Below are 57,671 nucleotides of genomic sequence, written 5' to 3' on the forward strand. Positions count from 1 at the left end.
TGCAACTGAAGTTGACATGGTAATCAACGTAGGCGCTTTAAAAGACGGTGACAATGAGTTCGTTGAAAAAGATATTTATGAAGTAGTACAAGCAGCAAAAGGAAAAGCTCTTGTAAAAGTAATCATTGAAACTTGCCTATTAACAGATGAAGAGAAAGTACGCGCTTGTGAATTATCAGTAAAAGCTGGTGCTGACTTCGTAAAAACTTCAACTGGATTCTCAACTGGCGGAGCAACTGCTGAAGATATCGCATTAATGCGTAAAACAGTAGGACCAAACGTTGGTGTAAAAGCATCTGGTGGCGTTCGTACACGTGAAGATGCAGACAAAATGGTAGCTGCTGGAGCTTCTCGCGTTGGAGCAAGTGCTAGTGTTGCAATCGTATTAAATGATGCAAAAGGTGCTACAGATAACTACTAATCATTAATGAAGTCAAAAGCAATAGATACACAAAATAAAGTGTATCTATTGCTCTAACAATTGAAAAGAATGTAAGCGGATACGAATGGGAGGAGACGGCTTATGAAATACTTAATTGGTATTTTTGGCCTCGTATTGATTTTAGGTATCGCTTGGCTTGCTAGTAATAATAGAAAGAAAGTCAAATATCGCCCAATCATAACGATGGTTATATTACAATTCATTTTGGGGTTTTTATTATTAAATACAAGTGTAGGGAATGTATTAATTAGCGGAATAGCAGATGGTTTTGGAGAGCTATTAAAATATGCCGCTGACGGTGTGAATTTTGTATTTGGTGGATTAGTAAATCAAAAAGAGTTTTCGTTCTTTTTAAGTGTATTAATGCCGATCGTATTTATATCAGCTTTAATAGGTATTTTGCAACATATTAAAGTATTACCTATTATTGTGAAATCTATCGGTCTAGCATTAAGTAAAGTAAATGGAATGGGGAAATTAGAATCATATAACGCTGTTGCTTCTGCAATTTTAGGACAATCTGAAGTGTTTATTTCAGTTAAGAAACAATTAGGCTTATTGCCAGAGAAAAGAATGTATACATTATGTGCATCTGCAATGTCTACCGTTTCAATGTCTATCGTTGGATCGTATATGGTGTTATTAAAACCACAATATGTTGTAACCGCTTTAGTGCTTAACTTATTCGGTGGTTTTATTATCGCTTCTATCATTAATCCGTATGAAGTTACTGAAGAAGAAGATATGTTAGAAGTACAAGAAGAAGAGAAAAAGACTTTCTTTGAAGTATTAGGAGAATATATTATAGACGGATTTAAAGTTGCGATTACAGTAGCAGCTATGTTAGTCGGTTTCGTTGCACTTATCGCATTCATTAATGCAGTATTTAAAGGTGTAATCGGTATTTCATTCCAAGAAATTCTTGGTTATGTATTTGCACCATTTGCATTTATTATGGGTGTACCTTGGCATGAAGCAGTTAATGCCGGAAATATTATGGCAACAAAATTAGTATCAAATGAATTTGTCGCTATGACAGATTTAGCACAAGGCAACTTTAATTTCTCAGATAGAACGACAGCGATTATATCTGTATTCTTAGTTTCATTTGCAAACTTCTCTTCAATTGGAATTATTGCAGGGGCAGTTAAGAGCTTAAATGAAAAGCAAGGGAATGTAGTCGCAAGATTTGGTTTGAAATTACTTTTCGGTGCAACATTAGTAAGTTTCTTATCAGCAACAATCGTTGGCTTATTATTTTAATAGATTCATATCATATAAAAAGGAATGGTGATTGTAATGAGAATGGTAGATATTATTGCAAAAAAACGTGATGGCAAAGAATTAACGACTGAAGAAATCAAATTCTTTATTAATGGATATACAGACGGAAGTATTCCTGATTATCAAGTGAGTGCACTTGCAATGGCAATCTTCTTTAAAGATATGACAGATCGTGAACGTGCAGATTTAACGATGGCAATGGTGGAGTCTGGAGAAACAATCGACTTATCAGCAATTGAAGGAATTAAAGTAGACAAACATTCAACTGGCGGTGTTGGTGATACAACAACATTAGTATTAGGACCATTAGTAGCTGCTTTAGATGTACCGGTAGCAAAAATGTCTGGTCGTGGTTTAGGACATACGGGCGGAACAATTGATAAATTAGAAGCGGTAGAAGGATTCCACGTTGAAATTACGAAAGAGCAGTTCATTGATATTGTAAACCGTGACAAAGTTGCTGTTATTGGACAAACAGGAAACTTAACACCTGCAGATAAAAAAATCTATGCACTTCGTGATGTAACAGGAACAGTAAACTCGATTCCTTTAATCGCAAGTTCAATTATGAGTAAAAAAATAGCAGCTGGTGCTGATGCGATCGTACTTGATGTAAAAACAGGTGCTGGCGCATTTATGAAAACAGAAGAAGATGCAAAAGAATTAGCACATGCAATGGTACGTATCGGAAATAACGTAGGACGTCAAACGATGGCTGTTATTTCAGATATGTCACAACCTCTTGGCTTTGCGATTGGTAACGCTCTAGAAGTGAAAGAAGCGATTGATACTTTAAAAGGTGAAGGTCCAGAAGATTTAACAGAATTAGTACTCGTATTAGGTAGCCAAATGGTTGTACTTGCGAAAAAAGCAAGTACATTAGAAGAAGCTCGTGAAATGTTAATTGAAGTTATGAAAAATGGAAAAGCAACTGAGAAATTTAAAGAGTTCTTAAGCAACCAAGGCGGAGACAGCTCGATTGTAGACAATCCAGAAAAAATGCCACAAGCTAAGTATGTAATTGATGTACCTGCAAAAACTTCAGGTGTTATTTCTAACATTGTTGCAGATGAAATCGGTATCGCTGCTATGTTACTTGGTGCTGGTCGTGCAACAAAAGAAGATGAAATCGATTTAGCGGTAGGATTAATGTTACGTAAAAAAGTGGGCGATGCAGTAAAAGAAGGCGAGCCGTTCGTAACGATTTATGCAAATCGCGAAAATGTAGAAGATGTAAAAGCTAAAATTTATGAAAACATTTCTATCGCTGAAACAGCAGTGGCTCCTAAATTAGTTCATACAGTTATTACTGATTAATCATCATTACATTTACTTTGAGGAGGAAATAATATGGATAAGAAAAAATATATCGAAGAAGCAAATAAGATGTTAGCAAAAGCATATATTCCGTATTCGAAATTTCCTGTTGGTGCAGCATTAGTTACGAAAGAAGGTAAAATCTATACTGGTTGTAATATAGAAAATGCTTCTTACGGTTTATGTAACTGTGCAGAAAGAACAGCGATCTTTAAAGCAGTATCAGAAGGGGAGCGCGATTTTAGTTACTTAGTTATTACAGGCGAAACGGACGGACCAATTTCACCATGTGGTGCTTGTAGACAAGTAATTGCTGAGTTCTGTGAACCGACAATGCCTGTATTACTAACGAATGTAAAAGGTGATGAAAAAGAAGTAACTGTTGAGCAATTACTTCCAGGTGCTTTCTCAATAGAAGATTTAAAATAAGTTGAAAAGCCATTCCGCAATTATTAATTGTGGAATGGCTTTTTTATTTTCAAAAATTGAATGTAATATTTTGTTCATATTCCATTCATAAACTTTGCGTAAAATGATTGCAGTGAATATAGAAAGTTTACAGCAGGAGGAATAAAATGAAGAGATTATATAATGCAGCATTCATTTACTTAATTATCGGTTTATTATCAGGAGTATTTGCAAGAGAGTATACGAAAGCACAAGGAATTAAAGGATCCACAATGTTGCAATTGGTGCATACACATGTATTAGTGCTCGGTTTCGTATTCTTTTTAATTGCTTTAGCTTTATGTAAAGTGTTTCATGTACAAGAAACAAAGAGCTTTCGTGCATGGTTTGTTGTTTATAATGTAGGATTAATTTTTACTATTGCTACAATGCTATGGAGAGGTCTACTACAAGTAAATGGAACTGACTTTAACGGTTTAAGCCATATGGCTGGATTAGGTCATGTTATTATAAGTATCGGGTTCGTTTGGTTTATGATTTTGCTCAAAAAGTCATTTAAATAGATAGGAGTGGAGAATATGATAGCACTTTTATCAAGTATTATAGCGGTTTGTATGGCTGTTGGAGTAATGTTTCTTCGCTTTAAAGCAGCGAAAAAACCGGTAACGAAAAAGAAAATTATATTACCGCCAATTTTTATGAGTACCGGCGCAATGATGTACTTCTTGCCGGAGTTTCGATTAACATCGTTAGAAATAGTAGAGGCGATTAGTATAGGACTTATTTTCTCTATATTTCTTATTAAAACAACTAAGTTTGAAATAAGAAGCGAACATATATATATGAAACCGTCAAAAGCATTCATATTTATTTTAGTCGGGTTATTGGCTGTACGAGTAGCGTTAAAATCATATTTAAGTCAATCAATTGATTTAGCAGAGTTAAGCGGAATGTTTTTCTTGCTCGCATTTGCGATGATTGTATCGTGGAGAATTGCGATGTATCGTTTATATGTTAAATTAGAAAAAACAATAAAAAGAGCTGGAATTTCTAAATAGGAATTCCGGCTCTTTTTATGTTTTATACGATTGTTTGTTTAGCTTTGATTTCATTTGCTTAATTTTAAACGTATTTGAGCATCTTGTAATGCGGCTGGTGTAACGTTAAGACCATGTTGATCAACAATTTTTGTGTTTAATAAAATGGAATCTAAGCTTCCACGAAATGTTTTTGTATAGTTTTGACGCAATATTTGTTGTGCTTGTTTTTCATCAACTGTTAATCCAGATGCTTTTTCTTTTTTTGATAATTCGTTAATACGGAATAAAATGTTTTTCATTTCTTTCACCTCTAATTTTAAATTAAATTAGTTACTTACTAATTTATAGTTATTTTAACTTTTTTATATGAATATGTCAAGAAGGGTAAAAGAAAAGTAGACACCCGTATTACAGTAAGTGGGTGTCTACAAGGAAAATATAAAGCTTAGCTTAATTCATGTAAGTGACTAACAAGTTTTGATGTTTTAGAGAAGAACGGTGAATGATCAGCTTCTAAAGTAATAACCTTCGCGCAAGGAGTTTCTGTATTCATTCGGCGCTGAAAATCAATTGGAATCGCTCTATCTAGAGTTGTTTCAATATAAATGCGATCTATAGTTCCGAAGTTTTCTTCAGAAATTTTTAGCTCTTGTTGAAACGGTCCTAGTGGCTGAGGACGCATTTGTTTGAAAGAAGATTCTTTAATAGCTGCATTTTTTGTAGCATTTAAAAATGTTTGTTCAGTCAACTCTGGTATAAGTTCTGCAGTCATGTCATTCTCATTAATTGAGAATTGTGGACCAGCTTCACCATCTAATTTACTACCAAGACTTTCTCCGTTTTGTGGTAAGAATGCGCAAAGATATACTAATTTATCGATTTTATTTGGTATAAGTTCAGCTGTTTGCGTGATTACAATTCCACCCATACTATGTCCAACAAGAATAACTTTTTCATTTTGTTGATTTATAGTAGCTGTTACTGCATTAACATAAGAATCTAGCGTTATATTTTGTGATGGAGTCATATCTTTTCCACTTCCAGGTAAGTCTAGTGTAACAACTGTATGTCCGAAAGCCTTTAGTTGAGGTTTTACTAATTCCCATGCCCATTCACCTTGCCATGCTCCATGTATTAAAATGTAAGTACTCATTTAATCAACACTCCTCTAATGTTTATATGCTTTATTTTTTCGTAATATTGATGGTGTATAATTAGTGTATCTGAAGTGGTTTGATAAATATAATGAAGGATATTTATAGATGATATAAATATCTTTTATATAAGGAGAACAGAATGAACGTTTTTGATTTTAAAGTTTTTAAAAATGTGGCTCGGTTGAACAGCATTAGTTTAGCAGCGAAAGAATTACATATGACACAGCCCGCTATAACTCATATCATAAACAAATTAGAGAAACGATATGCTTTAACTTTATTTGATCGCTCTAGACAAGGAACGATGTTAACTGAAAATGGAAAGGAATTTTTAGTTTGTGTAGATCGACTTCTAATGGAGTATGAAAACCTTGAAGAAACAGTTTTACAATTAAAAAATAGAAGCTTGTATAAGATTGTACTAGCTACGTATCCTTCCGTTACTGTATATTGTTTGGCGGAGTGTATCCAACTAGGTAATATTGATCAAAGTCAGTACGTGCTTGCAGTTCGAGAAGGAAGCTATCAAGAAGTATTAGATTGGCTGTCTTCTGGAAGTGCTGATTTTTCTATTTCTATAAAAGAAAATTTAATACCAGGATTTCATTATGAAGTTATTGGTGAAGATCCTTATGTTATGGTTTCTTCAAAGACTATTCCACCTAACCTTACTATTAAAGAGTTGAAAAATTATCCTTTTATTATGCCGCTTTCTGGTTGTAAAGAAGTACTTGAACCATATTTGATGAAAAATGAAATAACAGTTAATAAAGTGATGGAGTCAGAGTCAATTAGCTCGGCATTAGCACTTACTTTACAAGTTAACGGTATAACAATCGTTCCGTTATCAGGAATGCATAAACAAATCATTCATGACTTTATCGTGCAACCGATAGAAATTAAAATTCCACGACAACTTATTATGCAATGGTCACCTAAAAAAGAGAATGATCCGCTGTTCTTAGAATTTGTTAAGAATTTACTAAATCAACTACAACAAAAGAAAAAATGATACAAAAGGTAAGCTCATTTCACTGAAGCTTACCTTTTGTATATATTACCAATAAAGAGTAGTATCATAAAGTCCGATGAATATCAGAAGAACACCGGTTATAAGCTGAATAATTTTCCCTATTTTTCGGCTCTTTTTCAATAATGCTCCGTTTAATCCGAGGTAGAAGATGATGAACATAAGGACAACGATTGGTAGAGCAGTTCCTATTGAAAAGAATGTCGGAAACAAGTACCCATAATTAGATGATAAAGATAAAGGGATTAACGTTCCGAAAAATAGAACGAACATAGTTGGACAGAAAGCTAACGAAAAGAAAAATCCAAGTAAAAATGAGCTGACTTCACTTTGTTTTCGTATAAATTTGATCGAGAAGAAATTTCTGCTCTTTATAATACCTGCCAACATTAACCCCATTAAAATTAATAAAGGTCCAATTATTTTTCGTAACCACGGGAAGTACAAAGTTAATATTTGCTGAAACTCTTTTCCTAAGAACCATACGAATAGTCCAAGCGTTGTAAAAGCTATTATTTTTCCTGAAATGAATAACAATATATGTTTCCATGCATGTCCCTTTTGTAAAGATTGATTGCCATAAAGTGTAATAGCGCTTATGTTTCCTGTTAATTGGCAAGGAGCAAGGGTACCTACTACGCCAAATAAAAATGCAAATAAAAGAGGTACTGATTTCGTAGCATTCGCGACATCCATTAAAGGAGACATGAGTTGGTAGCTCCATTCACTAATTGTTGAAAACACGTTATATTCACCTTTCTAATTAAATTGGAATGCTCCCTCTTTCGTAATCTGCTTCCACATTTTACCCTCATCTGTAGAAATGAACACATTTGCTTTCATTGTAGCAAATACTATTTCAGCTGAATTTTGAGGGTTTTGTGATATGTACATAATTGTATCTTTAGAATCTAAAGATGGAGTTTGTAGGTTTGTTTCTTCATTTGTAGCAATTGATTTCTTCGTTATCATTTGCTTATTGATAGGGGCGTAAAAAACATCTTCATTACTTAATGTAACTGCTGTCGATTCAAGTGATGTAGACAATAGTTCAAATGTATTTCCGTAATCTGTAGATAAGTAAACACCATCTTTAGCACTTACCGCGACTACACTAGATTGATCAGGGTGTACGGAAAAGGAATGAATTGTACTTGAAAGACCTTTTAACTTACTATTTTTCCAATCTTGTCCGTTGTTCGTACTGAAATAAAAACCTTGTTGTAATTTAGAATTTGGACGCTCATTGTATAAATAAATTGCTTCCGTATTATATCCAACAGCAAGGTTGTGAAAATCAGATTCTCCATAAAACGCTAGCTTCTCCAGGGTATTACCGCCATCAGAACTTTTCATTAATCCTAAAGGATTTTTTAAATTTGCACCTGGTTCAGGATGGCCGCTGGCAAAGAATCCGTTCTTCGTTGCCTGAAACCCCATATAATCATGTAGCTCAGTCTTAGTTTCAAGCCATTTTCCATTTTGATAAACTTTTATCCCGCTATGAGTGGCGATAGAAACCCCAGGCATATTTCCTGCATAGCCAATTCCGTGAATGTGCTCGATTTTTCCAAATGTAGTTTCCTTATAGAAGTTTTGCGGAATTGTATTTGCTGTTTCTGTATGTTTTGGCTGAGATTGCACCGTGTCTTTCTTCACTGGTGCTGTTTCGGCGTTGCTAGAACATCCTGTAATGAACAATAAAGAAGTAATTGCTAGTCTTGTTGCTACATAATGTTTCAAAGTAGTAGCTCCTTTCCTATATATGAGATTTTAAGTATATGGAATAAATGTCAAGAAATTGTGGAGTGGTATGCATAATTTCGATTGTAAGTGGCCCTAGTAATGAAAAATTTCCTTTCACTATGAGTACTATTAATTGACGAAAAATTATAACAATAATAGAATGAATTGTATTGGGTAATTAGATTTACCAGTATACATAGAACGCTAGGGGGAATATTATGAAATCAACATTTTTTGCTCAAAATAGAGAACGATTAGTAAACACATTACCAGATGAATCTATTACTATTTTATTTGCTGGACAAGCACCTCATATGTCAGCGGATGCACATTATAAATTTGTGCCGAATCGAAATTTTTACTATGTAACAGGAATCGAGGAACCAAATGTTATTTTCATGTTGAAGAAGTTTGGAAATAGTGTTGAAGAAACACTGTTCATTGAAAAATCGGATCCAGTCATGGAAAAATGGGTCGGTAAAACAGTTTCTAACAAAGAAGCAGAGAAAATTTCAGGTATAAAGAAAGTTGTATATTTAGATAGCTTTGAAAAGACAATTTCAAATATACTTTTTACAGAAAATGTGAAGCATCTATATTTAGATTTAGAGCGTCGTGAGTGGAATGGTACGGAGACCAAAACGCATGCTTTTGCTAAACATGTAAGAGAACAGTATCCACACGTTTTAATTGGTAATGTATATCCGAATATTTGTGAATTACGAGTGTTTAAAACAGAAGAAGAAGTTGAAATTATTAAAGAAGCAATTTCTGTAACGAAAGAGGGCATTTACAACGTACTTAAGCATGCAAAAGCTGACATGATGGAGTATGAATTAGAAGCTCAGTTTGATTTCACACTGAAATCATCTGGCATTAAGCATCATGCATTCAATACAATTTTGGCAAGTGGAAAAAATGCTACAGTTCTTCATTATGAAGACAATGATGCACAAATTCAAAATGGTGATTTAGTACTGCTAGATTTAGGCGCTCAAAAAGACTACTATAACGCTGATATTAGTTATACATTCCCGGCAAATGGAACATTCTCTAGTCGCCAAAAACAAATGTATAATATTGTATTAAAAGCATTGAAAGAAACAACGGAACTCATTAAGCCAGGAGTAAAGTTTGCTGCATTAAATGAGCATACAAAAAAGGTACTAGCAGAAGAGTGTAAAGAAATTGGCTTAATTCAAGAAGACGAAGAGTTATCAAAATACTATTATCATGGTGTTAGCCATTTCCTTGGTTTAGATACGCATGATGTAGGAACATATAAAGATAGAGTGTTAGAAGAAGGTATGGTAATAACAATTGAACCTGGTCTTTATATTGAAGAAGAATCAATTGGAATTCGTATTGAAGATGATATTCTTGTAACGAAAGACGGACATGAAAACTTGTCAAAAGATATTATTAGAGAAGTGGAAGAGATTGAAGCGTTTATGAGAGAAAATAATGTGAATGTAAAAGAAGATGAAGTTGTTACGAAATAATGATCGGGAAAGACGCTCAAGTTTGAGCGTCTTTTTATTTTGTTCATTTTAAACCGCGATATTTCCTCGAAAAGCATCTTCAATTATATTCCAAATGTCAATGTATTATATGTTGATCATGCCCGGACGAAGGTGGGGGAGTATGATCTGGGAATGTCACGAATACGGCAACGATAATTACCACACTAATTGATAGTAATAACAAAAAACGCCGTTGAATAAAAGTAGAAAAAGTTTCTGATAAAAGTTGAATCATACATGACATAGTTATTGTTATGGTAAGTAAAAGACTAATAAACAGTATACTATGAGCTTGTTGAGCGTTTAACATTTCTGTAATCATTGCTCCCATCATACTTGCCATTAATCCAGAGAACATTCCTTCTAAAGCAGTAAATAGGTGAAACCGTAGACCGACTAAAAAACCGATACAACTACTAATTAAAATCGCAAGCAAAGTAGAATATAGTAATTCACCTTTAAAAAGAATACCTAAATAAAAACCGATACTTAAACCCGTACTCATACTAAAAGACATAATAAATACCATATACTCCATTAGGGTACCCTTGAGTTTAGATATATATGATGTAATAAGAATCGAGATACAACAAAGTGTTAAGGCGGTTAATGTGTAAGCGAACATTATGATACCTCCCTGTCCTATCATTCATTTCATCATATGTTCATATGGAGAGTACTTATGCTTATTTATATCTGCATATTATCTGCACAATTTCATAAATGTAAGCAAGAAGGCTTCTGATTTTTTGGGACGTCTTTTTAATTATGAGCATGTGAATGTAAGAGTTAAATGAAGAGTTTCTATTGTGAAGCCATAAAGAATAAGCGTATAATATTATAGGTCTCCCATTTGCGAGACAAACCGCGAATGATAAATAAGATTGTTGTTTTATCATCGCCTCTAAACAGATAGACAATGAAAGTAACACTGGAATACAGATAGGGAGTTATAAAATGAAATTAATTATTGCCGAGAAACCAGATCAAGGTTTGGCTCTTGTTTCACAATTTAAATATCGCCGGAAAGATGGATATTTAGAAGTAGAAGCGAATGAGTTATTTCCAAATGGAGCGTACTGTACATGGGCAATTGGTCATTTGACGCAGTTATGTAATCCAGAGCATTATCACGCAGAGTGGAAAAAATGGTCACTTAATACGTTACCGATGATTCCAGAGCGTTTTCAATTTGAAGTAACAAAGTCGAAGTATAAACAGTTTAACGTTGTGAAACAGCTGTTACATAATCCGGGGGTAACAGAAATTATTCATGCGGGCGATGCTGGGCGTGAAGGGGAATTAATCGTACGAAACATTATTAATCTTTGCAACGTGCAAAAGCCGATGAAGCGTCTTTGGATTTCATCTTTAACGAAGCAAGCTATTTACCAAGGGTTTAAAAACTTGCTTGATGAATCAGATACAATTAATACGTACTATGAGGCGTATACAAGGTCATGTGCGGATTGGGTCGTTGGTATGAATGCATCGCGTGTCTTTAGTATTTTGCTAAAGAAAAAAGGAATGAACGATGTATTTTCAGCTGGTCGTGTACAAACACCGACACTTGCATTAATTGTAAAGCGTGAAAAAGAAATAGAGAACTTTAAGTCAGAGCCATTTTGGGAAGTGTTTGCAACCTTTAATATAGAAGGAAAGAAGTATGAGGGGAAATGGGAGAAAGACAATGAATCTCGCTTACAAGACCCTGATATGGCAAATAAAATTGCAGCATTTTGCCAAGGGAAACCGGCCGTAGTAAAAGAAATGAAAACGGAGCGTAAAGAGTTTCAGCCGCCGTTTTTATTTAATTTATCAGCACTGCAAGCGACAGCTAATAAAGCTTTTAAATTTTCACCGAAAAAGACGCTTGATATAACACAAGCACTATATCAAAAAGGGATAGTTTCTTATCCGCGTTCGGATTCTAACTATGTTACACAAGGAGAAGCAGCGACGTTCCCTGATATTTTACAGAAGTTAAGTCAATTTGATGAATATAAAGGTTTATTACCAGCTCCAGTTGAATCGATTATGAATAATAAGCGTTATGTGAATGAAAAAAAAGTTACAGATCACTACGCTATTATTCCGACAGAGCAAGTTACAAATCCAAGTAAACTATCAGGTGATGAAAAGAAAATTTACGATATGATCGTAAGAAGACTGATTGCGGCGCATTATGAAGTAGCAATCTTTGACTACACAACGATTACAACTCTTGTAGACGAACGTGCTGAATTCATTTCAAAAGGAAAACAGCAAATTCAAGAAGGTTGGCGTAAAGTTATTTTCCAAGACGATAAAGATGACGAAACAATTCTTCCAATTGTCGCAGAAGGTGAACAAGGAAAAGTTGTAAAGGTGAAAGTGAAAGAAGGAAAAACACAGCCGCCGAAGCGTTATACAGAAGGACAACTTATTACGTTAATGAAAACGGCCGGTAAGTATTTAGAGAATGAAGAGCTGGAGAAAGTATTAAAGAAAACAGAAGGTTTAGGTACAGAGGCAACGCGTGCAGGTATTATTACGATGCTGAAAGACCGTAAATATATAGATGTGCAGAAGAACCAAGTGTATGCAACCGATAAAGGGAAAGTATTAATTACCGCAATAGGAGACAAAATATTAGCTTCACCAGAAATGACAGCGAAATGGGAGCAGCGCCTTGCGGAAATTGGTGAAGGCACAGCTTCACCAGCTACATTTATGGAACAAACGAAAAAGCTATCAGCTAAAATTATTGAAGATGCGGTAGAAATGTCGGAGAAATGGGATTTCACTGGATTACATGTTGAATCAATTGAACGAAAAGGATCGAAATTTACAACAGGTAAAAAGGTAGGTAGCTGTAAAAAATGTGATGGCGATGTGATTGATAAGTCAACGTTTTACGGTTGTTCTAACTACAATACGACGCAATGTGATTTTACCATCTCAAAGAAAATATTAAGCAAAACAATTTCGCAAAAAAATATGACAAAGCTCTTAAAAGGTGAAAAGACCGATTTAATTAAAGGCTTTAAAAAGGGCGAGAAAACATTTGATGCGAAGTTAGAGTGGAAAGATAATAAGATGAATTTTGTATTTGAGAATTAAGTGGTGTCAATAAATAAAAAAGTTCTTTCTTGAGTAAAAGCTTCTGTAACAGACTAGGTTTGAAAAAATATTTATAGAAAAGAAAAAGCATGACAAATTTATGTCATGCTTTTTCTACAATTAGTCAAGCTATATTTATCTGGAACATCTGGGTATGAAGGTGCATTGTATATGGTGGAAACAATTTTCCACCATATTAATTTAATATAGCTTGGTCCAATTGAAGTGTCCAAAAGGAAAAATTAATTAGACTGGGGAACAATTAACTAGGCTAGAGGAAAATCAGAAGGAAATAATTTTCCGTTAATTCTGTTAAAATTCTGATTTGAACATTAAATAAAATCTCATGAATGGAAGGCTTGATTTCAAAATAAATTATATGAATGGGAGTGTTGTAAATTAGGTAGAAGTATAAATATTAACAAAGAACATGTTTTGAATAAAGCTACGTATTTATTCTGGAAAAAGGGTTATGAAGCTACATCCATTTCATATCTTTTCAACATAGTGACCTAATACATAACAATTGAGATAATTATGATAAATACTGTCTTTAGCTGGTTATTTGTAAATTCTAGGAACTCTCTGACCCAAGTTACAAGCAACTTCATACGATATGGTTCCTAACATATTTGCCACTTCATCTAATGATATGAAATAATCCCCTTGACCTCCATAAACTACCACTTCATCACCAATATTTACATCCTTAATATCAGTAACATCAATCATACAAAAATCCATACATATTCTACCAAAAACAGGAGCTATTTGTCCGTGTATAAGGACATAAGCCGTTCCAGATAATCGCCTCGAATACCCATCTGCATAACCAATTGGAATAGTTGCAATAATTGCTTTATCTCTTTCAACGCTAGTTGCTCCATATGATACGCCATCTCCCTTCTCAAGTGTCTGGATATAGATGACTTTGGTTTTTAACTGCATTGCTTGTTTAAGATTAACTTTTGTTTTATTCACCTCTTTAGATGGATAAAGGCCATACATTGAAATACCAATACGAACCATATCGTAGGTCATATCTGGCATTTCTATTGTTGCAGCACTATTGGCAATATGAAATATGGGAATAGAAACTTTTTGTTTCTCCAATTCTTCCAATAACCTTCTCCATCGGTTCTTTTGCTTTTCTGCATACCGTATGTCGGCTTCATCTGCGGTAGCAAAATGCGAGTAGACTCCTTCTAGATAAAGGCCATCCATTTTTGACACGATATGGATAAAATCACTTGCTCCTTCTGCTTGAAGTCCCAATCGTCCCATTCCTGTATCGACTTTGACGTGAACCTTTGCCTGTTTTCCTAAGATTTGCCCAGAATTTGATAAAGCTTCTGCATGTTCCATATCAAAAATTGATTGTGTTAAATCCCAATAAACAACATGATTCGATGCTGATGGAGGTGTGTATCCAAGTATAAGTATAGGTGCCTGAATATCTGATTTTCGTAGTTTAATAGCTTCTTCTAAACTGGCCACCGCTAGATAATCCACTCCACTATTAATCGCTTTTTGGGAAACCTCGACAGCACCGTGCCCATAACCATTCGCTTTTACGGTGGCCATTATTATTGTTGAGTTAGGTATTATTTTTCGAAATTCACTAATATTATGTGAAATATTACTAAGGCTAATTTCAGTCCATATTGGTCTATACATCATTTCCCCCCACTTTAGGTGAATTTTCAATGATCGTTTCAAGTAGCTCATTAAACCGATTGCCCACTGATTGTGAACTTTTTAAGAGCAGACTTTTTTTCGTCTTCCTAGGGAATTAATTAACTTCCAACACATAAGGGAGACTATACAGGACGGCCGTCTGTAAGCTTAAAGGCGTTAAACACTATATTCATACCATTGCTAAAATTTTTACATACCTGCACTAATCCAAAAAGGTCCACACAATAAGTATTTTTACGGTCTTATGGTAGGGTGTGGAACCACTATGATAGATGGTAGCTAGAAAATATGATGGTGGGTCATCCCCCTTTAGATTAATTAAATTCAAATAAATTGTATAAGGAGTTATTCTATTAAATGGCCCAATTGTTAAATAACATGACCAGCATTTTTTAAACAAATTTATTATGTTTTAAAAGAATTTATTGTAAATTAAAATTCTTTTTTATCTCTGGACATTTTCATTTTCTCTTACATTTTGAAACTTTGAGTTTTGTTCTTCATCTTAAATATGTGTTAGAAAATAAATTTAGTAATAAAAGAGCTACTATTGCTAAAATAAAAATGTTAACGAGCCTATATCAAGGGTTGAAACCAGAAGTAGCGAAATACTTAGAAGAAAAAGTCTACTTTCATAATAAACAAATTTCTAATGTGGTAAATAAAATGTGATTATTTTAAAAGATACTGATTCATAAAAGAGTAGTAAAAAGCAAATCGAAGTTGCTGTTATCTTATTTAAAGTGGATGAAAATATATAAAGGAAGATTAGATATTTTAGGATTGCTTAGAGTTTATTTTTGGCTAGGAAACTTATATATTTATCATTACTATTTCGTGAGTCATAAGGTACATTTTACAATTTACAGGTGAAAAAATATTCCTTTATAGGTGAAGGTACTTTTTATGTCAGGTATTTTAATTTTAAAAAACTATGAAGCATAAAAATTCGGAAGAAAAAGTTCTTTACTTTGGGACAAGTGGTTTCAACAAATAAAAAAGTATGCCAATTAAACTGTACCCTATAGAGTAGACACTGAAAAAATCTATTTTATAGGGAACTTCTTTTATATAAAGGGAAAATAAGGAATTAGAAAATGGAAATAAGCAATTAAGAGCACAACCGAAAGTAGCTTACACTAATATTTGTGAAAATATGCAATAAAAATATCGTATGAATTAATAAAAATTTATTGTAAAACGATAAAAAATATATTAAAATCAAAAACATAATAAATAAGTGTGGTGCTTTTTATGGAAAAGGTAACAACTTTATTTTTTAATTAGAGGAGGTATAAATATGGACATTAACAATTTGATTATTGAAAATATGGATAATCCTCATGAGTTGGAGAGAATGTATAGAAAAGACCCGAAAGCTTTTAAAAAGTCATTCTCACAAGCATGGGATAAAAATCCTGATTCTCAGGTGCTAGCTGCTTGGTATGAAAGGTTGCATTTCAAGGAGACGGCAGATAAAGAAAAAATATCGCTGTTTCAAAAAGGTTTCTTATTCATGGGCATGTTAGCTATTCTAGCTGGGCTAAGCACTAGAATCATTTTCCACTTTGTCGAGCAGGAAGCAATTGCTCCAATTAACTTGGCTTTTGGTGTAATTCCCTTTATTGCTGCTTATTTTATTTACAATAATACTCCGAAAAAAAGTATTATTTATTTCCTTGCAGCGTTGTTCCTAATTGCCGGGTTGTATCTTAATATGTTGCCATTAAATTATAAAGACAGCAGTATCCTTGCGTATTTACATCTTCCTATATTGTTATGGGTCTTATTGGGACTTGCGTTTACGGGAAATGAATATTCAAAAGGCAGTACAAGATTAGCTTATATTAAATTTAATTTAGAATATTGTCTTCTCTACGCGAGCATGGCAGTGAGCGGAATGATACTAGCAGTATTCACCATGAAGTTATTTAGCTTTGTTGATTTGGATATAGGAGAATTCTATTTTAGTAATGTTGTATTATTTGGAGCTGCCGCTCTCGCTGTAGTGGCTGCATACTTAGTATCATTGAATCTTAAACTTGCTAAAAATATTACACCATACATATCTAAAATTTTTAGTCCTCTCGTCCTGATCACATTGTTTATTTATCTTATAACGGTAATTTGGGTCGCGAAAAATCCATTCTTGGATCGTGATTTCCTAATGGCCTTCAACGTAATACTCCTTGGTGTATTGGCTGTTACTATATTTTCTATCGTTGAGAGTGATTCAGACGAGAAAAAGAGCATTTCAGATTATATAAATTTTGCCTTAATTGTTCTGGCGCTTATTATTGACACTGTCGCATTATCAGCCATCGTATTCAGACTTTCTTCTTACGGGATTACACCTAATAGACTTGCTGTTTTAGGCGTAAACATACTGATTTGGGCAAATCTCATTTGGATTATGTTTTCCTATATGCGTTTTCTACAAAACAAATCAGGACCGACAGCTATTCAAGATGCTGTTACGAAGTATTTGCCAATCTACGGACTTTGGGCAGCTTTCGTAATATTTACTTTTCCTATAATTTTTAATTAGAAAGACATAGTAAATGTAACGACAAGCTAATTTTCTATCACGTATAAAATCCTTAGAGTCGATAATGATCGTTACTTCTATAAGTTCTCTAAAATAAAAAAACGTCCCAAAGTAGGACGTTTTTTTATTATGTATATTGCTTTTTTTTCTTAATAAGTAATAACACTTGTGACACACAAGCAAGTACTGGTAGTTCTATTAATGGTCCAATCACTAATGCAAGTGCAATAAGAGGTTCGTCTGGAAAAGCTGTTACAGCAATAGCGAGTGCAACAGGCGAGTTTCTTGCTAATGTTGTTAAGCTTAGACTAACTGTATCTTTATAAGATAAACGCATCATGCGTCCGATAAATTGTCCAAGTACAAAATTAATGATGAAGAACAATAGAACAGGAATAAGTAATAGTAAAACAACATTCATATTTTGTAGTAAATATTTACCTTGTGATGCAAACATCGCTACAATTGCTAAACTTAAAAATACAATTTGCGCAGAGCTGAAAAACGGAATGAGTTTATTCTCGAGTGTTTCAGTTTGTTTCATTTTATACATAATGAATTTTGTAGCGTGTGCAAGTACAAATGGTAAGACGATTACGATAACAATACTTTCTACTAAAACAGAAACCGCTACAGTCTTCATGACACCAGCAAATAAAAATAAATAAATGGGAAGGAGTAGTACTTGCAAAATTAAATTTACAGGCAAAATGGCAGTAGAAAGTGCTACATTTCCTTTCGCTATTTCAGTAAAGATTAAGTACCAGTCTGTACATGGAGTAACCATTAACATAATAAATCCAACCCAAAGTGCTGGATGGTCGGAAAGAAATAGTGCTCCTAATCCCCAAGCGAGTAAAGGTGTCCATAAAAAATTAATAGTAAGGCTCGTTCCAGCAAATTTTAAATTGCGGAATCCATTTTTTATTTCTTTCAATGGAATGCTGAGGAATAATCCATACAGCATGAAAAATAAGAAGGGGACAATAAATTGCTCTGAATACATATGTATCAAATGAAATTGTCCGAGTACGATGCCGCATGTAACAGCAAAAAGAATAATAAAAGTTTGAATCTTTTCTATAGTGCTCATGAGTAAATCCTTTCTAAATATGAATTGCCCTCTCTACATCCATTATACAAACAATAAAGTTACAATTGGTGTATGAATTGTATTGTGGTCATTATTTTTAATCCGAGATATTATTTTTTATTTAAAGTTACTTGACTAAAGTAAGTTACTGTATTACAATCACTTACATAAGGTAATTAAATAACAAAAAGTTTTTTGTGTTTTTACTTAAGGTATCTATTGGAACTTTTTACTAGAATAAGAATTTTTATGATGATGAATAATGAATATGATAAGAAAGTTTAGGTGAAGAAAGTGGGATTATTTAGCTCATTATTTGGTAAAAAAGAAGAAAATACAAAAGTAGAGGGGAATAAAACAATGTCAAAAGTATTATTTGTAAAAGCAAACGATCGTCCGGCGGAGCAAGCAGTTAGTTCAAGAATGTATGAAACATTTGTAAGTGCTTATAAAGAAGCGAACCCAAATACAGAAATTACGGAGTTAGATTTATTCGCATTAGATCTGCCGTATTACGGAAATATCGCGATTTCAGGTGGATATAAACGTAGTCAAGGAATGGAGTTAACAGCAGAAGAAGAGAAGGCTGTAGCTAAGGTAGATCAATATTTAAATCAGTTTTTAGAAGCTGATAAAGTTGTATTTGCGTTCCCACTATGGAACTTCACAGTGCCAGCACCATTAATCACATATATTTCATACTTATCTCAAGCTGGAAAAACATTTAAATATACAGCAAATGGCCCAGTAGGTTTAGCTGGTGATAAGAAAGTCGTTGTATTAGGTGCGCGTGGTTCGGATTATTCTTCAGAACAAATGGCTCCTATGGAAATGGCGGTTAATTATGTAACGAATGTGCTTGGGTTCTGGGGAATTACAAATCCAGAGACTGTTGTAATTGAAGGGCACAATCAATATCCAGATCGTTCACAACAAATTGTTGAAGAAGGTTTAGAGAACGTTAAGAAAGTAGCGGCAAAATTTTAATTGATAGTAAATGTAAAAAACCAACATGGATGACCATGTTGGTTTTTTAGTCTATTTCTATGTTAAAAAATGTATATTTATAAAATAAATGAAAAGTTTGAAAATAGTATTGCAAAATATTATATGACAAACTATAATAAGTTCAAGAATAGTTGATAGTCGAATTGAATATTCAGAAAATTCAATTAGTTAAAAATGGAAAATGAGATAAGGAAATTTGAATGGGGGTTATATTATGGCGAATAAAGTACCGTTTTCGTTCATAGTAGTTATTGGATTAATGTTATTTGCACTATTTTTTGGAGCAGGAAATTTAATATTCCCGGCAATGCTCGGTCAATCGGCAGGAGAGAATGTATGGATTGCTAACGCTGGATTTTTAGTAACGGGTGTTGGATTACCACTACTAGGTGTACTGGCATTTGGTTTTTCGGGTAAAGATGATTTACAGTCATTAGCAAGTCGTGCTCACCCAGTATTCGGGATTGTGTTTACAACAGTTTTATACTTAGCGATTGGCCCGTTATTTGCAATACCAAGAACAGGAAATGTTTCTTATGAAATTGGTCTTAAACCGTTTATGCCAGAAGGATTAGGTTCTACACCTTTAATTCTTTTCACAATTGTATTCTTTAGCATCACTTGTTTTTTTTCGCTAAATCCTGCGAAAATTGTCGATATTGTTGGAAAAATCTTAACGCCAATTAAGTTAACTTTCATTGGTATTTTAGTAATCGTTGCTTTTATACATCCGATTGGAGATATGCAAGCACCAGTGGAAGCTTATACATCACATGCATTCTTTAAAGGATTCCAAGAAGGATACTTAACAATGGACACGCTTGCATCATTCGTATTTGGAATCATCATCATTAATGCAATTAAAGAAAAAGGTGCAAAAACGAAAACACAGATTATGATCGTTTGTGCAAAAGCGACAATCATTGCAGCATCTATTTTAGCAATTATCTATACAGCTCTTTCTTATATGGGTGCTTCAAGTGTTGCGAAGCTTGGACATTTAGAGAACGGTGGAGAAGTATTAGCGAAAGTTTCTAACTACTATTTCGGATCATATGGTGGAGTATTATTAGGATTAATGATTACAGTAGCGTGTTTAACAACTAGTGTGGGACTTGTATCAGCATGTTCTTCATTCTTCCATAAGTTATTCCCAAGTGTTCCTTACAAAGCGATTGCCATCACGCTATGTGTATTTAGTGCAATTGTTGCAAACGTAGGATTAACACAATTAATCGCAGTTTCTGTTCCAGTACTAACAGCAATTTATCCACTAGCAATCGTATTGATTTTCTTAACATTCTTCCATTCATTATTCAAAGGAAGAGCTGAAGTTTATCAAGTGAGCTTAATCGTAACATTTATCATCAGCTTATTCGATGGATTAAGTGCAGCTGGAGTTAACATTGAAGTAGTAAGCCGAGTGTTCACTAAATTCCTTCCGATGCAAGAAGTAGGATTAGGATGGATCTTCCCAGCGATTATCGGTGGATTTATCGGATATGGCATTAGCGTTTTAAAAGCAAAAAATCAAGTTCAACCAGCTAGTGCGAATAAGAAAATAGGTTAAATAAAAAAGTTATAGAACTTGTTTCTATAACTTTTTTTGTTACTATTGATAAGGATAGAAAAAATAAAGTAGTAGGGGAAATAAAATGAAAAAAACAATTGATCATATCGGCATCGCAGTTCGAGATATAAATAGTACGATACGTTTTTATGAAAATGTGTTACTAGGAACTTTAATAGATCGTTACGTAAGTGAAGCTCCTGGTGTGGAAAGCGAAGTAGCCATTCTTGAAGTGGATGGAGATAGAATTGAATTACTTGCACCGACGAATAATACGACATCTCCAATTGCCCGTTTTATTAAACAAAAAGGTAAAGGTGTTCATCACGTTGCGTATCGTGTCGATGATTTAGATGTGGCTCTAGAAGAGTTAAAAGAACAAGGTATTCGGACATTAGAGCATACACTTCGGATTAATAAGCACGGTAGAAGATTAATATATCTTAACCCAGCGGATACAGAGGGAACAATCATTGAGTATTGTGATTATCCGGAAGAGAAGTAGAGGAATTTTATGATTGAAAAAGGGTGTTGCGTAATTGCGTGACGCCTTTTTAATTTGTGTATTTTCTTTAGGTGGAACATCCTGCTATAGAGTTCCTTATATTTAATGAGGTTAAATTCTTAGGATGGGAATATAGTTTAGGAAGTATATGTAAGAAAAGTATAGTGATGAAAAATAAGTGAAGTGTGAAAGTAATAAGAAGGCTAGAGGCATAGTTGCTAATAGAGTGCATTTTCATTATAGGGGTACCAAAAAGTGCCGCTGCTCATGGGTATGTTGTGAAATCGAACCCTACTGAAAATGAAATGTTGAAGAAGCGCTAACTGTTGTGAAAATTAAATGCGGTGAGGCTATAACATTTATCATCAGTTTATGTAATAGATTAATTGCAGCTGGAGTTAACATTGAAGTAGTAAGCCATCTGTTCACGATGCAGGTAGTAGGGTTAGACTGGATTTTCCTCGCGATTATCGGTGGATTTATTGGGGAGGGTATTAATGTTTTAGGAGTGAAAAATCAAGTTCAACCAGCAGCTAGAGAGAATAAGAAAATAGGTTAAGTAAAAAAAGGTTATAGCATTTAATCCTATAACCCTTATATATAGAATACATCATCATGGCAGTTTATATTATAGGTAGTTGTATGATAAATGTAGGATTCATATTAGTAGAGAAAGCTAGTAACTGTAGACTACGCTTTAAATGAGAGCATTTAAAGCGTAGTTTTTTAATCATTCTCTTTGCAGAGGAAGAGTGCAGCAGCGAAAAGATCCACCAGATTTTATAATCTCTCCAAAGTCAATTTCAATAACCTCATAACCTCTACGTCTCAGTTCGTTATTTGTTTTAGTATTACTGGGTAAACTAATAATCTTTTCATTGCCTAAAGATAATACATTGGTTGCTAAAGTAAATTGCTCTTTTTTAGATACCTCTATTAAATTATAACGATCTGATAACATGTTTAGTGTACTATTACTAAATGCATGTGGATATATTAAAGCTTCTTCCTGTGAAATGATATTAAAAACACAATCTAAATGTAAAAAATCTTTGGAAAAAGGAACGGGAATTATTTCATAGTGTGTGAGCAACTGTTGAAGTTTTATTACAGAGTTAAATAACGTTCGATTGCTTACGCCAATATATACAATATCTTGATCGATAATGACGTCGCCGCCTTCTATATGACTATTAATACAATCTATATAAGTAATATCTTTTTCTAATAATATTTTCTTGAAAATTTGCTCTTCTCCTTTACGAACTTCATTTTTCATGTTAGAAATGAAAACAGTTTCCCCTACAGTAAAACCGATATCTCTCGTGAAAACTTGTTCGGGAAAGCGTACTTCAGGAGGTAGCATTAAAGTGTGTATTCTATTTTCTTTAAGTATATCAATAAATTTTGAGTATTGTTCTCTCGCTAGATTTACATTAAAGCCTAAATTGATAAAATATTTTTGGGTCTTGTTTATACCGCTAGAAATATTCATATATAATGGTTCGCATAGTACAACTTTTTTTAACGTACTATATTCACTTGAGCAATATGACTTTAAAATACTCATTCTAATAATCCTCCAATATAGGTGATTTTTAAATTGTTATACGATGATTGAAGCTTAAAATATTTTTGGATACAGAAGATAAAACGTAATAAAATATGAACTTAAAAAAGATTGAGCTTATAATAATTTAAGTGATTATTATAAGTTATAGTTTTCTGTATTTTCAGTTTTTTATAACGCCGGGTGTATCATTGTTCTAGAAAAAACGTAAAATAATTATAGGAACTCAGAATAATCTAGTATCTTTATAGATGAATTGTTTATCTGTTCCCAATCTGTATAACAAACCGCGATAGTGTAATTTTGCTCTAACCGATTTAGGTAGAAATAAAATTGACTAAAAGTGGAATTAGTGTTCCGTAATGTTATTTTATTTTGGGACCAATCGTCCATATTGAAGCCGAAACTATCTAATGGATATAGAAGTCCTTTTCCGATCGCTTTAACAAATGATTCTTTTAAAGTCCAAATATCAAAGAAAAACGATAACTGTCTATCGTGAGGAATATGCTGAAAATAGTCAAGTTCTTCTTGAGTAAAGCATAGTTCGGTTATGGAAAAATCTATAGGTTGAATTTTTTCAATGTCTACACCAATTCTTCCATTTGAAGTAAGTCCACATATAATCCATTCTTCAGAATGAGATAAATTAAAATCCCCCTTCCAACCATGATATTTATTTAAAAAAGGGCGGCCTGCTCGATCTCTGTTTATAGAGATAGCATCTGCAGGTATGAGTAAAATTTTTTCTAAACATTTTCTGATGCATAGATGAGCTAATAATGTTCTTTGTTGATCTTCTAATTTATGAAATCTTAAAATTCTTTCCCTTTCATTTTTAGGTAATTTTGTGAGTTTCAGCTCTATGTCTTTGTAGGGTAGTAAAATTCCTAATTTAACTGCAATAATTTCTAAGTAACTATCAATTTTTTTCATAATGACCTCACTAACAATATAAATAATAGTCTCAAGAGAATTTAAATGTATAATTAATTTTATTATTTATCAACTACCATTACATTATAGAGAGTGATATAAGATTTATTGAGAAATCATGTGAATTATATTAAGTGTTATTGTATAGCTATTTTGAAGAAATGAACAAACTTATGTTTTATTTTTTTTGAAGTCAATTCAATTATTAAAAAAGTTTCTCAAGTTTTGTTATGTATTTTAGATTGCTTTGAAAATTAAATGAAGTTACAATTAATCCTGTTTAATAGTTGGAAAAATCAGAAAAATAAAAGGGGATTGGGTAAGTGATAATTTCTGGAGAAATAAAAGAATTTATAAAGAATTATGATGATAAATTACCATTCTCAGGTGCGATTTTAATTCAAAATAAAAAAAAGATCTTTGAAGATGGATTTGGATATGCGAATAGAAGTGAACAAATTTTTAATACATCACGTACTCGGTTTGGTATGGCTTCTGGGTGTAAAATTTTCACTGCAGTGGCAATATGTCAATTAGTTGAAAAGGGTGTTTTAACTTTTGATACCTGTTTGAAAGAGTGTTTAGAAGACCCATTCCCACATTTTTATGAAGGTATTACAATTCATCATTTATTAACTCATACTTCGGGCATACCAGATTATTTTGATGAAGAAGAAATGGATGATTTTGAAGATTTATGGAAGGATACCCCAATGTATTCTATTAAATCTCCTGCAGATTTTCTGCCTATGTTTCAAAATTATCATATGAAGTTTAATCCTGGAAGTAAATTTTCTTATAGTAATGCAGGTTATATTTTACTTGGTTTGATTGTAGAAAAATTGACAGGGATGAAGTTTGCAGAATATGTAAAAGAGCATATATTTCAAGTTTGCGGCATGTCAGATTCAGGATATTTCCGGATGGATCAACTGCCGGAAAGAACTGCACTTGGATATATAGATAATAAAGATGATAACACTTGGAGAACTAATATCTATTCGGTCCCTATAGTTGGTGGGCCAGATGGAGGGGCTTTTACAACAGTTTTAGATTTAGGAGAATTTTGGAATGGATTATTTAATGGGAAACTCTTAAATAAAGAGTACACTAATCAGTTGTTAACTCCTTATGTGAAAAATAATAGTTTACATTATGGATATGGTGTTTGGATTTCAATGGAAAATGATGAGATTCTCAAATATTTTGTATTTGGATTTGATCCAGGTGTGAGGGTTCATTCATCTGTAAATGCAAAGTCTAAGATGCAACTCCATATTATGTCTAATGTAGAACAAAATGTAGTTCCTATTAAAAATGGGATTGATAAATTAATTTCTGGAAAAAAGATTTAGTTTTTGAGATTCATGGATGTTTTTTGATACCTACAAAATAAAAAAGGATATGAATATTTAACTAAGAGTTAATCTGCTTATAAAAACTGTTGGATTGTTCGCTTTAAAGGATTAATTAGAGTATAAATTTTGAGAGCCTAAGGGTGTTTGTTAAGGATTTAAATGAAGGATTCCTGATATAAATCAACAGCATTAATTTCTATATAAAGGAGTTAATAATATGATTAGAGGAACTACCGATTTAGGGGAAAGTCAAAAGAAAGAGTTAGAGAAGCATCGTTTTTCGAAAGAAATCAACTTGGAAATTCGCGAATTACAAAAAACCAACAATTGGTATAATTTTTTTGCTATAGGGTTGGATTGGGGTATTGTGTCCTTAGTAATTGCATTGAATTATTTTATCCCTACTATGTGGATGTATTTAATTAGTATTGTTATCATTGGTAGCCGTATGCGTGGCCTTGATATTATGATGCATGAGTCAAGTCATCGTATGCTTTTTAAAAATCGTAAATTAAATAAGTGGGTTGCATGTTTCTTTGCTGCTTATCCGATAATGATTTCTTATAAAGCATATTGTAAGAGTCACATGAATCACCACAGGTATTTATGGAGTGAGATAGACCCTGATAAGCAAAGGTATCAAATTGTTGGGTTAGATAAACCGACTAAAAATAAAATGAAATTTTTTATTCAGCATTGCTTAAAGCCTTTGTTCTTAGTACATGTGCCGAATTATTTGATTGGAATGATCAAAGTAACAGCATATGCAAAAGAGGAACCTAGATTTGATCAAATAATCAGGACTCTATATTGGGGCGCTATCATTATTTGTTCAATTGTTTTCGGTTTCTGGCAAGAGTTGATTTTATTTTGGGTAGTTCCGTTTTTAACAACTTTTCAAATGTTAAAATATTGGGCTGAAATGGCCGAACATGCAGGACTAGAATCGGAAAATGAGATATTTGCATCAAGAAATTCTTTTGGGAATTGGTTTGAGCGCTTTCTCATTCATCCTCATAGAAACTCATACCATTTGGTACATCACTTGTTCCCTGCTGTTCCACACTTTAACATAAAGAAAGCTCATCTTATTTTAATGAAAGATGAAGAATATCAAAAAGCGCATCATTGTACAGGGTTCTTTTTTTCCACTGCACCAGGATTCTCCTCTGTAATAGATGATATACAAGGACGGATACCATTTTGGAATAAAGTGAAAGGGAAATAGATCATTATACGTGTTGTGCTACATAGGCTGTATGGAAATTTAATGGTTTACCAAAGATAATTCCTGATTGCACCCTAAAATATAAATGGGAGCTAGATTAATAAAAAAATTGGGAGATGTTAGGTGGCTAATTAAGTTCTATAGAGCCTTTTAAAATTTAGTAAATAATTTTGATTCATAGGAAAGGAGAGTATATGAATAACACGATGCTTTTTTGTTTTCCTTATGCTGGTGGATCCGGTTCGATATATAGTAAGTGGAAAAATTACTTACATCCTAGTATTGAATTGAAACCAATTCAATACGCAGGAAGAGGTAAAAGATTTCAAGAAGATTGTTATGATGATATGAATCACGCGGTTAACGATATATTTGAATATGTATATAGAGTTGTAGGTAATTGCGATTACGCGTTTTTTGGTCACAGTATGGGAGGGCTTATCGCTTATGAACTTTGTAAGGAAATAGAAAGTAGAAATCTTAATGCTCCTGTGCATATTTTTCTATCAGGTGTAAAACCGCCTAATTTTATTAGAGAACAAAAAGTGTCTAACTTACCAGAAAAAGAATTTAAAGATGTGATATTAAATTTAAATGGTACTCCAAAAGAAGTTCTTAATAATCAACAGTTAATGGATATGTTTATACCAATTTTAAGATCTGACTTTAAAGTGATAGAAGAATATAAATTCAGTAATGAATTGTACAAGTTAAATACGTGTATTACTGCAATGTACGGTAAGATGGACGATGTTACTGAGGAATACATGGAAAAATGGTGTGAGTTTACTTCGAGAGATACTGTTGTTTATGGCTACCCAGGAGATCACTTTTTTATTAATGAAAATTACATTGATATTATAAATCTTATTAATTCAACATTGGTTGGGAGAGGAGATTATTATGAGCAATGATGTTTATAATACAGATTTGTTAACTAAAGAGGAGAAATTTTGGTTGGATCAACTATCAACGGATTTAGAAATGAGTAGTTTTTTAAATTTTAATAAAAAAATTGGTGTGAAAAATCAGGGAGAAAAAGTATTTACATATAGATTGTCAGAAAACATATCACATAAAATTAGTGAAATAAGTAATCATTCTGAATATGGAATATTTATCATTTTGATTGCTAGTGTGAAATATTTACTCTCAATATACACGGATAGTAAAGATGTTTCTATTGGAACGCCAGTAATTCAATCAAAATCTGGCACAGCATATTATGATCATCTTTTGATTATAAGAAGTAATATCCATAGTAATATGACATTTAAGGAGCTTCTATTAAAAGTACAACAAAACATTTCAGAGGCAAATAAAAATCAGAAAGTATCGCATAAGCGATTAGCAAAACTTTTAGGAGATGAGAATGCAAATTCTAATAAACTGAATCCTCGTACAGTCATACAGTTTGAAAATATTCAACATAATATTTCTAATCATTATACAAATGCAGATACCGTCTTTAATTTTAAATGGCATGGAGATAAAATAGAGTGTTGTGTCACTTGTAAAGAAAGTGTAGAAGACTTGATTGGAAGAGTTATAGATCAACTGACTCATTTGTTAAAAGTGGTAGTAGCTAATCCTAGTATAAGGCTCTCTGAAATCGACATTTTATCCAATGAGAGAAATCGTATTCTAAATGAGTTTAACAACACAACATCAAGTTTTCCTAAGGATAAATCTGTTGTTGATTTGTTTGAATTTCAAGTAGCTAAAAGTCCACATAAGCTAGCAGTCTTTTATCAAAATCAAAATTTAACTTACGAGGAATTAAATAGAAAAGCAAATCATATAGCACATAAATTAGTTGAATTAGGAGCTAAAAAAGATTCTGTAATAGGAATTATGTTGGATAGATCGCTTGAACTTCCAATTGGTATATTAGGTGTTTTAAAGGCAGGAGCTGCATATTTACCCATTGATCCAAACTATCCAAATGAACGAATTAATTATCTCCTAAGTAATTCTAATGTAGATATCATATTGAAGTACAGCAATAATGAATTTAATTTTATAAATGAAAACACTAGATTTATTGATATAGATACAACTTTAAGAGACGGTACACCTATAGAAATGAGTGGGAATTTAGAATTGAAAATCCCATTAGAGAGCTTAATGTATGTTCTTTATACATCTGGAAGCACTGGTGAACCTAAAGGAGTTATGGTGAAAAGAAATTCATTTATGAATTTGCTCAATTGGTATACCAATGAATTTGATATGAATCCAACCGATAATGTATTATTAATTGCCCCAATTAGTTTCGATACAGCACATAAAAATTTATTTGCTCCATTGATAAAAGGCGGGCGATTGCACCTTTTTGAGTCAGGTATGTATGATTACAATAAAATGTCTGATTATATAAATGTTCATGAAATTACGAGCGTTAATTGTACCCCAAGTGGTTTTTATCCATTGGTTGAGTATAATGAGAGAACTAATTTTAGTAGGTTAATCACGTTGAAGCGTATTTTTTTAGGTGGTGAATCGATAAATTGTAAAAAACTCAAACCTTTAGTTAAATCAATAAATTTCAAGGGCGAAATTATAAATACGTATGGTCCCACGGAATGCACGGATTTAGCCACTTTCTATAGAATTAGTAATCAAGAGATAGAACAATTGAAGGTGATTCCAATCGGAAAGCCTCTTAATAATGTCGAAATATACATTGTGGATCAAGAAATGAATCTTGTACCTATTGGTGTAACGGGAGAACTGTGTATTGCTGGGGTTGGATTGGCACGTGGGTATTATAATGCTCCAGATTTAACGAGAGAAAAATTTGTAGAGTTTCCGAAAATTACCGAAAAAAAAGTTTATAAAACAGGCGATATGGCAAGGTGGATGCCTGATGGGAATATTGAATTTATTGGAAGGAAAGATAATCTTACGAAAATAAGGGGGTTTCGGGTAGAAGTTGGGGAGATAGAGACTTGTCTTATGAAGCATCCAGATGTAGATGAAGTTGTTGTTGTTGCAATCGAAGATACTTTCGGTACGAAAGTATTAAGTGCTTATTTTGTTGCCAATGTGCATATAACAAACTCAGAATTAAGAAATTTCCTTATTAAAAGTTTGCCGAATTTCATGGTGCCAACCTACTTCACTCAACTGAAAAAAATGCCACTCAATCAAAACGGGAAAATTGATCGTAAAGCATTGCCAGTGTCCAACTTGGATCCAGTATCAGACTTCGACTATATTGCACCAGAAGGCGAATTGGAAAAAAAGGTTGCACATATATGGAGAGATGTTCTTAACATTCAAAAGATAGGAGTGTATGATAATTTTTTTGAGTTAGGTGGGCATTCTTTAAATGCTGCTTCAATCATATTGAAAGTTAATCAAGAATTTGACGTGAATATACACTTGAGTGAAATGTTTAAAAAGCCAACTATAAAAGAATTTACAACTCTAATACTGGATGGGGAACAACATAAAAGTTCAATTATATTACCTGTTGAAGTAAGAGAATCCTATCCTGTTTCATCACAGCAAAAAAGGCTATTTATTATGTGGCAACTTAATCGTGATTCAGTAGCTTATAATTTACCGTCTGGGACAATTATAGAGGGTGATCTCGAATATGATATGTTGGTGAGAGCTTTCCAACATCTTGTTGATCGTCATGAATCTTTACGTACATCGTTTTCATTCATCAATGGACAAGTGGTGCAGTATGTACATCCTACATTAAAGGTTATTGTTGATATCGTGGAAGCATCGGAAGAAGAATTAATGGAGTATGTACATGGGTTTGCTACACCTTTTAATCTGGAACAACCGCCTCTATTTAAAGTTAAAGTTATTAAAATCAGAGAAAATAAGCATTTACTGTTAACTGATGCTCATCATATTGTCTTTGATGGTATATCGATGGACATAATTATGGAGGAATTTTATGATAGTTATTTAAATAAAGACTTACCTCCGGTTAAATTACAATATAGAGACTACGCAGTATGGCAGGGAGAATTTTTTCAGACTGATGATTTTAAGAGCAAAGAAAAGTATTGGCTAAACATATTTAAAGATGAACCTCCATTGTTAGAGTTAAATACAGATTATCCACGACACCCGGTGCAACTTTATGATAGTGATTATGTACCAATTATGGCGGGATACGATTTGACAAAGCGTTTGAAAAGGATAGCGAAGGAGAATGGGACAACCCTATATACGGTGCTACTTGCTGCTTTAAATGTATTATTTTTAAAATATACGGGTCAAGAAGATATTACGATTGGTACCCTTACAGCTGGCCGATCTCGTCCAGGTTTGGAACGGATTATTGGTATGTTTGTGAATACGGTAGTAATAAGAAATTTCCCATGTTGCAAAAAGACATTTCTGAATTTTCTGAACGAAGTGAAGGATAATACAATAAAAGCTATCGATCATGAAGAATATCCATTTGAATTGTTAGTAAATGAAGTTGATGTTTATCGAAATACAGGGAGAAATCCAATATTTGATATTATGTTTTCTTTGGATAATGATGAGTATTTCTTTAAGGATACAGGGGGGATCACTTTACGTAAATTCCCATTTGAAAGTAGTATGACTCAATTTGATATGTTCATTCATGTATTGGAAATTAATGAAGATATGCATTTTAAGTGGAAGTATCGTAAGGATATATTTAAGAAGGATACAGTACAAAGATTAGCAGAACATTTTATTTATCTACTTGATGAGATTACCAAAAAGATGGATATACCATTACAAGATATCCAGATGATGTCTGAAGCAGAGATGAAAACCGTTCTTTATAAATTTAATAATACGACGGATGAATATTCGTATCAAATGACGGTGCATGAGATATTTGAGCAGAAAGCGAAAGAAAATCCATCAGAAAATGCCATCGTATATAAAGAGATGACACTAACGTACTCTGAGCTGGATGCAAGGGCAAATCAACTGGCCCGCACTTTAAGAAAAAAGGGAGTGCAAAGAAATAGCGTTGTTGGACTTATTGTAGAGCCTTCCTTAGAAATGGTCATAGGAGTTCTCGGTGTGCTAAAAGCAGGAGGTGCATTTTTGCCGATTGATCCCGCTCTTCCAATAAATAGGATAAAATATTTTTTGGGAGACAGTGATTGTCAGTTGGTTCTGGCCCGAAATAATATGAAGGAACGCTTTACTTTTGAACAGGAAATAATTAGGTTGGATGATGAATTAAACTGTAAAAAAGATGGTTGTCATCTTGAAAGCATAAACCAGCCCGACGATTTGGCATATGTAATTTATACCTCTGGAACAACCGGTAACCCTAAAGGGGTTATGGTCGAACACAAAAATATTGTGAATCAGTTGAAAGGACTCATTCAAAAATTAAAATTTAATCAAGAAATGAATCATTTATTACTGGCGAAAATCACATTCGATGTTTCTGTTCAACAAATTCTTCTCCCGATTCTCTCTGGGGGGAGGTTATATATTCCTGAGGAAGAGCTAATCGCTGAGCCAAGAAATATGTGGAACTTTATTGAGAGAAACAAAATTAATGTCTTGGGAGCTGTACCTACCCATTTGAAAGTGTTGATAGATAATATTGTCACAAGTCAATCTCTTAACTATGTTCTTGTAGCCGGTGAGGTCTTTACAAAGAGTCTTTATAATCAATTAAAGAGTACTGTTAATGCAGAGATGATTATTAATCTGTATGGTCCAACCGAGACGACGATTTTTTCAACATACTATATTTGTCATGAAAATGAAGAGAGTTCGAGCATACCAATAGGTAAGCCTCTAAGTAACTATAGGGCATATATTTTAAATCAAGATTATTATCCTGTACCTATTGGTGTGACTGGGGAGTTATATATCGCTGGAGCAGGTGTAGGAAGGGGATATATCAATAAGTCAGATTTGACAGATGAAAAATTTATGCCTGATCCATTTATTCCAGGTGAGAAAATGTATAAAACGGGAGACCTTACAAGGTGGCTCTCTAATGGGGACATCGAGTATATTGGAAGGGTTGACCATCAGGTAAAGGTTAAGGGAGTCCGAGTAGAGCCAGATGAAATAAAAACCCATATTTTAAATCATAAATCTATTGAGAATGCAATTGTTGTTGCAAAACAAAATCAAAGTAATGAAAGCTATTTGTGTGCGTATCTAATTGCAAACCAAGAGGTTACCAGTACAGAATTAAGGAATTATTTGAGGAATAAGTTACCTGAATATATGATTCCTTCACATTTTGTGCAATTAGAGAGTATGCCTTTAACGAATAACGACAAAGTCGACGTAAGGGCCTTGCAAGAAAGGGATGATGAGAATTATATATCGTTAGGTACTACTTATATAGCACCTGGAACGAATCTAGAAAAAATGATAGCGGAGATCTGGAAACAGGTACTTGGGGTAAATCAGGTCGGTATTTATGATCATTTCTTCGAACTTGGTGGGAATTCACTGAATATTATTCAAGTAAATGAACGGTTGAAAAATGATTTGAACATTGACATAACTGTGATGATGCTATTTAGATTTCCTACAATTTATTCTCTATCCCAGCAATTAAAGATGACCGCTGAGAGCAGGGGACAGGAAGAAGTGAACTCAAATAGAGTTCAGGTAATAAAGGAATCAAAAAATAGGTTGAAACAGAGACGTCAAAGAAAGAGGGATTCGAATGAATGATAGTGCACAAGAACCGATAAGAAATGGTATAGAGATTGCTATTATTGGAATGTCTTGCAGATTTCCTGGTGGAGATACTATAAATGAATTCTGGGAAAATTTGAAGAATGGTGTAGAATCGGTAACTTTCTTCACAGATAAGGAGTTACAGACAGGAGGAATTGATCTAGAAACGATCCAGAGTTCCAATTATATAAAGGCTGGTGGGGCTATTACAGGAACAGAATGGTTCGACAATAAATTATTTAATTACTCACCTAGGGAATTAGAGGTAATGGATCCACAGCTGAAAATTTTGCACGAGTGTGCTTGGGAGGCATTAGAGAGTAGTGCTTACTTTCCGGATACCTTTAATGGTTTAATTGGTACTTATATTGGAGCAGCAACAAACTTATATTGGTTAGAAACGGTATATCATGGAGCGAAAGATTTTATAAAAGAAGCGGAATTTTTAAATGGTTCTCAATTTTTCGGCACCAGATTATCACATAAATTAAATTTGAGAGGTCCTAGTTATACAGTTCAAACTGCATGTTCATCTTCGTTGGTTGCTGTGCACTTGGCATGTCAAGCGCTATTAAGTGGAGATTGTGACATTGCTTTGGCTGGAGGAGTTTCACTTACATTACCTGAGAAAAGAGGATATTTATACAAGGAGGGTATGATTCTTTCACCAGATGGGCACTGTAGACCTTTTGATGCTAATGCTAGAGGAACGGTCAATGGAAATGGAGCGGGAATTGTTGTTTTGAAGCGTATGGAGGATGCGATTGCCGATGGAGATTTCATCCATGCTGTTGTGAAAGGATCCGCAATAAATAATGATGGCGCTGATAAGGTTAGTTTTAATGCGCCAAGTGTAGAGGGACAAGCTGCTGTTATTAGAGCAGCCCATCACATGGCCGAGGTAGAATCTGAAAGTATATCATATGTAGAGGCTCATGGTACGGGAACAATGCTAGGTGACCCGATTGAGGTTGAAGCTTTGAAGTTGGCATTTAATACAGAGAAGAATAATTTTTGTGGTATTGGATCGGTTAAAGGGAATATTGGACATCTTGATAACGCTGCAGGTATAGCAGGTTTGATAAAAACTGTAGTTGCTTTGGAGCATCGCATGATTCCACCAAGCATTAATTACGAGAAAGCAAATGAAAAAATTAATTTTGGTAATAGTCCATTTTATGTACAGGATACATTGGCGGGATGGAAGAACCGAGAGTTTCCTTTAAGAGCGGGAGTAAGTTCATTTGGTATGGGGGGAACAAATGCCCATGTTGTACTTGAGGAACCTCCCCAAAGAGAAGCTTCGGAGCGGAGCAGGAGATATCAATTGCTTTCTTTTTCTGCACAAACGAAAAAATCTCTTGAAGAGCAAACTAAAAGGTTAGCTGAATATTTAACTCACAACAATAATGTGAATTTGGCTGATGTAGCTTATACACTTTTAAATGGAAGGAAAAATTTAAAATATCGAAGAGCATTAGTGGTTTCGGATATAGAGGAAGCGAAGCAAGAATTTTTTAATCAAAATTCTGCTAAGGTTCAAACTAATCTTTGTGATGGCGGTAGTAAGCAAATAATTTTCATGTTCCCCGGGCAGGGTGCGCAATATGTAAATATGGGATTGGATTTATATAAAGAAGAGAAGAGATTTCGAGATGAAGTGAATCTTTGTTGTGAGATTTTAGAAGAGATTAGTGGGGTCGACTGGAAGGAAGTCTTATACCCAAAGGATTTGGACGTTAGAATGAGAGATGATATAAATCAAACCTCTAATACTCAGCCTGCAATATTTATTTTTGAATACTCATTAGCAAAAACACTAATGGAATGGGGCATCTACCCGGACGGCATGATTGGACATAGTATAGGGGAATATGTGGCTGCTTGTTTGGCGGGAGTGTTCTCATTAAAGCAAGCGCTTCAGTTGGTGTATGAGCGGGCGACCTTAATGCAACAATTACCTAAAGGAAGCATGATAAGTGTAATGGCTTCGGAAAATGAAATTTTACCACTAATGAATCAAGATGTATCTATTGCCGCAGTGAATAGTCCAATATCATGCGTAATCTCAGGTTCTGATGAGGCAATCTATACTTTTGAGGGGGAATTGATTAGGGACGGTTTTCAGTTCAAAAAACTTGCAACCTCCCATGCCTTTCATTCATCCATGATGGACTCAATTTTAGATACCTATGGAAAGAAGTTAAAAGAAATTAATTTCCATGACATTAAAATACCATTTATATCCAATTTGACAGGAGAATGGATTACGGAAGAACAAGCAAAAAGTGCAGATTATTGGGTGAATCATCTGCGACATGTAGTGAAATTTTCTGAGGGCGTTAAGCATCTACTATCGGGTACGGAAAATGTTTTTGTAGAAGTTGGACCAGGTAGAACATTAAGCAGTTTTGTTAGACAACATACTCAAGGAAAATCTATATGCCCGATTGTAAATACTGTAAGGCATCCAAAAGAAAAAACTTGTGATGACAAGTACTTGCTTCAAAGTATTGGTAAGTTGCATATTCATGGCGTGAAGATTGAGTGGTCCAAGTATTTTTCGCAAGAAAGAAGATATCGTGTTCCGCTCCCTACGTATCCTTTTGAACGGCAATTCTTTAGCCTGTCTAAAGATATTGAAATGGAAGAGAGTTCCCCTTTATCGCAAAGCGACTATGTAGAAGAGCTAAAGAGGAATATTGTTCCGAAAGATGATAAACAGCGGAAAATTATAGAATCATATAAGAGAGTTACGGGAGTAAAACAAGTTAGTATCCATGATGATTTCTTTGAATTAGGAGGTAGCTCACTAACGGCTATCAATGTTGTTTCGAGCTTGCAGAAGGATTTTGATATTTCTATTAATCATTTATTTGAATACCCTAGAGTTTCTGATCTAGCGCAACATATGACATATAAAAAGGAGAAGACTATTCCAGATGCATTAGCAACTTATCTGATTGCTAGAGGAGAAAGGCATCGGTTGATGGAGGAGAAGGTAAGAGGAGACATAGCGATAAGAAGTTTATATGATGATAGAAACAAAAAGTATTACGAAATCAACCTTTCTTGCCAAGTCAGTTATAAAGAAGTTCTATTGACAGGAAGCACGGGATATTTGGGTGTTTACTTATTACATGATTTATTAACTGAATTAGATTGCAATGTACATTTAATTGTAAGAAGTGACAATTGTATACAAGCAGAAAATCGCATTAAAGAAAAAGTTTGCTCTTATTTTGGAACATCTTTTTATGATAAGTATAAGAAAAGAATTTTTGTATATAGTGGCGATCTGACAAAAAAATATATGGGCTTAGATCTGCCGAACTATCAATATTTGAGTGAAACAATCCAATGTATTATACATTCAGCAGGCAGTGTTAGTCATTATGGGAAATATGAAAAATCCTATGAAGCAAACGTTCTAGCCACGAGAAATGTAATTGATTTTTCGCTTAAGGGAGTAAAGAAAGATGTGAATCATATTTCTACATTAGCTGTAGCTTCTGGTGTGGTAAAGAATAACGAAGACATATTGTATACGGAGTATGATAATGATTTAGGGCAAATTATTGAAAATCCTTATCCAAAGACAAAGTTAGAAGCTGAAAAGATTGTACTGGAAATGAGGGGTAAGGGAATAAATGTAAATATTTTTCGAGTGGGAAACATTGGTTTTGATTCTAAAACAGGAAGGTTTCAAGAAAACATAGAGCAGAATGCATTATACTCAATGATGAAATCATATATAAGAATTGGATTGGTTCCAGAAATGGAAAGAGATATAGATTTTGCATGTGTGGATGATGTTAGTCAGGCAATTATTAAGTTGTTTAATAAAAAAGAATTAATGAATGAGACTCATCACATTTTCAATCCTAACTATGTAAGCTTATCAGCTCTTTTAACAACGTATGGATTAGACATAGATGTAAAAGAAACTTCAATTGATAAATTTATAGATTATATCTTTGATGAAAAGCAATTTAATCAATATGCATCAGATATATATAATTTACAGCTGCATTGTATAGGAGATGAATTGAAAACATTTAATGATGTCGAACAAACATTGTTCCATATAATGGGGGATAAAACGAATATGCTGTTAAGAAAAACGGGTTTTGTATGGAATAATATTACGGATGAAATGACGAAAAAAATGATTAGATATGGTCAAAAAGTGAATTATTTCGAAAAACATTAAATATAAAGTGGTGATAATTTGAAGTATAGAGAATATTTTTCACTAACTCATCCTCAACAAAGGATTTGGTATATGGAGAAAATTAATCCTCATCAGCCATTGCATAATATTGGGGGAACAGTAAAGATACAAGGAGAAGTGGATTTTGTTTGTCTTGAGAAAGCAATTAATTATTTTATAAAAAAAAATGATGGAATCAGGCATCGATTTGTAGAATCGGATGAGAAGGTTCATCAATATGTGGAGGAATATCATAAATATCAAGTTCGATATACTATTTTTAATAGTCAGAACGATTTAGATGCCTGGGTTCAGCAGGAAGCTGCAAAACCTTTCGATATCAATGAACAAGACTTATTTGATTTTGCTTTGTTCAAGTTACAAGATACTAAAGAAGGGGGATATTTCGTTAAGGTCCATCATATTATTTCTGATGGTTGGTCTATGAATCTTTTAACTGAACAGATTTGTAATGCATACACTCAAATTTTGAAAGGTGAAAAAATAACAGATCAGCTTAATAGTACCTATATGTATTGCCTTGAGAAGGAAGAATCCTATTTAACTTCAAAAAGATTTATGAAGGATAAAAATTTTTGGAATGAGAAGTTTAGTAAGCTCCCAATTGTGAAGCGGAAGAACGAAGTAGATTGTGCAAAGGCAAATAGAAAAACATATTCTTTAACAAGTAATCAATCGGATGAAATTAAACAATTTGCTACTGGCATAAATGTTTCTGTGTACGCATTCTTTGTTGCCCTATATTATATTTACTTAAATAAAGTAAATGGGCAGGATGATTTAATTATTGGAATGCCTGTGCTTAATCGAGCGGGGAAAAATGAAAAAAATATTGTGGGGATGTTAACAAGTACTATGCCATTTCGTCATACTGTTGATAGTAAAATGACAGTCTTAGATTTTATAAAAAGCATTAATCGTGAATTGGTTCGCTGTTATTATCATCAAAAATATCCATATGATGTATTGGTGAAAGATTTGGAATTAAAGAAAAAGGGATACGGTGATTTATTTGATACATGTATTAACTATTACAATACAAAACTTCCTACTGAAATTAATGGTACACCAATAGAAAATGAAGAATTTTACAATAGGAATCAGATTTATTCAATTCAATTGATTATTCGAGAATGGTCTAGATTAGGAGGATTTAATCTAGATATAGATTATAAGGATCATATGTATACAGAAAAGCAAATTGAACAAATGTATCTTGGAATCAGTCATTTACTGAATCAGATGTTGGAGTCGCCTAATAAAAAGTTGATGGAATTAGAAATTTTACCAGAAGATATGTGGGATAAGTTGGTATATGAATTTAATGCAACGAATAGGGAGTATCCAAAGGACAAGACAATCCATCAGCTTTTTGAAGAACAAGTAGAAAGGACACCAGATAGAGTTGCGATTTGCCTGGAAGATAAGGAACTTACGTATCGTGAATTGAATGATAGATCTAATCAATTAGCGAGATATATATTAAAGAAAAATGTAACAAAAGGTACAGTAATAGGAATATCAACTACGCATTCTCTAGAAACAATTATTGGAATTTTAGGAATTTTAAAAGCAGGAGCGGTATATTTACCTATTGATCCACAATATCCATCTGAACGGGTCAATTATATGCTGCAAGATTCAGATATCAATATTCTGTTCACTAATTTTGATATTTCGCATCAATGGGATCTTTCTTTGTATGCGGTTGAGGTTATCCATATAAATGCAGCTCATATTTATATGGGAGATACTTCTAATATTAAAAATAGAAGTGAGCCGACTGACCTTGCTTACATCATATATACATCGGGTTCTACGGGAAACCCTAAAGGTACAATGATTGAACAGAAAGGATTGGTTAATTATATTTCTTGGGCAAATCAAGTATATGTAGGCGCAAGTGAAAATGAAGTTTTCCCATTGTATTCATCTCTTGCTTTTGATCTTACTGTTACAACTATATTTACCCCATTAATTAGTGGTAATCAGATTATTATTTATCCTGCTGATGCAAACGAATATGTATTATATAGGATATTTAAAGAAAAAAAAGCAAGTATTATTAAATTAACTCCATCTCACCTTTCTTTATTGAAAGATTCAGACTTTTTCGGGTGTTCAATTAAAAAAATTATTGTTGGTGGAGAAAATTTAACAGTAGACCTTGCCGCAAACATACAGAAAAAGTTAGGTAGAGAAACAAAAATATATAATGAATATGGGCCCACAGAAACAGTTGTAGGATGTATGATTCATCAATTCGATATTGAAAAAGATAAAGGGGTATCTGTCCCTATTGGTGTACCTGCACAAAATATGAAAATATATGTGTTGGACTCCGATCTTCGCCCAGTACCAATGGGAGTTGTTGGAGAAATTTATATTTCTGGGGAAGGTGTTGCAAGAGGATATTTTAACAATCAGGATTTAACAAGAGAGAGATTTATTGTAAATCCATATTCGGCAAAAGAGCAGATGTATAAATCGGGTGATTTAGCTAGATTTATTGAAGGAGATAAGATTGAGTATTTGGGAAGGAAAGATGATCAAGTAAAAGTTCGTGGGTTCCGCATAGAACTAAAAGAAATCGAAATAAACTTGCAAAAATATCCGAGCATTAAGGAAGTGGTAGTGATTGATCAAGAGGATTATGATGGAAACCGCTATCTTTGTGCCTACTATACTGAGAATGCTAAGGTGAAGACATCCGAACTATTTAGATTCTTAAAAGAGATCTTACCAGTTTATATGATTCCTTCGTATTTTATTGTGTTGAAAGAAATACCGTTGACGTTTAACGGAAAGCTGGATAGAGAGGCCTTGCCGAAACCTGAAGTTAAAATAGAGAAAAAAACTGAAGGTGAGATAGAAAGTGATTTAGTAGGTATTATACGTGAAGTATTAAATGTTGAAAAAGTAAGTATAAGAGACAACTTCTATCACCTAGGCGGGGATTCCATTAAAGCAATTCAAATTTCTTCTAAGATACGTGAGAAAGGAATTAAAATAAAAACAAAGGATATTTTGGCTAATCCAGTTATTGAAGATATGATTTTATATTTAGAAATGACTAGCACAAAAGAGCAGAAGAGTAATCAACAATGTGTTGGTAGTATTGAAACGATACCATCTATCTCATGGTTTTTTTCGCAAGATTTGAACAATATAAACCATTATACACAGTCAGTGTTAGTCAAAGTAAAGGATGACGTTGAGGTTGGCATACTTGAATCGGCATTTAACTTATTAGTTTGTCATCACGACGCTTTTCGCTTGAGTTACCGGATGGAAACGAAGGAATTATTTTATAATCAAAATAATTACAATAAAAAAATAAAAATAGAATCATTTGATTTATCTGAATTATCAAAAACAGAGCAAAGTATTCGTATTGCTAGTATTGGAGAAATATTGAAATCGAGCTTTAATATTGAAAATGAAATTCTTCTTAAAGTTTGTATATTTGATTTAGGTGATTTTGGTAAAAGACTATTGATGACAGCTCATCATTTAGCTGTTGATGGTATATCTTGGCGAATTATTTTTGAAGATATAAATCAATTATATAAACAGATAGAAAATAAGCAGAAAACTTCTTTGCCGCCAAAAGATAATTCGGTACAGGATTGGGCAATTGAGTTAAAGAGAATGAGTAAAAAAATTCCAGAATCAGAAAAGCGATACTGGGAGCATGTATATCAATATGAAGAGAATTCATTTCATGATTTTGATTTAGGATTGGATCGTATGGAATTTTGCGAGAAAATGATTAAGAAGTTAACAGAAGAAGAAACTATGCAGCTGTTACAAAAAGCAAATGAAGCTTATCGAACAAAAGGTAATGAACTAATGATTATAGCGCTATCATTGGTAATGGCTAAGTATATTAAAACAAATGATGTGATTATTGAAATTGAAGGGCATGGGCGTGAAGAATTAAATGATGAAATTGATGTATCGCGAACTATTGGATGGTTTACGAGTCTATTTCCAATTCGGTTACAATTTGAGGATGTAGATATATCACAACAAATTAAACAATTAAAAGAGCAATTGCGTAGCGTTCCAAGTAAAGGTCTAAATTATGGAGTTTTAAAGTATATTTCGAAGGAATTAAGTTCCGAATCTCGAAAATATGTTCGTTTTAACTATTTAGGTGATTTTAATGCTACATTTTCCAATGGAATTTTTGAATTTGCGTATGAAAATTCCGGTCAAGATAACAGCAATAAAAATGAGATAGATTGTTTGCTAGATATCGTTGCGTATACAGTAGATAAAAAGTTGAATTTGTCGATTACGTATAGCAAAAACAAATTTAAACAAGAAACAATATCGCAATTTTTCATGGAGTATATGAATCAATTGAGAGATTTGATTCAACATTGTTGTCAGAGAAAACATGCTGAATTCACCCCATCTGATTTTGAAACGGCAAACCTCTCGAGTGAAGATCTTGAAAATATATTTAATATATGATATTAGAGAGGAGTCATTCAATCATGATGAGAGTAAAAATTGTTTTGATTACCCTTGTAATATTATTAAATGTACAGATGCTATTTGGGATTCAAATAGCAAATGCAGAGAATGATAGAATGTTTACGGAAAACGATAAAGAACAACTAGACTCGCTTATAAAAAAACAAATGCAAGAAGCCAAAATTCCTGGAATGTCAGTGATAGTAGTCAAAGGTGATCAAGCTGTATATAAAAAAAGTTTTGGCTATTCAAATCTTGAGACAAAGCAACGTGTAACGGAAAAAACATTATTTGAAATCGGTTCGAACAGTAAGGCGTTTACAGCTCTCGCAATATATCAACTTGTTCAAAAGGGGTTAATTGATTTAAAGGACCCTGTTAGCAAATATTTGCAGTGGTTTCAAATGATATATGAAGGTAATTATAAAGGACAACAACTTAATAAAAATGTTGAAATAACTCTTGAACAGCTTTTATATCATACGAGTGGGATCCCTTTTCATACCATTGGGGACATACCTATCTCAAATGACAATGATGCGTTGGAAAATACAGTTAGAGAAATATTAAATCAAAAATTGGAGACATATCCAGGAGAGCAATTCAATTATGCCAGTATTAACTACGATATTCTAGGATTAGTTATACAAAAAGTTACCAATCAATCTTTTGAACAATACGTTCAGAATAATATATTAAACCAATTTAATATGGGTAATACTTTTTTGTTTAGAAAAGATGTCGCTAAATATGATATGTCAAAGGGATATAAAATAGGTTTTTTAAAGCCTATAGAGTTTAATGCACCTATTTATCGAGGAAATACACCCGCAGGTTATTTTATCTCAAATAATGAAGACATGGAAAAGTGGCTTCGTATGCAGCTTGGGATATATGGACTAAGTGATGATCAGCAAAAGGCAATTTATAGTACACATATACCAAACAGATCAGTTCCACCATCTGAGGATGGCTCTTCTTATGCCGGAGGGTGGCAAGTTTTTCAAAATGGTCCTGGTGAAATATCACATGCAGGAAGTAATCCGAATTTCTCTTCTTTCGTTGTATTTCATCCTCAAGAGAAGTTAGGAGTTGCGGTGATGGCTAACATGAACTCCGATTACACTCAAAATATTGGCCAGGCTATTATGGACACACTTGTGGGGGAGAGTGTGGTGACAAACGGTAAAGATACGTATAAGAGTATTGATGCCTTTTCTGTTACTGTACTTTTGTTTATGGTTCCTTTTTCAATTATTACTCTATACTTCATTTTCATAGTTATGATTCAGGTGTATAAGAAAAAAAGGAAGTTGGAAAAAAATAAATTTAAAAGTATTTGTATTCCCTTTATAACGTTTCTATTTGCGTTCTTAGCTGGGTATGCCCTTTATAAAATTCCATTTGTATTTTTCGGGAGACTTTCTTGGGATTTTGTTAATGTTTGGTTACCTATCAGTATGAGTTTTGCGGTATGGGCTACTTTAATTAGTATTGTACTGTTCTGCCTATATTTATCTTTAATAACTGTTTTTCCTTTGCATAATAAGAAAAATTTTTTTTCGATTTTTGTGTTGAGTGTAACCAGTGGTTTTGGAAATGCGATGATTATTTTTATTATTAATGAAGCTTTAACTAGAAGTAATTATTCAAGCAACAATAGTTTGTTTTTATATTTTTTGCTAGGAATTATTACTTATGTATTAGCGCAAAAATTGGTACGGACGCAGTTGATTACCATTACGAATAATCTGATTTATGAAAAAAGAATCCAGTTAATTAACGATATATTAAAAAATCCTTATGAAAAAATTGAAAAAATAGAGTCAGAAAGAATTCAAACCACCTTAAATAATGATACAGAAGCTATCAGTAATTATGCTGCCACCATCATTACTGGTTTGACTGATTCAATTACACTTTTATGTTGTTTGGTTTATTTGGGAGTAATTAATGTTTATGGACTGCTTGTTTCTATTGCAGTTATTTTGGTTGCAGCAGGTATGTATTATGTAGCTGGAAAATCAGCTAATAATCTTTGGGAACAAACAAGAAACATCCAAAACACTTTTTTTAGATATATAAACGATCTCATTGGCGGTTATAAAGAGTTAAGCATAGGAAAGTCAAAACGAGAAGAGTTTGGACAAGGGATGCAAGAGAGCTGTGAGGATTATAAGGATAAGCGGATTCAAGGTGGTCTTAAGTTTGCTAATGTTTTTATTATTGGTGAATTGCTGTTTGTTATGGTAATTGGGGCTGTTACATTTTTATTTCCGCTTTTATTTAAAGGGGTACAGAGTGAGTTTTTAAGAAGCTATGTTTTTGTTTTTCTTTATATGACAGGACCTCTACATAGTATACTCAATACGATCCCTAATGCGATTCAAATGAAAATTAGTTGGAAGAGAATAAATGATTTTTCAAGGTATTTAAAAACCGAAACTAATAAGACAGACGTAAACAGTACTTTGATACCTCAAAGTAAAATAAACATGGAGATTAAAGAGGTAGTATATCAATACGAAAGTGAACATGGAGAAGCTTTTCAAGTTGGGCCAATTAATTTTGAACTTAAATCAGGAGAGGTTGTATTTATAACCGGTGGCAATGGTAGTGGTAAATCAACTCTTGCTAAACTAATTACAGGTTTATATTCTGCAAATAGCGGAAACATATTTGTTAACAATCAAGAAATAAATCAGGAACAGTTAAGAGAGCTATATTCCGCAATATTTAGTGATTTTTATTTGTTTACAAAAGTCTATGGTATTGACTATAGCTCAAAGGAAGAAGAAATAAAAAAATATTTGAAAATATTACGTATCGATGAAAAAGTACAAATTCAAAATGGAGAATTTAGTACAACTAAACTTTCAACAGGACAACGAAAAAGACTAGCACTATTAATTAGCTATTTAGAGGATAAATCTATTTATCTATTTGATGAATGGGCGGCAGATCAAGACCCTGAATTTAGACATTTTTTCTATACAGAACTATTGGCTGAATTAAAGGGAAAAGGAAAAGCTATCATTGCTATTACTCATGATGATAGGTACTTTCATATCGCGGATAAAGTTATCAAGATGGAAAGAGGAGAAATTATAGAAAATATGAAGAAGCATAATTATTTAGATTCATTTGATTGTCTCAAGGAGGAGCTCAATGATGATAAAATTGGATAAACAAAATTTGGAAGATATTCTTGGTTTAACACCAATGCAGGAAGGGTTGTTATTTCACTACTTAAAAAATCCTCAAAGTGATGAGTATTTTGAACAGATATGTTTGGGGATTTTAGGTAGTGTTGATGCAGGATTGTTTACGAAAGCTTGGGACGCGGTTGTCCAAACAAATGAGCAGTTACGTACACTATTTCGTTGGGAAAAAGTGAAAACTCCTGTTCAAATAGTATTGAAAGAACATACCCCTCATATTAAAATAATTGATCTTACACACAAGAGTGAAAGTGAAAAAAATATTTTACTAGAAGAGATAAAAGTTAAAGATCGTGAAAAAAAGTTTGATCTTCGAGAAATACCATTTAGGGTTACTTTGTGCATATTAGCAGAAGAAAGACATGAAATGATTATAAGTAATCATCATATTATATATGATGGCTGGAGTAATGGAATTATTTTAAAAGAATTCCTAAACGCATATCGATGCCTTAGTGAATCAGAAACTTACAATCTGCCTACTAAAAAAAAATATAAAGATTTTATTAAATATATTCAAAAACAGGATAAAGAAAGTCAGAAAGTATTTTGGCAAGAGTATTTAAAAGGATTTAACTCGCAAAATAGTTTGGAAGTAACAAAAAAGAAACATAAATCAATTCGAAAAGATCATCAGTATCGCATTCAATTTTCAAGGGATAAGTTGGAAGGATTTGCGAAGGGAAATGAAGTTACTCTTGCCGCCCTTGTTTATAGTTTATGGGGAATTGTGCTACAAAAGAATCATAATATCGATGACATTATTTTTGGCGCAACTATTTCGGGTAGAGCAGGAACATTTAATGGGATTGAAGAAATGGTAGGCCTATTTATAAATACAGTTCCATTAAGAGTTAAAAAGGATTCTGGCGAAACATCTATAGAACTTATCAAAAAGTTAAATAAGACATTGCAGGATTGGGAATTGTATGGGACATCATCTTTAGTAGATATAAAAAAATATAGTGAATTGGATACGGAAATCGATCTTTTTGATACTATTGTTGTTTTTGAAAACTACCCTTTAGATCAGACGATACTGACAAACAAAAATAGAATCGCTTTGAACTCATATTCCACCTTTGAAATGACTAATTATGGCTTATCTATTAGTATAAGTTTGCACAAAGATATTGAGATATGTTTCAGTTACAACGAACAATTATATGAATCATCTAAAATTGAGCGTTTAGCTCAACATTTTACTAAAATTGCAGAAGCAGTCATAAAAAATCCTCATAAAAAAATAGAAGAGATTGATATCGTATCTATTGAAGAGAAAAAACAAATCCTTTTGGAATTTAATAATACTCGTAAAACATATTCACATCAGTTGACGATTAGTCAGTTGTTTGAGCAACAAGCGATGAAAACCCCGGATAATGTTGCGATTGTATATAAAAATAGGACTATGACTTATGAAGAATTAAATAACATATCCAATAACTTATCAAATGAACTGCTTAGAAAAGGAGTGAAAAAGGGTGAGATTATTGGAATCATGACGGATCCATCAATTGAAATGCTAATAGGGATAATTGCTATTTTAAAAGTCGGAGCTGCATACTTGCCAATTGATCCAGAATATCCAGAGTCAAGGAAAATGTATATGATACAGGATAGTCAAACAAAGTTCATATTGACCAGTAAGGATGTAATTAATAAAAACGACTATGTAATTGGAAAATTCAACAATGAGTGTGTTTTTATATTGGATAATAGTAGAAAATTTTCGGGTGAGACTCTTCTACCGAAAGTAAACCTTAGTCCGAATGATTTATTTACGGTTTTGTATACTTCAGGTACTACAGGAAAACCTAAAGGTGTAATGATAGAAAATCGAAATGTTGTTAATCTTGTTCAGTGGTTTGGAAAAACATTTAATATAACGGAAAAAACAAATCTATTACAACTAACAAATTATGTGTTTGATCCGAGTATTGAGGATTTTTTCGGTACATTACTTTATGGAGCGACATTACATATAGCCGAAAAGAATTTAATTTTAAATAAGAAGCATTTTTGTGATTATGTTGATCAACATGAAATTCATATTATTAATTTCATACCGACTGTATTAAAAGAATTATTATGTCATGATCGCAAATTACAGAGTTTACACACAGTTATTTCAGGGGGAGAAAGACTAGAAGAATCATTAAAAGATGCACTGATTGATAGAGGATATAAATTATATAATAATTATGGTCCAGCAGAAACAACAGTGGATGCTTTAAGTGTTGAATGTTCAGAAAATACCGTCTCTTTAGGGCGGCCGATTTCAAATGTTAGATGTTATATATTAGATAAAGATAAAAATATTAGTCCAATAGGTGTTCCTGGTGAGTTGTATATTGCTGGAGACGGTGTAGGAAGAGGGTATTTGAATCTACCAGAATTTACAAATGAAAAGTTTATGAATGATCCCTTTAATCCAAATGATCGTATGTATAAAACAGGGGACTTAGGAAGATGGCTTCCAAACGGAGAAATCGAGTTTCTTGGAAGAGAGGATCATCAGGTGAAAATCAGAGGGTATCGGATTGAACTTTCAGAAATTCATAATTTAATATTAAAAAGGAACTACATTGAAGATGTTGCTGTAATTGATTGGGAAATTAATAATGGGAAAAAAGTTATCTGTGCATATATCGTTTCCCATGTTCAGGTTAACATGGAGGAACTTAAGGGATTTTTAGCAAAAGAATTACCAGATTATATGCTTCCATCATACTATATTCAGCTAGAGAGTCTGCCCTTAACTTCAATAGGAAAGCTTGATCGAAGGAACTTACCGGCTCCTCAAATTCATACTTATAAAGGTTACGTTGCTCCAAAAAATAAAGTTCAAGAAGAACTAGTAGAGGTATGGTCTGCAGTATTGGGTCTACATCAGGGGGAAATTGGTATACATGATAACTTCTTCGAGTTGGGAGGAGACTCAATTTTAAGTATTCAAATAGTAGGTAAAGCGCTTCAAAAGGGTATAGAGATTACCGTGAGTCAGATGTTTGAGAACCAAACGATAGCAGAACTGGCGGATTGTATTGCAGATATTAAAGAAAGCTATAGTGAAGATCAAATAGAAGAACCTGAGACTGGAGAAGTGCTTCTTACACCGATTCAAAAGTGGTTTTTTGAGCAAGATTTGGAAAATTATCATCATTGGAATCAATCTGTGCTATTGGAAACACGAGCAGGTATAAATCCGAATTTGTTGCATGAAAGTTTTCGTATACTTACAAATTATCATGATAGTTTTAGGCTCCGTTATTATCAAAGGGCTGGAGAATGGATTCAAGTTTATTCAGAGTCCGATGAGAATGTGTTATTTGAATTACATGATTTTAATAATAGTCATATGCATGAAATTTTATCAAAATTGCAGTATGAATTAAATATTACAGATGGTCCATTAATTAAAGTTGCATATTTTGATTCTGGGGATCAGGAAAAAGGAAGGTTGTTTATAACAGTACATCATCTTGTAATAGACGGATATTCATGGAGACTTATGCTGGACACTCTACAGATGATATATGAACAGCTTACAAATAGTGGATCTGTTCAACTTCCAGTGAAAGGCCTCTCTTTTAAAAAATGGTCTGAGCATCTCTATGAATATGCTTATTCCAATCAATTAAAAGATGAACTTGCTTTTTGGAAGAACAATGTCTCTTCTTCTGTAAATACTATACCTATTGACATGGAAGGGGGGAGAAATGATGAAAAATCTGCTCGTACACTTTCTTTTATGTTGACGGAGAAAGAAACAAAGTATTTACTGCATGACACGTATCAATTATTTAAAATGAGAATTGATGATATTCTGCTTTCCGCACTTTCTAGTACATTAGCAAATTGGAGTGGTGAAACACTAGTTGATTTGGAGGGCCATGGTAGGAATCCTTTGTTAAAAGAGTACGACACTTCAAGAACTATAGGATGGTTTACTTGTGTATATCCTATTGTTATGGGCGACATTGAAAAAGAGAAGGGCATAGCAGAAATATTGAAGCAAGTAAAAGAGCGGTATCGTGCTATACCAAATGGTGGAATTGGTTATGAAATTTTATATTACTTAGCAGAGAAAGAGATGCAAGGGCAAATTTCGTCTAGGAAAAGGGCACAAATAAGCTTTAATTATTTAGGACAGTTCGAACAAGCAATTAAAAAACAGCAGTTATTTAATATATCGGATGTGAATACAGGACCAACCCGTGATTTGAATGGAATTAGAAGTCACTTGCTTGAAATTGAATGTATGATCGTTGATAAAAAATTATGTGTAGAATGGAAATATAGTACGAATAGTCATTTAGTTGAAACCATTCAAGGCTTGGCAAAGGACTTCGTCAACAATTTGAAGGATATAATTGACCACTGTCAAACAAAAGAAGGTACATATTTGACGCCTTCAGATTTCCCACTTGTCTCCATAGATCAAAAGAAAATTGATGAATGGCTTGAGGTATATAAAAATATAGAAGATATATACATGCTTTCACCTGTACAACAAAGTATGGTTTTTCATCATATCTATTCACCAAAATCGTCAGTAACTGTGGAGCAAACAATATTTTCAATAAAATCAAAACTAGATATTGAGATATTTGAAAAGGTTTGGCAAAAACTTTTAGATAGACATGAAAGTTTAAGAACATCATATCATTGGGAAGGACTAGAAGAACCTGTACAGATTGTTCATAAAAATCTGAAAATCCCTTTTCAAGTTTTAGATTGGACAAATGTTTCGAAATCTGAAGGATTGCAAAAGTTAGAACAACTTATTGAGGAAGATCGTAAGAAGGGATTCGACCTTTCAAAACCACCAATTATGAGAATTTTGGTCATTAAGCAAGACGAGTATGCCTATGATGTAGTATGGACGCATCACCACCTTCAGTTAGATGGTTGGTGTAATAGCATCCTCTTTAAGGAACTGGGTCAGTGTTATGAAGCGTTATGCGTTGACGAAAAGATAACATTTGGACATGTATATTCATTTAAAGATTATATCGACTGGTTACGTAGGCAAGACAAGAAGAAAGCGGAACAATTTTGGAGAACCGAGTTAGATGGATTTAAAACACCTATACGATTCAATAATATTTTTCCTGCAAAAAATTCAAATCAGTTATCTGCTTTTGGAGATGTAGTATACGAAGTGTCTGAAGACAAACAGCAGATAATTCAAGACTTTACTAGAAAGAATCGGATTACACTAAATACTATGATTCAGGGGGCTTGGGCAATTCTTTTAAATCGCTACTCCCAAGAAACAGATATTATTTTTGGGGTAACTTCATCAGGGCGTCCAGCTGAGTTAGAAGGTTCGGATTCAATAATTGGTTGCTTTATGAATACTCTTCCTTTTAGGGTAAAGATAAATAAAAATGTAAATTTGATTAAATGGCTTAAAGATGTACAACTGAAGCAGGTTGAAATGCGTCAATATGAATATACCTCACTCGTTGATATAAGAAGTTGGATTGATATGCCAAGAAGCTCTGCCTTATATGATTTGTATGAGAGTATTGTAATTGTTGAAAACTATCCATTCGATGTGAAATTGAAAGACGGAATTGGTTCATTACAAGTGAAATCAGTACGTATAGATGAACAAATGGATTATCCTTTGGTTGTTTATTGTAATCTACAACCAAAGCTTCAATTGAAGCTACTATTCAATAGTTCCTTTTTAAATGAAACAGAAGCAAATCAGATACTTTCACATTTAATCAATATTTTGTGGGAAATGCTTGTTAGCGAAGATGGTAAGTTAGAGAATATCTCAATGATTTCTGAGAAAGAACTTACACATATTTTAAGTGATAATAATTCTACTTCATTGGATTATCCTAAGAATCAATGTTTCCAGGATTTATTTACTGATCAAGTAAAATTAAATCTAAACAAACCTGCTGTTATACAGGGGAATGAAAGTGTATCTTACACAGAATTAGATATACTTTCAAACCAGTTAGCGCATAAGCTCATTAAATTAGGAGTAGGGCCTGAAATACCTGTGGGAGTGTATGTTGAACGTTCACCTAAAATGATTGTAGGAATTTTAGCTGTTTTAAAAGCTGGTGGAGCTTTTCTACCTATAGATATGGATTATCCTGGCGAAAGAATAAATTTGATGTTGAAAGATGCCCAAGTACCTATATTACTCACCCAAAATAATTTACAGTCGAAGATTAGAGATTATCAGGGGCATACTGTTTGTCTTGATATAGAATGGGATTCAGTGCTCGAAGAACCAAAAAACCAACCGAGTGTTAGAATTGAACCCCAGAATTTGGCATATATCATCTATACTTCGGGTTCTACTGGTCGACCAAAAGGTGTAATGATGTCTCATGAAGCAGTTGTAAGCCACTCCATTGATATTTGCAAACGTTATGAGCTGACACCGGAGGATCGTGTTCTTCAGTTTTCTTCGATAAGTTTTGATATTTCACTTGAACAGATTTTTACAACACTAGCGGCAGGAAGTTCTCTTGTTTTGCGTGATAAGAATATATGGACTCCTTATCAGTTTTCTCAGAAATGTGTTGAACTTGGACTCTCAGTTGTTAATCTACCTACAAATTATTGGGGCGAAATTGTACAAGAATGGTATACAAGACCAGAAATAATTCCAGATAGTAACCTCAGACTCGTCATAGTTGGTGGGGAACAAATGCCAGCGGAGAAAGTAGGGATGTGGGAACAGTTACCTTTAGAAGATATTATTTTGTTAAATGCATATGGACCTGCTGAAACGGCGATGACAAGTACTTTATATGAAGTGTCTGGAAAAGGAACTAAAAGTGCCGACTTAAAAGTTATTCCCGTGGGAAAACCACTTGCTAACAGGCGCATTTATATCCTTGATGAGAACATGCACCCTTTGCCGATTGGAGTGAAGGGGGAAATATTCATAGGTGGCATACCTTTAGCTAGAGGTTATATTAACAATTCTAAGTTGACGAAGGATAAGTTTATTCGAGATCCGTATTATCATAATTATGGAAAAATGCTTTATAAAACAGGAGATATGGGGAAATTACTTTGCGATGGTAACATTGAGGTTCTGGGGCGGAAGGATGACCAAACAAAAATACGAGGGCATCGAATTGATATAGGAGAGATTGAAGTTGTGTTAAACAAATGTGATAACATAAAAAACTCTATAGTTGTCGTGAAGAATGGAGTAGCAAATGATAAGTATCTTGTTGCATTCTATGATTCCCCCTCGCATGGTACAAATAATCAATGCAGTATAAGGGGGTTTTTGCGGAAGAAACTTCCTGAATATATGATTCCTTCTTATTTTATTCAACTAGGAAGTCTTCCGCTCAGTCCGAATGGAAAAATTGATCGGAAGTCCCTAGAAAATATGGAGATTAAAGTAGAGTTTGATGAAGAGTATCAAAAACCTTATAATATGATACAACAAAAACTTGTAAGTATTTGGAGAAAGATACTGGGGATTGATGGTGTAGGTATTAATCATCATTTCTTTGAAATTGGGGGACAATCATTAAAAGCAATAACACTTGTTTCTGAAATTCATAGGGAATTTGAAGTTGAACTTCCACTTGGAAATATATTTGCATTTCCTACTATTAAGGAATTGGCTGTAATCATTGAAGAAATGATGGGGAAAAAAGAAACATATGAAGCGATTCGTTTAGCACCACCACAGGAGTATTATGAAGTCTCTCCAGCACAAAAAAGTATGTATATTGTTAGTCAATTGAATGATGCATCTACAAACTATAATATTACCGGAGCAGTATTTCTTGAAGGGGAAGTTAATATAGTACAGATAGAAAAGGCATTGCAAGCTTTAATTAATCGCCATGAAAGCTTGCGAACATCATTTAAACAAGTACAAGGGAAAATAGTTCAAAAAATCCATCAAAATCCTGAATGGAATATGCAACACTTGTATGCAGATGAACAAAATTTTGAGAGTGTTGTTGAAACATTTATTAGACCATTTGATTTAGAGAAAGGGCCCTTGTTCAGAGCAGCAATTGTGGAGGTGCTACCATCATCGAAATATTTGCTTGTTTATGATATGCACCATATTATATCCGATGGTTTATCAATGGGAATTTTAATTAGAGAGTTTGCATCTCTTTATCAAAAAAATAATTTGCCAGACGTAAGAATTCAATACAAAGATTTTTCAAACTGGCAAAACAAAATGATAGAATCCGGGAACTGGAAACTAAAAGAACTGTACTGGCTTGAAATATTTTCAAAAGAAATACCATTACTCAATTTACCAACTGATTATCCAAGATTAGATGAGCCAATGTCTGAAGGTGATGTAGTTCAAGTTAATTTGGATGCATATTATACATCTAAATTAAATGAAATCTCAAGCCGAAAAGGAGCTACTCTGTACTCATTATTACTTTCGGCATTCAATATACTATTGTTTAAATATAGCGGACAAGAAGACATTATAATTGGAAGCCCGGTAGCAGGAAGACTGAATTCTGAATTAGAGAATGTGGTAGGTATGTTTGTTAATACACTTGCGCTCAGAAATTATCCTACTTCAGAGAAACGGTTTGAGGATTTTTTGAAAGAAGTTGCAAGCCACACACTTCAAGCTCTCGAACATCAGGAGTATTCATTTGAGATGCTCGTTGATAAGCTACAATTGCAAAAAAATGTGAATCGTCATCCTCTGTTTGATGTGATGTTTGCTTTTGAAAATGTTGATGCAGTAAGGGCGGAAATAGGTGATTTTGAAATTAAACCGTACGAGTATACGAATCGTACATCTAAATTTGATATAGAGCTGAAAGTAACTGAGCAGGATGGACAACTTCGTTTTATATTTGAATATAGTACAGGTTTGTTCCGTAAAGAGACGATTGAACGAATGGCGGAACATTTCGTTAAAATTATTGATACTATCATAGAGGACATTACTATTCCAATTGAGGAAATTGATCTAGTAACCATGAAAGAAAAAAATAGAATAGGTGTTTTTAATAATACTGATACTTTGTATCCAGAAGAAAAAACGATTAAACGTATATTTGAAGAACTGGTGGAAAAACATCCGAATCGTACTGCTGTAGTGTTTGGACAGAGAACGATAACTTATAAGGAATTAAATGATAAAGCAAATCAATTAGCTAAACACTTGATAAAGAAGGGGGCAGGAAGTGATACAGTAATCGCTTTATTAGCTGAGCCTTCTATTGAAATGATCATTGGACTATGGAGTATTATTAAAAGCGGGGCAATTTATTTACCTCTTGATCCGGAGTTTCCATTAGAACGAATAAATAGCATGATTGAAGACAGTGATACAATTCTTCTTTTGACCCAGTCTCACTTAGTAACTTCTAATGATTTTACTTGTGAGGTTATGGAATTGGAAGATAAGAGCTTATTTTTTGAATGTCCTTCAAATATAGAGGAAAGAAGTACAGTTGATAATCCAATATATATTATTTATACATCTGGTACCACTGGGCTCCCAAAAGGGGTACCGATTAAGAATCAAAGCTTGGTAAATTATATTTCATGGTTCACACGAGAAGCAAGTATAACGCATAGGGATAAAACACTACTATTATCTTCCTTCGCATTTGATTTAGGATATACAAGTTTGTATACAGCTTTATTAAATGGGTGTGAGTTACATTTAATTCCAAAAGAACATTATATGCTCCCAGAAACCCTTATCACATATTTGAAAGAGAAAAAGATCAGTTATATAAAACTGACTCCTTCACTATTTAATTATTTAGTTAACCATCGTATGGTTGAAGATTATGAGAATTGCATGGCGCTAAGGTTAATCGTATTGGGCGGTGAAGAAGTGAAGTCAGCTGATATTAGTAAGTTTAATAGGGTGTATCCGCAAACTGTAATTATGAATCACTATGGACCTACAGAAACTACTATTGGCGCTCTATTTCATAAATTTAATGCTACTGATTTTGACCTTGTATCCAAGGGAACGGTTATTGGAAAACCAGTAGATAACACGAAAATATTCATTTTGGATAGAGGTCAAAAACTTGTTCCACTTGGAATGGCTGGTGAAATTTGTATTGGGGGAGTAGGAGTGACAGAAGGTTATTTGAATCAAATTGATTTAAATAGCGAAAAGTTTATTACGGTTTCACCTTTGGGAAATGAAAAAATCAAACTCTATAGAACGGGAGACTTAGGGAGGCTCACATGCCATCAAGAAGTAGAATTTCTCGGAAGAATCGACAATCAATTAAAAATTCGAGGATATAGAGTGGAGTTAGAAGAAATAAATTCAGTACTGTTGCAACATGATATGATACTTGATGCAATTGTTGTTCCAAAAAAAGATAAAGAAAATAATAATATACTATGTGCTTATATTGTGTTGAAAGAGAATGAGAATGGGTGGGGAATAAGGGAATACCTTTCAAGTAAGATTCCTTACTACATGATGCCCTCTATCTTTATTAAGTTAGATAGAATTCCTTTGACTCCAAATGGTAAGCTAAATGTTAAAGCACTCCCAGAAATTAAGGATGAATTATTGATAAAAACTAATTATGAACTGCCTGAGGATCCAATTGAAAAAACTGTTGCACAAATGTGGGAAGAAACTCTTAATGTTAAGCAAATTAGTATGAATGACTCGTTTTTTGAAATGGGTGGAAACTCATTGTCGTTAATGCTTTTAATGGCAGAAATTCATAAAAAGTTTAGTGTAGATATATCGTTAAGAGAAGCGTTTAAAGCACCAACAGTAAGAGGTATAAGTAAGCATATAAAGAAAAGATCTGAAAATAAGTATGTGTCATTACAACCTGTGGAAAAGTGCGAATATTACGACCTTTCTTCAGCCCAGAAAAGGATATATACACTACAACAGATGGAGGGGATTGGAACTAGTTACAATATGCCAAGAGCAACCTTACTAGAAGGTGAAATCAATCTGGATAAATTGGAAAAAGCTTTTTGTGAGATTGTAAAGAGACATGAGGCATTTCAAACATCTATTGAAGTAGTAGATGGTGTGCCTAAACAACGAATTCAGGGAGACGTGGATATAGAAATTAGTTATTCTGTTTTAGATGAACATTTATGTTCTAATCTATCAAGGAAGCTGAATGTCGAACTGGAAAATATAATTGATGAATTTATTGAACCTTTTGACTTAAGTAAAGCACCTTTAGTAAGAGTTAAGATCATTCGCTTAAGTAGTCATAAACATGTGCTTTTAACAGATATGCATCATTTGATTTCAGATGGATATTCAGTCAATATTTTACTGCAGGAGTTATCGGAATTATATCAAGGAAAACTGTTACAGGAAAACCCTATTCAATATAAAGAATTCGTTTATTGGCAGAATGAGTTTTTAAAGACAAGTGCTGCAAGTATACAAGAAAAATATTGGTTAGATGTACTTTCAGGGGATCTTCCAGTATTAGATATGCCTACGGATTTTCCTAGACCAATTATACAAAGTTTTGAAGGAAATAGTTTTATTTTTGAAGGAGGAAATGAATTAAAGCAACGTTTAGACAATTTAAGTTTAGAAACAGATACGACATTGTACATGATTTTGTCTGCAGCTTATAGTATTTTGTTATCAAAATGTTCCTCGCAGCACGATATAATTGTAGGAATGCCTATTTTAGGGCGGACACATTCTGATTTGAAAAATATCATTGGTATGTTTGCAAATACTATTGCAATTAGAAGTTTCCCTATTGAGAAAAAAAGCTTTACAGAATTTTTGTCAGAGATTAAAGAACAGTTAATTAAAGCGTATGATAATCAAGATTATCAGTTTGATATGATTATTGATAAGTTAAAAATTAAGAGAGACTTAGGGAGAAACCCTATATTTTCTACAATGTTAGCTTTTCAAGAATCTCAAATCAATGAAAGTATAATGGGGAATTTGAAAATGACGCCTGTTGAATATAGAAATAAAATTTCGAAATTTGATTTAACCTTATTTGTAGAAAAAGGAAAAAAAGAGTTGTTTTTTGAATTTGAATATGCGAGTAGTTTGTATAAAATGGAAACCATTAAAAAATTAGCGGAGAATTTTTTAGGTATCTTAGACGCGATTAGCTCAAATAAGGAAATAAAATTAGAAAATATTAAGATTGAAGGGTTAGTAATCGAGAATACAGAAATTGAAAATGTCAAATTTAATTTTTAAGCTAGATAAGATATTTTTTATTGAGGCTATTCCTAATGCGATACTTTAGGAATAGCTGTTTTATGTAAATGGATTCTTTAAATATATATGAAAAATAAAAGGATATATTGTATAGAAAAGATTGGCTTTTAATTATAATTAAAACGATGATATAGAAGTAGCGATATAAAGGGAGCCCTCTATCATGGAGAGACTTAAAGAAGTGTTTTGGGGATAGCGGTATCGCAGTAGTACTATATGTTTTTACGAAAAGGTGTTACGTAATAACGTAACACCTTTTTATTTATGTATTTCACATTT

At 33.2% G+C, this 57,671-nt stretch carries 30 protein-coding genes and 2 pseudogenes (1 of these 32 cut by a window edge); 23 read left to right on the top strand and 9 right to left on the bottom strand.

Features of this window, described 5'->3' with window-relative positions:
- From deoC to ILS93_RS17540, 6 genes are all read left to right on the top strand, one after another.
- On the top strand, positions 1-421 hold the 3' portion of the coding sequence (gene deoC / locus ILS93_RS17515) for a deoxyribose-phosphate aldolase (protein WP_064476406.1). It extends 251 nt beyond the left edge of the window; the window shows 421 of its 672 coding nt (coding positions 252-672); its start codon lies off the left edge, out of view; its stop codon occupies positions 419-421.
- A 102-nt stretch (positions 422-523) separates the two neighbouring features.
- The gene (locus ILS93_RS17520; RefSeq protein ID WP_064476405.1) at positions 524-1,705 is read left to right on the top strand and encodes a NupC/NupG family nucleoside CNT transporter; all 1,182 of its coding nucleotides are present in this window, start codon (positions 524-526) and stop codon (positions 1,703-1,705) included.
- Between the two features lie 36 nt (positions 1,706-1,741).
- Positions 1,742-3,043, top strand: coding sequence for a pyrimidine-nucleoside phosphorylase (locus ILS93_RS17525; protein WP_064476404.1), 1,302 nt, complete (start codon positions 1,742-1,744; stop codon positions 3,041-3,043).
- 33 nt (positions 3,044-3,076) lie between these two features.
- Positions 3,077-3,472 carry a cytidine deaminase gene (locus tag ILS93_RS17530; protein ID WP_064476403.1) on the top strand — a complete coding sequence of 132 codons (396 nt, stop codon included), beginning with the start codon at positions 3,077-3,079 and terminating at the stop codon, positions 3,470-3,472.
- A 146-nt stretch (positions 3,473-3,618) separates the two neighbouring features.
- A complete protein-coding gene (locus ILS93_RS17535; RefSeq protein WP_064476402.1) occupies positions 3,619-4,014 on the top strand; it encodes a DUF2871 domain-containing protein in 396 nt (131 codons plus the stop codon).
- Between the two features lie 15 nt (positions 4,015-4,029).
- Complete coding sequence (locus ILS93_RS17540) at positions 4,030-4,509, top strand: CcdC family protein (protein ID WP_064476401.1); 480 nt, start codon at positions 4,030-4,032, stop codon at positions 4,507-4,509.
- 50 nt (positions 4,510-4,559) lie between these two features.
- On the opposite strand, the gene ILS93_RS17545 is transcribed toward ILS93_RS17540, so the two are convergent.
- Together ILS93_RS17545 and ILS93_RS17550 are read right to left on the bottom strand one after the other, a co-directional pair.
- A complete protein-coding gene (locus ILS93_RS17545) occupies positions 4,560-4,790 on the bottom strand; it encodes a DUF896 domain-containing protein (protein ID WP_222660996.1) in 231 nt (76 codons plus the stop codon).
- Positions 4,791-4,936: 146 nt separating this feature from the next.
- Positions 4,937-5,644, bottom strand: a complete 708-nt coding sequence (locus ILS93_RS17550; protein WP_222660998.1) for an alpha/beta fold hydrolase — start codon at positions 5,642-5,644, stop codon at positions 4,937-4,939.
- Positions 5,645-5,787: 143 nt separating this feature from the next.
- Here ILS93_RS17550 and ILS93_RS17555 point away from each other — a divergent pair, with 143 nt between their 5' ends.
- Positions 5,788-6,660, top strand: coding sequence for a LysR family transcriptional regulator (locus ILS93_RS17555; RefSeq protein ID WP_222661000.1), 873 nt, complete (start codon positions 5,788-5,790; stop codon positions 6,658-6,660).
- Between the two features lie 45 nt (positions 6,661-6,705).
- On the opposite strand, the gene ILS93_RS17560 is transcribed toward ILS93_RS17555, so the two are convergent.
- Complete coding sequence (locus ILS93_RS17560; RefSeq protein ID WP_222654983.1) at positions 6,706-7,422, bottom strand: urease accessory protein UreH domain-containing protein; 717 nt, start codon at positions 7,420-7,422, stop codon at positions 6,706-6,708.
- A gap of 15 nt (positions 7,423-7,437) precedes the next feature.
- On the bottom strand, positions 7,438-8,421 hold the full coding sequence (locus ILS93_RS17565) for a F510_1955 family glycosylhydrolase (RefSeq protein WP_222661002.1): 984 nt from the start codon (positions 8,419-8,421) through the stop codon (positions 7,438-7,440).
- A 221-nt stretch (positions 8,422-8,642) separates the two neighbouring features.
- Here ILS93_RS17565 and ILS93_RS17570 point away from each other — a divergent pair, with 221 nt between their 5' ends.
- Positions 8,643-9,926, top strand: coding sequence for an aminopeptidase P family protein (locus ILS93_RS17570; RefSeq protein ID WP_222661004.1), 1,284 nt, complete (start codon positions 8,643-8,645; stop codon positions 9,924-9,926).
- Positions 9,927-10,023: 97 nt separating this feature from the next.
- On the opposite strand, the gene ILS93_RS17575 is transcribed toward ILS93_RS17570, so the two are convergent.
- A complete protein-coding gene (locus ILS93_RS17575) occupies positions 10,024-10,572 on the bottom strand; it encodes a hypothetical protein (RefSeq protein ID WP_088048519.1) in 549 nt (182 codons plus the stop codon).
- A 332-nt stretch (positions 10,573-10,904) separates the two neighbouring features.
- Here ILS93_RS17575 and topB point away from each other — a divergent pair, with 332 nt between their 5' ends.
- Positions 10,905-13,049: a DNA topoisomerase III gene (gene topB, locus ILS93_RS17580; RefSeq protein WP_064476394.1), complete on the top strand. Its 2,145-nt coding sequence runs from the start codon at positions 10,905-10,907 to the stop codon at positions 13,047-13,049.
- Between the two features lie 561 nt (positions 13,050-13,610).
- On the opposite strand, the gene alr is transcribed toward topB, so the two are convergent.
- Positions 13,611-14,726 (bottom strand): alanine racemase, encoded by a 1,116-nt coding sequence (gene alr / locus ILS93_RS17585; RefSeq protein WP_064476393.1) that lies wholly within the window; start codon positions 14,724-14,726, stop codon positions 13,611-13,613.
- Positions 14,727-16,047: 1,321 nt separating this feature from the next.
- Here alr and ILS93_RS17590 point away from each other — a divergent pair.
- A complete protein-coding gene (locus tag ILS93_RS17590) occupies positions 16,048-17,295 on the top strand; it encodes a DUF4153 domain-containing protein (protein ID WP_064476392.1) in 1,248 nt (415 codons plus the stop codon).
- A gap of 127 nt (positions 17,296-17,422) precedes the next feature.
- Here the strand turns inward: ILS93_RS17590 and ILS93_RS17595 are convergent, their stop codons facing one another.
- Positions 17,423-18,388, bottom strand: coding sequence for an arsenic resistance protein (locus tag ILS93_RS17595; RefSeq protein ID WP_064476391.1), 966 nt, complete (start codon positions 18,386-18,388; stop codon positions 17,423-17,425).
- A gap of 294 nt (positions 18,389-18,682) precedes the next feature.
- On the opposite strand from ILS93_RS17595, the gene ILS93_RS17600 reads away from it, so the two are divergent.
- From ILS93_RS17600 to ILS93_RS17615, 5 genes and pseudogenes are all read left to right on the top strand, one after another.
- Positions 18,683-19,375, top strand: coding sequence for an FMN-dependent NADH-azoreductase (locus tag ILS93_RS17600; RefSeq protein ID WP_000522525.1), 693 nt, complete (start codon positions 18,683-18,685; stop codon positions 19,373-19,375).
- Between the two features lie 235 nt (positions 19,376-19,610).
- On the top strand, positions 19,611-20,966 hold the full coding sequence (gene brnQ, locus ILS93_RS17605) for a branched-chain amino acid transport system II carrier protein (protein WP_064476390.1): 1,356 nt from the start codon (positions 19,611-19,613) through the stop codon (positions 20,964-20,966).
- Between the two features lie 85 nt (positions 20,967-21,051).
- On the top strand, positions 21,052-21,471 hold the full coding sequence (locus ILS93_RS17610) for a VOC family protein (protein WP_064476389.1): 420 nt from the start codon (positions 21,052-21,054) through the stop codon (positions 21,469-21,471).
- Positions 21,472-21,686: 215 nt separating this feature from the next.
- Positions 21,687-21,788: pseudogene (locus ILS93_RS29110) on the top strand (copper resistance CopC family protein); the annotation flags it as partial.
- A gap of 35 nt (positions 21,789-21,823) precedes the next feature.
- Positions 21,824-22,030: pseudogene (locus tag ILS93_RS17615) on the top strand (branched-chain amino acid transporter); the annotation flags it as partial.
- 171 nt (positions 22,031-22,201) lie between these two features.
- On the opposite strand, the gene ILS93_RS17620 reads toward ILS93_RS17615, so the two are convergent.
- Positions 22,202-23,041 (bottom strand): dimethylarginine dimethylaminohydrolase family protein, encoded by an 840-nt coding sequence (locus ILS93_RS17620; RefSeq protein WP_064476387.1) that lies wholly within the window; start codon positions 23,039-23,041, stop codon positions 22,202-22,204.
- Positions 23,042-23,257: 216 nt separating this feature from the next.
- Complete coding sequence (locus ILS93_RS17625; protein ID WP_064476386.1) at positions 23,258-23,977, bottom strand: 4'-phosphopantetheinyl transferase family protein; 720 nt, start codon at positions 23,975-23,977, stop codon at positions 23,258-23,260.
- A gap of 323 nt (positions 23,978-24,300) precedes the next feature.
- Here ILS93_RS17625 and ILS93_RS17630 point away from each other — a divergent pair, with 323 nt between their 5' ends.
- The 8 genes from ILS93_RS17630 (at position 24,301) to ILS93_RS17665 (ending at position 57,371) form a co-directional block, all read left to right on the top strand.
- On the top strand, positions 24,301-25,332 hold the full coding sequence (locus ILS93_RS17630; RefSeq protein WP_064476385.1) for a serine hydrolase domain-containing protein: 1,032 nt from the start codon (positions 24,301-24,303) through the stop codon (positions 25,330-25,332).
- Positions 25,333-25,552: 220 nt separating this feature from the next.
- Positions 25,553-26,563, top strand: a complete 1,011-nt coding sequence (locus ILS93_RS17635; protein WP_002189230.1) for a fatty acid desaturase family protein — start codon at positions 25,553-25,555, stop codon at positions 26,561-26,563.
- Between the two features lie 194 nt (positions 26,564-26,757).
- Positions 26,758-27,477 carry a thioesterase II family protein gene (locus ILS93_RS17640; protein WP_064476384.1) on the top strand — a complete coding sequence of 240 codons (720 nt, stop codon included), beginning with the start codon at positions 26,758-26,760 and terminating at the stop codon, positions 27,475-27,477.
- On the top strand, positions 27,467-33,235 hold the full coding sequence (locus ILS93_RS17645) for a non-ribosomal peptide synthetase (RefSeq protein ID WP_222661007.1): 5,769 nt from the start codon (positions 27,467-27,469) through the stop codon (positions 33,233-33,235). Before ILS93_RS17640 ends, ILS93_RS17645 begins: the two co-directional genes overlap by 11 nt.
- Entirely contained in the window at positions 33,228-37,454 is a 4,227-nt protein-coding gene (locus ILS93_RS17650; protein WP_064476382.1) for a type I polyketide synthase, read from the top strand. The genes ILS93_RS17645 and ILS93_RS17650 overlap by 8 nt, the downstream gene beginning before the upstream one ends.
- A gap of 18 nt (positions 37,455-37,472) precedes the next feature.
- Complete coding sequence (locus ILS93_RS17655; protein ID WP_222661009.1) at positions 37,473-41,957, top strand: non-ribosomal peptide synthetase; 4,485 nt, start codon at positions 37,473-37,475, stop codon at positions 41,955-41,957.
- Positions 41,958-41,980: 23 nt separating this feature from the next.
- Positions 41,981-45,148 (top strand): cyclic peptide export ABC transporter, encoded by a 3,168-nt coding sequence (locus tag ILS93_RS17660; RefSeq protein ID WP_222661011.1) that lies wholly within the window; start codon positions 41,981-41,983, stop codon positions 45,146-45,148.
- Entirely contained in the window at positions 45,132-57,371 is a 12,240-nt protein-coding gene (locus ILS93_RS17665) for a non-ribosomal peptide synthetase (protein WP_222661013.1), read from the top strand. The genes ILS93_RS17660 and ILS93_RS17665 overlap by 17 nt, the downstream gene beginning before the upstream one ends.
- Positions 57,372-57,671 lie beyond the last annotated feature (300 nt).

It is taken from the genome of Bacillus sp. 16GRE42, assembly GCF_019837435.1.
Classification (GTDB): Bacteria; Bacillota; Bacilli; order Bacillales; family Bacillaceae_G; genus Bacillus_A; species Bacillus_A wiedmannii.

Coding starts and splice junctions, on each gene's coding strand:
- ILS93_RS17625 (WP_064476386.1), bottom strand. CDS start 23,977: ATGAAAAAAATTGATAGTTACTTAGAAATTATTGCAGTTAAATTAGGA.
- ILS93_RS17640 (WP_064476384.1), top strand. CDS start 26,758: ATGAATAACACGATGCTTTTTTGTTTTCCTTATGCTGGTGGATCCGGT.
- ILS93_RS17520 (WP_064476405.1), top strand. CDS start 524: ATGAAATACTTAATTGGTATTTTTGGCCTCGTATTGATTTTAGGTATC.
- ILS93_RS17595 (WP_064476391.1), bottom strand. CDS start 18,388: ATGAGCACTATAGAAAAGATTCAAACTTTTATTATTCTTTTTGCTGTT.
- brnQ (WP_064476390.1), top strand. CDS start 19,611: ATGGCGAATAAAGTACCGTTTTCGTTCATAGTAGTTATTGGATTAATG.
- ILS93_RS17540 (WP_064476401.1), top strand. CDS start 4,030: ATGATAGCACTTTTATCAAGTATTATAGCGGTTTGTATGGCTGTTGGA.
- ILS93_RS17645 (WP_222661007.1), top strand. CDS start 27,467: ATGAGCAATGATGTTTATAATACAGATTTGTTAACTAAAGAGGAGAAA.
- ILS93_RS17620 (WP_064476387.1), bottom strand. CDS start 23,041: ATGAGTATTTTAAAGTCATATTGCTCAAGTGAATATAGTACGTTAAAA.
- ILS93_RS17660 (WP_222661011.1), top strand. CDS start 41,981: ATGATGAGAGTAAAAATTGTTTTGATTACCCTTGTAATATTATTAAAT.
- ILS93_RS17545 (WP_222660996.1), bottom strand. CDS start 4,790: ATGAAAAACATTTTATTCCGTATTAACGAATTATCAAAAAAAGAAAAA.
- ILS93_RS17635 (WP_002189230.1), top strand. CDS start 25,553: ATGATTAGAGGAACTACCGATTTAGGGGAAAGTCAAAAGAAAGAGTTA.
- ILS93_RS17590 (WP_064476392.1), top strand. CDS start 16,048: ATGGACATTAACAATTTGATTATTGAAAATATGGATAATCCTCATGAG.
- ILS93_RS17610 (WP_064476389.1), top strand. CDS start 21,052: ATGAAAAAAACAATTGATCATATCGGCATCGCAGTTCGAGATATAAAT.
- ILS93_RS17530 (WP_064476403.1), top strand. CDS start 3,077: ATGGATAAGAAAAAATATATCGAAGAAGCAAATAAGATGTTAGCAAAA.
- ILS93_RS17525 (WP_064476404.1), top strand. CDS start 1,742: ATGAGAATGGTAGATATTATTGCAAAAAAACGTGATGGCAAAGAATTA.
- ILS93_RS17575 (WP_088048519.1), bottom strand. CDS start 10,572: ATGTTCGCTTACACATTAACCGCCTTAACACTTTGTTGTATCTCGATT.
- ILS93_RS17535 (WP_064476402.1), top strand. CDS start 3,619: ATGAAGAGATTATATAATGCAGCATTCATTTACTTAATTATCGGTTTA.
- ILS93_RS17665 (WP_222661013.1), top strand. CDS start 45,132: ATGATAAAATTGGATAAACAAAATTTGGAAGATATTCTTGGTTTAACA.
- ILS93_RS17550 (WP_222660998.1), bottom strand. CDS start 5,644: ATGAGTACTTACATTTTAATACATGGAGCATGGCAAGGTGAATGGGCA.
- ILS93_RS17555 (WP_222661000.1), top strand. CDS start 5,788: ATGAACGTTTTTGATTTTAAAGTTTTTAAAAATGTGGCTCGGTTGAAC.
- alr (WP_064476393.1), bottom strand. CDS start 14,726: ATGTATAGACCAATATGGACTGAAATTAGCCTTAGTAATATTTCACAT.
- topB (WP_064476394.1), top strand. CDS start 10,905: ATGAAATTAATTATTGCCGAGAAACCAGATCAAGGTTTGGCTCTTGTT.
- ILS93_RS17650 (WP_064476382.1), top strand. CDS start 33,228: ATGAATGATAGTGCACAAGAACCGATAAGAAATGGTATAGAGATTGCT.
- ILS93_RS17570 (WP_222661004.1), top strand. CDS start 8,643: ATGAAATCAACATTTTTTGCTCAAAATAGAGAACGATTAGTAAACACA.